Raw genomic sequence first — 57,671 nt, forward strand, 5'->3', positions numbered from 1 at the left:
TTGTTGCGAATAATGGTTTAAGTAGTCCTTCAACGCTTAGTTGCACCGTATCCGTTAGGATGGATGGATAGCAGCCGAGCAGCAGGATGAACGCAAGCAGCACGATCATCGGCACCGCTTCGACGAGCCTCGCATCCCTTAGCGCGCCGAAACGCTCCGGCAACGGACCATAGGTGATTTTCAGCACCGCACGAAGCACGTAGACCGCAGTTAATACAATGCCAAGCGCCGCTGCCGCTACCAGCCAACGCATCGATTCGAACAAGCCAAGAAGCGAAAGAAATTCGCCTACAAAGCCGGATAATCCCGGCAGACCAAGCGATGCGAGCCCTGCGGCCAGCAGAACGCCGCTTAGAAATGGCATGGACCTTGCCAAGCCGCCAAGCTCGTTCAGCTCGGTTGTTCCTGTTCTCTCGTAGATGCTGCCAACAATTAAAAAGAGCAGCGCGGATATCAGCCCATGTGACACGAGCTGAAATACAGCCCCCTGCATTCCAATCTCGTTAAATGCAGCAAAACCCAGCAAAACGATGCCCATATGGCTGATCGAAGAATAGGCTAGCACAAGCTTGAACTCCCGTTGCCTGAAGGCAAGAATGGCCCCATACAGCAGGTTGATAAGACCTAACACCGCCAGTAGGCTTGCAAAGCTGCGGGCTTGCCCCGGAAACAGCAGGAAACCGAAGCGCAGCAGGCCGTACGCACCCATTTTCAGCAATATGCCGGAATGAATCATGACGATAGACGGCGTCGCCTCTGTATGCACCTTCAGCATCCAGGTATGGAATGGAAAAATCGGAAGCTTAATGCCAAAGGCAACTAGCAGCATAATAAACAGCACTTGCTGCATGGTATCTGTCATCAGAAACGGATTAATGGAACCAAGCTGCTCTGGAGACATGTTGACCCAAGCTGTGGGGTCAGCCATGTTCCGGAAAATATCGGTATAGCTCCCGCTATAAATAAAACTTACTTGCTCACCGACTTGGTCGATGCGAAAGCCCGCCGTATTTACAAGAATGACGAAAGCAACAAGCATGATTGCTGAGCCGATGCCGTTATAAATGATAAATTGGTTGGCGGCCCGCTCCCGTTTGAAATAGCCCCATATCCCGATCAAGAAATACATAGCGATCAGCGTAATCTCAAAGAAAACAAAAAACAAAAACAGATCACGAGCGAGAAATACGCCCAGCATGCCCGTCTCCAGCAGCAGAAACCAACTAAAGAAAGCTTTCCACCTTTTTTTCACATGAACGGCTGCAAGCGCGGCCATCGCACTCACCAGCGCAGTCAACAGCAATAGAGGAAGCGACAGCCCGTCAACGCCAAGCTCATATTGAAAATGAAACAAAAATTCCGATACTCCGTTTTGCGATTCCTTGTTGAGCGGTACCTCCACCCAGGTATGCTGTTCCTCAAATGACACTCCGCCCTGCTGTTTGTCAAAATCCGTGTATAGCCACAACGATAAAATAAGCGGAACCAGGGTCGTTATGACGGCGGCCGTCTTCATCCAGCCGCTCCGCTGCTTTGGCAGCAGCAAAATAACGAGCAGTCCCAGCAGTGGCGAAAGTAAAATAAACGATAATATCGGAATATCGCTCAGGATGCTCATGGCAGGAACCTCCTTCCAACGATGGCAACCACGAGAATAACAAAGCCGATGACAGCTGCTAGGCCATAGGTTTGAACTTGGCCATTCTGCAGCCTTGCCGCCGTTTTACCAGCTGTACTCACCGCGGCTCCTGTCAGGCGCACGATCCCGCCAATGACATAAATATCAAAAGCTGTTAACGCTGAACCGATTAGCTTCAGTGGCTTCACAATGACAGCAGCATAAAATTCATCCATATAATAACTGCGTTCCAGTACCCTTACCAGCCACGGCGTATTCTCACGCAGCGCAGAGCTGCTAACGCTTCTTTTTCCATAAACAAGCCAACCAATATAAATGCCCAGCAGCCCTACGGCAATGGACGCTACAATAGCTACAGCGCTATCATGCGCTTCTTCAGCCCCATCGTTAAGCCAGCCGCCAAACCATCCGTTCCACGGCGTTTCTATAAATCCGGCTGCAAGCGCAAGCGCCGCCAACACGACAAGCGGTACGGTCATAAGAGCCGACGATTCCTTGGCGCCAGAAGTTGCTGCGCTCGGCTTGCCTGTGAATACAAGGAAGAACAGCCGTGACATATAAAGCGCCGTGCAGAAAGCCGTAGCCAGCCCCACCACGAATAACAAGGGATTCGTCTCCCAAGCTATCGACAGAATCAGATCCTTAGACCAAAATCCCGATAACGGCGGAATACCGGCAAGCGCTAAGGCGCCGATGGCAAAGGTCCATGCCGTCACCTTCATTTTTGAGCCTAATCCGCCCATTTCGTTTATGTTTTGCGTATGTACTGCATGAATGATGCTTCCGGCTCCTAGAAACAGCAGTGCTTTAAAGAAAGCGTGCGTAAACAAATGAAAGATCCCGCCGGTTAACGACCCCAACCCCAGCGCCATCATCATATACCCCAGTTGGCTGACCGTTGAATAGGCCAAAATCCTTTTGATATCGTTTTGCGCCAGTGCTATCGTCGCTGCAAATATAGCCGTAAAGCCTCCGATATAGGCGATTGTTTCCATAGCCGCCGCAGAATCTTGGAAAATATCATATGTCCTCGCAACGAGGAATACACCCGCCGCTACCATGGTCGCCGCATGAATGAGCGCGCTGATTGGGGTTGGTCCCTCCATCGCGTCCGGCAACCACACATGAAGCGGAAATTGCCCTGATTTCCCCATTGCGCCAAGGAATATGAGCAAAGCGATCAGCGTCGTAATCCCATTTGTAATCGCGCCTGACTGCCCGTCAAACACGCTTTGAATCGTAGTGAAATCCAGAGCGTGATCCGGCATATACCAGAACAGCAGAAGGATGGCCAGCAGCAAGCCCGCGTCACCGATCCGTGTGACAATAAACGCTTTTTTGGCAGCAGCACGCGCCTTCGGCAGCGTGAACCAAAAACCGATCAGCAGGAAGGAGCATACGCCAACCAGCTCCCAAAAAATATAAAACGATAATAAATTATCGGACAAAACAAGTCCAAGCATGGAAAACGTGAATAAAGCAACGTAACCGTAGAACACGGTTATCCGTTCATCATCCTTCATATAACCTGCCGAGTACACATTCACTATAAAGCTGACCAGCGTAACCACAACCAGCATCAACGCTGTCAGATTGGTGACCTCAAACCCGATTCGAAGCGTATAATCACCAATAGCTATCCAGTCAAAGGAATGATTATAGTCTACTTCGCTGCCGCTTAGCCGGTCCGTCAGAATGAGCAGGGACATTGCAAATGCCGCTAAGGAACCTAGTGACCCAATGAATACGCCTGCTCGCCGATAGCTGCGGCCCAGCGCCGTCAAAACAAGGAAGGCGACCAGCGGAAACAGCGGAATAATCCAAGCCGCTTGTGTGTATTTATCCATTCGCTGCGCTACCTCCTCATTTTGTTAAACTCATCGACATTAACCGTTCCGCGCAATCGGAACAAGGCAATCAAGATGGCTACCCCAATCGCCGCTTCAGCTGCTGCGACTGTGATGGTGAATAAAGAAAATATTTGTCCCGTCAGCGACGGTGCGACGCCATATTTCGAGAAAGCAATTAAATTCAGATTGACCGCATTCAGCATCAGCTCAAGCGACAGCAGCACAACGACAGCATTTCGTTTCACCAGCGCGCCATAAAGTCCGATACAGAACAAGATGGCCGCCATCGTTAAATAGGACGGGAGCATGTCATTCATCCGCCTCCTTTTTGGCAAGCACGATCGCTCCGATAAAAGCCACCGTCAGCAAGACGGAAAGCAGCTCAAACGGAATGACATAACCCGTATATAAGAGCTCTCCTATTGCCATCGTATTGTCTTCTCCCGGATTAAAGTTTCCCGCTTCCGGGAATGTCGTGATACGAATAGCATAAAACAATACGCCGAACAAGCTGAGCGCTCCTACCGCTGCCAGCGTCTCATGCAGCGGCTTCGCAGGCTCGCGCTCCGCGGCCTGATGCTTCGTCATCATAATGCCGAAAATCATCAGAATCGACACCGCGCCTGCATATATAAGCACCTGAACAAAAGCAACGAACTCCGCCTCCAGCAGCACGAACATGCCTGCTAGACCCAGAAATACAGCCGCCATGGAAATGACCATATGTACGACCTTTTCCAGGCTAATCATGAGGACAGCACCGCAGATCATGATCGCCGAAAATACAAAAAATGCGGCAAACTCGCCGGTGAAATCAATATTGAACAACTATTTGCCGCCTCCTTTGGCTGGCGCTCCGATATTGTTATTATCCTGCCGGGTTAGCGTGTTATTGTCCGTCAGCCACTGTGCATCCTTGAACAAGTCATCGCGGCTAAAAGTCGCAAGCTCGAAGTGGTTAGACATGACGATCGCTTCGGTAGGACATACCTCGGTGCATAGATCACATAAAATGCAAATTTCAAAATTAATATCAAACGTGTCGATGACCTTCCCTTTTTTCTCGGGATCGGGATTCGGCTTGCCGGTCAGCGTGATGCAATCTGTCGGACATATACGTGCGCATTGATTGCAAACGATACATAAATCTGGAATAAAATGCTGAATACCACGAAAACGATCCGGCATAACAAAGGGCACATCGGGATAAGAGGTCGTCACTTTGGGAGCCGTCATTGCTTTTAGCGTAACGCCAAGTCCTTGCAGGATGCCTTTCATTTCCTTCTCCCCTTTGCTAGTTCTTAATAAACAGCTCCAAGTACAAAGCCGTCAGAAAAACGTTGAGCAGTGAAATAGGCAAAAGCACCTTCCAGCCAAGTCCCATCAGCTGGTCTACTCGTATCCGAGGCATCGTTGCTCGAATCCAAAACAGGAAGAACACGATGAAGGCAAATTTGAGCAAAAACCATACAATGCCTGGAACAAAATCTAGAAATGGCGCCGGGGCGTGCCAGCCACCAAGAAACAGTACCGTAGTCAGCGCGGCAATCGCATAAACGTAAACATATTCCGAGAGCATAAAAAAGGCAAAGCGGAAACCGCTGTATTCCACGTGATAACCCGCAACAAGCTCCGATTCTGCTTCCGGCAAATCGAAGGGCGTCCGGTTAAGCTCCGAAATGGCAGCGATAATAAAGATTACAAATCCAATGATTTGGGGGAGAAAGTTCCAGTCCCAAAACCACCCACCATCCTGTGCCGCTACAATGTCCCTCAAGTTCAAGCTTCCGCTGAGCAAAATAACGCCTACGACCGAAATCACAAGCGGTACTTCATAGCTTATCATTTGCGCCGCCGAGCGCATACCCCCAAGCAGGGCATACTTGTTATTAGAAGCCCATCCGCCAAGCACGATCGCCAGCGTAGATATGCCGGATAATGCCACATAATAAAGCAATCCTACATTGAGATCGGCAAAATAAAGCTTTTGCGTATAGGGGATTACAGCCAGCACGGAGAAAGCAGGGATGTACGCCAGCGCCGGCGCAATAATGAATAGTACCCGGTCAGCCTTGCGCGGAATCGTATCTTCCTTAATCAGCAATTTGAAGATATCCGCAACGGTCTGCAGCAGGCCCAGCGGGCCTACACGATTGGGGCCGATGCGCAGCTGCATCCAGCCAATGACCTTACGCTCGAAATAAATGGCATACGTCACGAAACCCAGCACAATAAACAGGAATACAACCACCCAAAGGAACAGCACAAGCGCATTGCTCCATGTGAGAGCCTGGTTAAGCCAAGGCTGCATCAGCAGTCCACCTCCCCAACAACAATATCGATGCCGCCTAATATCGTGATGAGGTTCGTCATGGTTTCTCCAACAAGCAGCTTGGGCAAAATTTGCAAATTAACGAAAGAGGGGCGCCGGAACTTGAGGCGGTAAGGCTCGGCTTTGCCTTTGGAAACAATATGGCAGCCAATTTCGCCGCGCGGCGATTCAATGCGCACATAAACTTCTCCAGCAGGAGGACGAATCACGCGCGGAACCTTTCCCATCGTATCGCCGCCAGACGGAAATTGCGCCAGCGCTTGCTTCAAAATACGCAGGCTCTGGCGAATTTCCTCCAGCCTAATTCGGTAGCGATCATAGCAATCGCCGATTTGTCCGAGTGGCACATCGAATTCAAACAGTTGATACAGGCTGTACGGCTCAGCTTTGCGAATATCAAAATCCACACCGGTGCAGCGCAGGTTGGCCCCTGATAAGCCATAGTCAATGGCTGTGGCCGCATCATATCGGCCTACACCCTTAATGCGGGCAAGAAATATTTCATTGCCGCTGACGAGCTTATCGTACTCTACAAGCTTATTCTCCATGTAAGGGATAAAGTCGCGCACCTTATCCAGCCAGCCTGGAGGCGCATCCCACTTCACACCGCCTACCCTCATGTAGTTATAGGTCAACCTAGCACCACAGAGCTCATTGAACAAATCAATAATTATCTCCCTGTCACGGAAAGCATACAGGAACGGGCTCATAGCCCCGATATCCAGCAAATAAGTTCCCCACCAAACCAGATGGCTGGCTACCCGCTGAAGCTCCATCACCACCAAGCGGAGATACTCCGCCCGTTCTGGAATTTCGAGCCCCATCATCGTCTCAACCGCGTGTACCAGGACGTAGTTATTCGTCATTGCAGAAACGTAATCCATACGGTCGGTATAAGGAATAATCTGCGTAAAATTTAAGTTCTCAGCAATCTTCTCGGTACCTCGATGCAAGTAGCCCATGACAGGTGTCGCCTCGGTAATGACTTCTCCGTCAAGCTTGACGATAATGCGAAATACGCCATGTGTGCTTGGATGTTGGGGACCAACATTCAACAGCAGTTCTTCTGTACGGATCAAGGGAAGCCTACACCTCCGAGTCTAACGATTCATAATCCTTGCGCAGTGGATGGCCCACCCAGTCGTCAGGCATCATTATTCTTCGCAAATCGGGGTGTCCGGGAAAATCAACGCCGAGCAGGTCAAAGATCTCGCGCTCGTTCCAGTTCGCCGTTGCCCAGACAGGAGCCGCTGAATAGACGGCCGCCGCTTCGCGGTCTGTTTTAATTTTGATTGCGACCTCGCGCTTGCTGCCAAGCGAAATCATATGATAGACAACTTCCATATGCGTCTCATAATCAACGCCTGAAACATTTCTTAAATAATTGAATTGCAGCTGCTCATGGCCCTTAAGAAGCTTAGCCACTTCGCGCCAATAGTGATTGCTAATGATAATCACGGGCATATCGGCATTCAACTCATTCAGGTATGCAGCCTCAACGGCACCATCGGCAACCTCTTGCCTCAGAAGCTCCGTTAGGCGATCCAGTTCCTTCTGCCTCGGAGACGGAGGCTTCGGCGCTTCTGGAGGGGCTTCAACTGCCTCCGCCTCTGCCGCTTTAGCTGCTGCTCTAGCAGCCCTAGCCTCAGCTGCTGCCTTCAGTTTCGCTTCTTTTGCAGCATCCACTGCAGGCGAATCTGTTCCCTCGGCAGAAGATAGCTTCGGTGCTTGGCTTTTTCCAGCGTCTTTCACTTGTCCCTCCAGATGATCCACACCGTCCATCGAAGGTTTCCCACTCTGGTCTTGTTCCTCGCTCACCGGCCTGTCACCCGCTTCCCGGTCTTGGCCTCGTAGCGAATTTTCTCCTGCAGCTTATTTATTCCATAGATCAGAGCCGCAGGGTTAGGCGGACAGCCCGGAATATACACGTCTACGGGTACGATCTGATCGACACCCTTGATCACGGAGTAAGATTTAATATAGGGTCCGCCCGCCGTTGCGCAAGAACCCATCGCAATGACCCATTTAGGCTCCGGCATTTGATCGTATAACCTTTTTAGAAGCGGTCCCATTTTCTTGGTCACCGTTCCCGCAACAATCATCACATCCGACTGCCGTGGCGAAGTGCGGAACATCACCCCAAAGCGGTCCAAATCATAATGCGAGGCACCCGTCCCCATCATTTCAATGGCACAGCATGCCAATCCGAAAGTCAGCGGCCATAAGGAGTTGCTCCTTGCCCATGCCTTTAATTGCTCCAAGGTGCCCATAAATACGTTGCGCTCCAGCTCTTTGCGTTCCTCTAGCGAAATTGACTCTAAACTGAATTCCATTTCAGCACCTTCTTCTTCCAGGCATATAGAAGACCGATAAGCAGCATTCCCGCAAAAATGAACATTTCGACTAGCACAAATAAGCCGAGCTTGTTATACGCAACGGCCCACGGATATAAGAAAACGGTTTCCACATCAAAAATGACAAACATAAGCGCAAATAGGTAATAGCGAATGTTAAATCGAACCTGTCCCTCACCTACTGGCTCATTGCCACTTTCATAGGTGGTTTGCTTCAGCTCCGTTGGTTTACTCGGCCTAAGCAGTCTGCCAACCGTTAATGCAATAACTGGAAGCAAGATGCCAAGTACGATAAAAATAGCCACGACGACATAGTTGTTGGCGTAGTTTTCCACACGATCGCCTCCGTCAATTCAATAGGTACGGACCGTTGCCGCTTGGTCAATTTTCCTCACAATTATAACAAATGCTGCCACACACGTCTATGACGGAGTTACGCCGGAGCAGGCTCCTTGTCCGCTTGTTTGTCCGCTTGATCACTCCCGTTTTTTGCCAAATTTTGTTCCTTTTTGTCTGCATCTTCATTCTCCCTCACAGGAGGAAAGCTTCCATCGCTCGTATCTTTTTTCCCACGTATCACTGCAATGACCAGAACCACTAACGGCAGAAAAAATCCATGAAACAAACTATAAATCGTCCAAACCCCCATGGCAAATACCTGAGTATGGGCAGCATTCCGATAGACCATTAAAGCAAGAGGCACGATAATGAACGAATAAGGAACTACTAGCGGCCGGTAGGTAGTCAGCTTAAGCATCTGCGCAGTCAATACGGCCAATACATACACGCAAAGCACAAGCTTCATAAAGACGGTACCGATCCATACCATCGCCACTAAAATTTCAACCCGTACCAATACTTCCTCGATATTAATATTTTTGGCCATATCATACACCGCAAAAGGGCTTCTGCTTGCCTCTGAAACGCCCATTACACCGACCAAAAATACCGTAATAAGCGTGCTGACGAAAGTAATTGCACCAGCAGAGAGTTTCAGCGACCTTCTCAGCTTCTTGCGATCCTGCTTCTTTACAAGCGGAAAGATTGCCGTAATAAACACAAATTCTGCAATAGGAAAGCCCAATATAGGATACATGCCTTTAATCGGCTGCTGCCAGCCGTTAAACAGAAACGGCTCGAAATTATGAAGATCAAATTGATTGAACAGGGAGAATAGCACGATTACAATGACGAACATTCCCCAGCCAAACAGAATCTCGCCTGTTCTGGCAATCGTCTCGATCCCGAGTAAAACTCCATAAATGATGACGATCATAAATGTCACGTCTATAAACCATTCGGGCGTAAGCGGCAATACGGAGAGATTCAAGAAGTCGGAGATGTTGCGCAGAACTAGCGCGCTAAGCAGAAGAAAAAAGAAGATGTACAATAAGGTCAGCAGCTTCCCTCCCCACACCCCCAGCACCTTCTCCGCATATTGCGCCAAAGACAGGTTGGGAAAGCGTTCTACAAGAGCCAAATAAATAATTAGAATAAAGTAATTAAACGGTCCAGCAAGCAGCATGGAAATCCATCCGTCCTGCCTTGCAATCGACGTCACGGCCGTTGGGAGGATAAGCGCCGCGCTGCCCAGCGCGAACAAAAATAAAAGCTTTGCGGCTTGTCCTGAAGTGATTTCCGCATTATTTATTCCTGCGTATTTGCTCATTTCTGCTACACCTCCTTCTCAATCCATTTGATTATCGGCCTATACACTGGCGAGAAAATGGCCGCAATCCAATCTGCCGGATTGGAAACGGGTATGCGGAGAATCTGAGCCATAATGAACACCGTACCGATAATGAGGATGAACAACGCCCACCCCCGCTCGCGGAAGCGAAGCCGATTGCTGTTGCGGACCCATATCCCCGTACCTACTGCGGCGGAAAGTAAAAAGACAACGATGCAAGCCAGCATACTGTTCACTCATTTCATAATAGATTCGCCACGTATACCGGAGCCCATGATTATCGTCTTGCAGGTGACTTGGCTTTTCACTTTAGGAAATACTGTCTCCCAATCTCCTTCGATTCGCCGCCAAATCTCGGGCTGATGCAAATAGACTTCTTTCCCCCAACCAGCGGCATCCGAGCGCATTTTGGTTTGCAGCCTTTTAATGGTGCTCTCTACCTCGCTCTTAACCGCCTGGCTTGTCAGCTCTCCGATCTCCAACAATACTTCCTCTTTAGATACTTCCACGCCAGGACACATAATTTCTTGTATGCCTCCGGTCAGCCTCAAATGCAGCTCAATGACTGGCATACCATCCTTGCCTTTCTTTACCTTTATGTCGGTTGCCGATTCCTGTATCTCTACGACGAGCTCTCCCTCCGATTTCGGACAGGCTAGCTTGACAACCGTACTTTTCACTTTGTCATGAATCCAGGACAGACCTCTGGATTCCTTAGGATTCAAATAGTCGATTAGCTTTCCATCCCGAAATATCGCCATGGTCGATAACACCGGAATGGCATTCGCAGGTATGCTATTCACGTTTTCATTCGAATGGCCCAAAAGCTTATCACCGCTAATTCGCATGGACGGGAGTGCGATTTGCTGTTTTCCCTCTCCAGTCATTCTTGTAATATCTTTGACCAGCATCACATAATTCATCGCATACGCCGCTTGACTCACTTCAATCATTTCGTGCAGCTGATTTACGGGTATCGATTCCATTTGGGTAGTTAGCTGCAGCAAATCCGCTGCCCTCACGCCTCTTGTAACAACGACTGAAATATCGGTCCGTATATCCGGGTTCCGCTCGATGAGATCGACCAATGGGTAAATCCCCTTCTTTGCCATCTGTTCGCTAATGATCAACATTTGTGTGTGCGAAAAAAACAATCGCCTGGACGTTTTTGTCGTCATTTTCCGAATGGCTTCGAATAGGGTATCTCCACTCTCTGTAAAAGTGGTCACCGCCGTCCCGCCAATTCCGCCCTTGCTTTCGGCTGCAACATTTTGCGGCAACACGACCTGAACGGTTAACTGTAGTTTCTGATTGCCTGTCGGGTCCTCATCAACACCTAGAGCAAGCACCACGCCAAGCTTGTCCAAATAACGTAAATCCCAGCAGCCGCTCAATAGGATGAGCATGCAGATCACCCATAGGTATAACAGTTTCCTGCCTATAAGCTTTACAGCGGATAGTCCCTTATTCGCAGGCTTGCTTCCATCGCTCATTGCTCCGGCTCCTTCCTAGGCTCCGTTTCGATACTTTGCCTGATTCTATTGCCAGAAGCCAGCTTCTGTGGGCGCTCACGCATAAGCCAAAGCGGTGCCCTTACAAGCGTGTCCTTCATATCCTTAAGAAACATAGGAGCAAACGGTTTAATGTAAGGCATGCCAAAGGACCTTAAGTTGCTTAAATGCAGCAGCAACATCAATACCACCACGCCAATTCCATAAAATCCGAGAGTAGATGCTGCTAATAGCAGGAAGAACCGAAGCAGCCTCGCTGCAATGCCTAAACTGTAGTTTGGTGAGACAAAGCTTGCAATCGCTGTAAAAGAAACGACAATAACAACGGCGGGGGACACAATCCCCGCCTCTACGACCGATTGCCCGATGACTAGACCGCCAACAATCGATATCGTATTCCCAGCGGCGCTAGGCATTCGAACGACGGCTTCCCGCAAAATTTCAAATACAAGCTCCATGATGAAAGCTTCTAAATAAGCAGGGAAAGGCACCCCTTCCCGCTGCGCGGCCAGCTTCAAGAGCAGCTGCGTTGGAATCATTTCTTGATGATAGCCTACAATGGCGACATAGACAGACGGCATAAGCAGCGCAATCATGAAGGACACAAAACGAAGCATCCGCAGGAAGGTTGCAATATCAAACCGCTGGTAATAATCTTCCGATGCTTGAAAAAACATATTTAAAATGGATGGTACAATGAGTACAAAGGGGGTACCATCCACTAGTATAGCTATTCGTCCTTCTAATAAGTTACCAGCCACCGCATCTGGCCTCTCGATGCTCATAATCGTAGGAAAAGGTGACCACACCTGGTCCGTAATGAGTTCCTCGATATAGCCAGATTCCAGTATGCCGTCTATATTAATCCCTTCCAGACGTTCTCTTAGATCTTTGAGCACATTTTCGTCCGCCAAGCCTTTGACATACATAATGCTTACCGGCGTTTGCGAAATCTCTCCAATCGTCCATTGTTCCATCCAGAGCTTCGGACTGCGAATTTTTCTGCGCAGCAAAGAAGTATTGGTGCGTATAGACTCCGTAAAGCCTTCTCTTGGCCCGCGGATAGCCATCTCCGTTTTGGGCTCTTCTACCCCACGTCTTGCTCCGCCGATCACATTCGCGCCTACCGCATGATCAGCTCCTTCAACAAAAATAATGCAATATCCCATAAACAGCTTCTGGAAAAGCAGCTTCCAGTCGCTAATATCAGTTACGATGCCTGTGGAGAGCTGGCTGCTCTTCATGAGTTCAAGCATTTCTTGAGGTTCTATGCTCCCATCCTGCGGGAAGAGATCTCGGTGCAGCGGTTGTATAATAAACTCATTCATACGTTCATCATCAATCATGCCCTGCACATATACGATAAGCGCCTTCGTGCGTCTAATGTCGGTTAAGAGAAGCTCACGGAAGATGATGTCCTGACTCTCTCCTAGCTCACTCTTAATGGATTCTAAGTTTTGAGTCAGAGACTTGAAAAGGGGCTTATCCGCAAATGGATCAAGCTGCTCCTGCTCATGGCGCTCCGCTTTCGTAGGTCGCTTTCCGGCCTTCTTGTCAGCCTTGGTCTTGCCCTGTCCAGTTGGTCTTAACATATGCCCCTCTCCTTCCTTCTGACTATTGGCAGTCCACCATAGGATAACTATTCCATGGCAGAAATATGTACACCATCGCAAACAGTTAGGATTAGCAGCGAAAGATAGAACATATTAGCAGCTCGATATTTCAAAAAAAAGAGCCGCAGAACCGTATTCATACGGTTTCTGCGGCTCTTTCCTCTGCTTAGCCTTATATTTATCTAATTCTCGAGTCTGTAAGCTTAAACTGCCCAACCAACTGCTGCAAGAGCGTCGTAATGGACTCCACGCTTTGCGAGGTTTGTCGGACGTTGGTCATTTCGCATATCAATTCCTGAACTTTGCCTTCCACATCAGAGGAAACCTTGCGATTTTCTCTGCTTACGAGAGCAATTTTCTCCATTAGCTGTACGACCTCATCCACCACCTGCGTCTTCCGAAGATCCTCCGCATGTGCAGATGCAAGCGTATTGGCCGCCGCTGCTACAAGCTGATTTCCTTCCTCAACTACGCGAGTTCCTTCGTCCATAGACGCGTAGGCTTGCTTGGCTTCATCGTAAATATGACGAGTGATCTCGTGGACCTCTTCGGTAGACTTTTTCGTCATATCGGCGAGCTTGCGGATTTCAGAGGCGACGACAGCAAATCCTCTACCTTGTTCACCTACTCTGGCTGCCTCAATGGAAGCATTAAGTGCCAGTAAATTTGTTTGTGATGATATTTGCTCAATAACAGATAGGACTCCTTGTATTTCCTGAACGGTGTCCATAAATTTATGGATGCTATCGTTGGTTTGTCCGACTTTTGCAGAAATATGCTGCATCTTGTCACCGATACGGTCAACCTCCGTTTTGGCAACGGCGATTTGCTCAGCCGCTTGCTCTTCTAGCTCTCGCAGCGTCGTCCGCATATCGCCTGCCGCATCCTTCGCCATGTCGATGTCCTTCAACTGCAACCTAATGCTGCCGATCATATCGGTTACCTTGCCGCTCACGCGCTCTGTAGAGGCCGAGGTGACCGCTGCAGACTCATTAAGCACCACTTGGCTGGATAACACATCGGCTGAAGCAAGCTTGACCTGAAGCATTATACCTTCTAGTGAGTCAATCATATTATTGATCCATTTCGCTAGTTCTTTTGATTCATCATTATCAAATTCTTGAAGCGGAAGCCGCTGGGTCAAATCTCCCTTGCCTTCTGCATTTATCCGAATGAAACTATTGATTTTGCGCAAGTGCGATACCACTCGCGTGGACTCTTTCTTCTGAAATGCTCCGCTATAGATAAGTCCAAACAATAGATTAAAAGCCCCGGCAGTCACAGCCGTTACCCATATCGGCGCATTACCGGCAATAAATACAATCAACAAAGCAGTTAAAATACTTAAGCTGATGATTGAGATTAACTGCAGCTTACGCTGTCTCCATCCGATACTGCGTATCCGGTATACCTCTTCCAAGTCGCCCTCACACATCATTCCCCATTTGTCTGGACAATGCGGAAGCTGAAAGGTAACGCCTTTGCCGATTACGGAAATATGCCGATAGTCGGAGTATCCTGGGAATTCTACAAACAAGTTGCTTCCGTTTCGAATCGTATTGGCTACACCGGGATGCAGCTCTCCAGTTGCTGGGTCCGTAAACATAATCTCAAGCTCTGTGTGCTCCTTTATGGATACAATTCCCCACTCGGTTTTCACGCCATCCTTTAAATTTTCACCGTGCGTGAACGTTCTGTCTTCAAAGCGGCTGCGTGATAGTGCCATCCCTGGAGCTATTTGCGTATTTAGATTAGCCTTAGCCATAAACAAATAATTGTCGCCAGAATCCGGATAGACATGACCTGATTCACGCTGAATGAGATCACCTAATACATCATTGGGCACTCTTCCACATAGCGTTCCCGCAAAACTGCCGTTGATAGTGAGGGGCAGCATAAACATTAAAGTCATTTGATCATGAAAGGAAGATGAGCGTGCCCCAAGCTTTAGCGTGATGGGATCGCTGAAAGGACCGAGTAAACATTTTTGTACGCTGCTCGTATGTGTCATGTAGGCTAGCCCAGTATGCAGGCAGCTGTCAGCTCCATATGCAATACCGATATGCCCTTGATAAGTAGAGCTATGTACCGTTTGTGTCGCATCCAGATAAAATAGCTCTGTAAAGTCAATGGCGCGTGCGTATGTTCTTTCAAATAAACGTTCTATTTGTGACTGTACTGTGGAAGTAGAAGAATTCTCGCTTTGGTTGAGTATCACTGACATTTGCTCACTCAGTCGATCTAAATGATTCCAATAATCCGTTGCCCATGAGGTCAGCAGCTCCTTACGTGTCTCGGCAATTCCTTCAAAGCTGTGCTCGACATCTGCTTTCAGCTCTTTATTCAAATGCCACGAAACCCAGAGCGGAAATCCCACCTTCGCACCTAACCAGTCAAACATACGACTCTCCCCCTGCTTGCTCTATCGTTTATAATGTTAACTATATTAACATATAATACAGGGAAATTCATACATAATATTAGAGTTTTTGTCGAAAAAACGTATTTTCGAGTAAACATATCATCATTTAGTCAGTAAAACACGAATATTAGAAGATATCTAACATGGATTATCTTGTATTTTGAATACAATATTCAAATGTTTGGGAAGTGCCATTGAAATTGGTTGTCGTCATTCATAAATGATAGGTAAAAACCTCAATGAGCTGGAAATCGGATAAGTTCACATACATTAAAAAAGCACCGCCAACGCTGTTATCAGCGCAAACGGTGCTTAAAGGTCTTACCTATTTTTGTTTAACATGCAGACGATTCATCGCACGCTGCAAAGCAAGCTCTGCACGGCGGAAATCGATTTGATCCTGCTTAGCAGCTAGCCGCTGCTGAGCACGCTGCTTAGCAGCCTCGGCACGTTCGATGTTAATGTCAGTGGAAAGCTCAGCGCTCTCCGCAAGAATAACGATTTTATCTCTGCGAACTTCGATAAAACCGCCATTAACTGCAATAACATCTACTTTATTGCCGCGTTTGATGACAACAGGAGCAATACGAAGCGGCGTTACGAGCGGAATGTGGTTTGGCAATATGCCAAGTTCACCTTCAACGCCTGATACACTAACCATATTCGCAGTCTCTGCGTACACCTTGCGCTCAGGTGTTACGATTTCTACCAAAAAAGAACTCATGTGGATTCCTCCCGCCCTTCGCTATTACAGCGTTTTGGCTTTCTCCACGGCTTCTTCAATCACACCAACATATCGGAAAGCTTCTTCCGGAAGGTCGTCATGTTTGCCCTCGAGAATTTCTTTAAAGCTGCGAACGGATTCTTTAACAGGTACGTATTTACCTTTGATACCTGTGAACGGCTCAGCAACGTGGAATGGTTGAGATAGGAAAAGTTGAATTTTACGTGCGCGAGACACGGTCAATTTATCTTCTTCACTAAGCTCATCCATACCTAGGATTGCGATAATATCTTGAAGCTCTTTGTAGCGTTGAAGAATTTTCTTAACGCCTTGAGCTACGTTGTAGTGCTCTTCGCCAAGTACAGCCGGGCTAAGGATACGGGAAGACGATGCGAGTGGATCTACCGCTGGGAAGATACCCATCTCGGAGATTTTACGCTCCAAGTTCGTTGTCGCATCCAAGTGGGCAAATGTCGTTGCAGGAGCTGGATCCGTATAGTCATCGGCAGGTACGTAGATCGCTTGGATCGATGTAACCGAACCTTTTTTCGTAGACGTGATACGCTCTTGCAGCTGACCCATTTCAGTTGCCAGCGTTGGCTGGTAACCTACCGCGGAAGGCATACGGCCTAGAAGAGCCGAAACCTCGGAGCCTGCTTGCGTGAAACGGAAGATGTTATCGACGAACAATAGTACGTCTTTGCCTTCTTCGTCACGGAAATATTCAGCCATAGTCAAACCAGTCAAAGCAACACGTTGACGTGCGCCTGGTGGCTCGTTCATTTGTCCGAATACCATCGCTGTTTTGCTTAGTACGCCAGAATCTTTCATCTCGTGGTAAAGGTCATTACCTTCACGAGTACGCTCACCTACACCTGCGAATACGGAAATACCGCCGTGCTCTTGCGCGATGTTGTTGATAAGCTCCTGGATCGTAACCGTTTTACCTACGCCCGCGCCGCCGAAGAGGCCGATTTTACCGCCTTTTGCGTATGGTGCGAGAAGGTCGATTACTTTAATGCCTGTTTCAAGAATTTCCGCTTGTGTCGACAATTGGTCGAAAGCTGGAGCTTCACGGTGAATCGGAAGATTAATCTTCGAAGTCACATCGCCTGCTTCATCAATCGGTTGGCCTAGTACGTTAAATACACGACCGAGTGTTGGCGCACCAACAGGAATCGTAATAGCTGCGCCAGTATCTACAGCGATCATACCGCGTACAAGACCGTCTGTCGTACTCATAGCTACGGCACGTACCTTATTGTCACCGAGGTGAACGGCTACTTCAAGCGTCAGGTTAATGTCAATGCCACCTGCTTCGCCCTTTTGCTCGATTTTGACAGCGTTCAAAATTTCCGGCAAATTGCCGCGTTCGAACTCTAAGTCTACGACCGGACCCATGACGGATACAACATGTCCTTTTTTCATGGTTTTCCCTCCTGGTTCCTTCTTGTTACTGCACGCCGGTCAGCTTATCGCAAGCGCCTGGCCTATGCAGTGCATATATTAAGATTGAGCATTTGCCCCTGCAACGATCTCGGAAATTTCCTGTGTAATCGCCGCTTGACGCGCTCTGTTGTAAGTGAGCGTCAATTGGTTGATAATCTTCGTTGCATTTTTCGTTGCGCTTCCCATGGCAGTCATACGTGCGCCGAACTCACTCGCTTTGCCGTCGAGAACCGCGCTGTAAATAAGCGTTTCCGCATACTTAGGCAGCAGCACTTCAAGTACGCCTTCCGGTGATGGCTCGTATTCATACGATGTTACAGCCGTGTTTCCGCCTACTTCTTCAAGTGGCAGCAAACGAACAGCTGTCGGAATTTGAGTAATCGCATTTACGAATTCGTTATAGTAAATATAAAGCTCATCATACGCGCCTTCGGAGAAGTTCTTGACCGCTGCATTTGCGACCGCTTTAATGTCAGCGAATGAAGGAGCGTCCGGCAAGCCGGTAACTTCCTCAACGATTGGCATATTGCGGCGGCGGAAATAATCGCGACCCTTCCGTCCAATCACGAAAAGTACGTACTCATCGCTTGATTTATGCTTTTCACGAATCGTTAGCGTTACTTTACGAAGAATATTCGCATTGTAGCCGCCTGCAAGACCACGATCGGATGTAATCACGAGATAACCCGTTTTCTTCACCGGACGCGTCTCCAGCATAGGATGCTTCACATCCCTAGTGCCGGCTGCGATGCTTGCAACAACTTCCTTCAGCTTCTCAGCATACGGACGCGATGCTTGCGCAGCTTCCTGAGCTTTTCTCAGACGGGAAGCGGCAACCATCTCCATTGCTTTCGTGATCTGCTTCGTATTTTGTTTACTCTTGATTTCGCGTTTAATATCGCGCATACCTTTTGCCATTTGGTTTCACCCGCCTTTGTTGCTTTGGACCTGCTCCAAAGCCTGGTGTTGGTGGAGTAGGCAGCCGAAGCCCGGACTTCATAAACGGGCTTAGACCTCTATTTCACGACGAAACAACAGCCTCGCTGCCAGAGCAGCAACGCTGCTATTCGTGCTTGATTATGCCGTTACAGCAAAGCTCTTTTTGAATTTATTAATGGCATCCACGAGAGCTTTCTCGTTATCGGAAGTGATGTCCTTCGTATCACGGATCGATTGGCCAATTTCAGGGCTGTTCGAATCGAGGTACGCGTGGAACTCTTTCTCAAAACGAAGGATATCGCCAACAGGAACTTCATCCAGATGGCCTTTAACCGCAGAATAGATTGAAATAACTTGCTTCTCAACCGGCATTGGCTGGTTAACATCCTGCTTCAGGATTTCCATCGTGCGAGCACCGCGGTTAAGGCGGGCAAGCGTCGATTTATCAAGATCAGATCCGAATTGCGAGAACGCTTGAAGCTCACGGTAAGCCGCAAGATCCAGACGGAGCGTACCTGCTACTTTTTTCATCGCTTTAATTTGAGCAGAACCACCTACACGGGATACGGAAATACCAACGTTAACCGCTGGACGTTGACCCGAGTAGAATAGATCGGCCTCAAGGAAGATTTGACCATCCGTAATCGAGATAACATTCGTAGGAATGTAGGCCGATACGTCGGATGCTTGCGTCTCAATAAATGGCAATGCCGTCATTGAGCCGCCGCCACGAGCATCGCTAAGCTTAGCTGCACGCTCAAGCAAACGGGAGTGAAGATAGAATACGTCACCTGGGTATGCTTCACGACCCGGTGGACGACGAAGCAAGAGTGAAAGCTCACGATAAGCAGCTGCTTGCTTCGACAAGTCATCATAGATAACGAGCACGTGCTCGCCTTTATACATAAAGTACTCGCCCATTGTGCAGCCCGCGTAAGGAGCAAGGAACAGCAATGGTGCCGGCTCAGATGCGCCAGCGGTTACTACGATTGTGTAATCAAGGGCACCGTGACGACGAAGTGTTTCTACAACGTTCGCAACAGTTGATTGTTTTTGGCCAACGGCAACGTAAATACATTTAACGCCATTGCCTTTTTGGTTGATGATCGCATCGATTGCAATTGCGGTTTTACCCGTTTGACGGTCACCAATGATAAGCTCACGTTGTCCGCGACCTACGGGTACCATCGCATCGATTGCTTTAATTCCAGTTTGCATAGGCTCATGAACCGATTTACGGTCGATAACGCCTGGTGCTTGGGATTCAATCGCGCGGAATTGAGTGGTGTTGATTGGTCCTTTGCCGTCAAGCGGCTGACCAAGTGGATTTACTACGCGGCCAAGAAGCTCTTCGCCTACAGGGACTTCCATGATACGGCCTGTACGTTTTACTTGATCGCCTTCACGGATATCCGTGTATGGTCCAAGGATAACGACACCAACGTTGCTTTCTTCTAGGTTCAAAGCCATACCGACAACACCGTTGGAGAATTCGAGCAATTCGCCCTGCATCGCATTTTCCAAACCGTGTACGCGGGCGATACCGTCACCGACATTGATTACGGTGCCGACGTCTACGACTTGAATTTCGGATTTATATTGTTCGATCTGTTGTTTAATCAGCGTGCTGATTTCATCAGGTCTGATACTCAATTCGTTCACCCCTATCTACAGTGCATTAGATTTTAAACGATTTTTGTAAACGTTCCAGCTTGCCGGACAAGCTACCGTCATAAAGGCGGTCGCCGATGCGTACTTGTACGCCTCCGAGCAGGCTTGGCTCAACGACTTGCTGTGCAATGATTGTTTTGCCGGTCAATTGTCCGAACTGCGCCGCTACCCCAGCAAGCTCGTCATCAGACAAAGCTTTGGCGGCATAAACCGTCGCATGCGCTTGACCAAGCGCATCTCCCGCTACCTTCGTGTAAGCTGCGTATACTTCAGCAATTGCACCTTGGCGTCTGCGAGTGATCAGAATTTGAATCGTATTAAGCACAAGCGCAGATACGCGATCACCGAATGCCGCTTTTAACACAGCAACCTTGCGTTCCGGATCAATGCTTGGCAGTGATAGAAACTTTTGAATGTCAGCGTTCTGCTCAAGAGCTTGCACGATCAGCTTAAGCTGCTCCTCTACCTCTGAAACAACCTGCTGCTTCTCAGCAATTTCGAACAGTGCTTTAGCGTAGCGCTTCGCTACGACTGCATCGCGGCTCATTTATTTCCAACTTCTTTCAAATATTGACCAACCAATTGCTCTTGCGATTTCTCATCCACTTGCTTCTCAATAATTTTCGACGCGATTTTCACGGAAATGCCGCCAACTTCTGTACGAAGAGCTGCAATTGCTTTGTTTTTCTCGCTTTCGATATCTTTGAGAGCATCGTCTTTCAGACGGGATGCTTCCGATTTCGCCGTTTGAACGATCTCTTCCGCTTGCTTCGAGCTTGTCGTTCTCGATTGCTCAATAATCTCATATGCTTCCTTGCGAGCTTGTTGGAGTGCCAACTTCTGCTCTTCCATTTGCTGATCGGCTGCTTTGCGGCTGTTTTCAGCTGTATTCATTTGCTCTAAAACAAGCTGCCTGCGCTTCTCCATTACATCGAATAACGGACCGAATGCATACTTATTAAGTAACCAGTACAATACGCCAAAGGCGACCATTGCGATTACTGTCGATTCCCAAATCCATGCCATTGATGCCACTCCTTTCTCACCACAATATTATCTCAATCATAACGAAGGCGAAGAGGGCTAAGGCCTTCCCCGCCAATTTCAGTTATTAGGCTTGGAAGAAAGCCAAGAAACCGATAACTACGCCGATGATAGGCACAACTTCAACGATACCTACACCGATAAACATTGTTGTTTGCAATTTACCTTGAAGTTCAGGCTGACGAGCGATACCTTCTACTGTTTTACTAACGATCATACCATTACCTACGCCCGCGCCAATCGCACCCAAACCTACTGCCAAAGCTGCTGCTAATAATTCCATTTTAAAAATCCTCCTCGAATATTGTTGTTTTTTGTTTGTATATCCAATCTCAGTATTCCTGTTTCAGAACCCGAGACTCAAAGCGATAATTAATGTTCTTCTTCGTGGATGGCAGCTTGTGAAATATAAACCATCGTAAGAATCGTGAACAAGAAAGCTTGGATACCTCCGACAAAGAGACTGAAGCCCTGCCATGCAACTAGGAACGGAGTACCGTACCAGCCCATCATCAGGATGGTTGCAATTAGCACTTCACCTGCGAAGATGTTAGCGAACAACCGAAGCGCAAGAGTAACTGGCTTAGCGATTGTTTCAAGCAAGTTAACTGGAAAGAAAATCGGAAACGGATGGAAGTAATGCTTCACGTAGTGCTTTCTATTCTGTTTCAAACCAAGGAAATGGATGATCACGAATACGATAAGCGCAAGCCCCGCAGTTACTGAAATGTCAGCCGTTGGTGATTTCCACCAAGCTAATTCCTTATGCTCTGCTATCATCTCTTCGGTAACTCCTAGTGAAGGAATCGCATGATGTGGTTCAGTCACGATACCGAATGGCAAGCCTAGCAAGTTGGAGACAAAGATGAACATAATAAGCGTCAGACCTAAAGACAAGAAAGGCTTAACACGGTTGAGCGGCATTGTACTTGCAATAAAGCTGTGTACAAATTCCACTACCCACTCCATGAAGTTCTGCATCTTCGAAGGGTTGTCCACCGAAAGGTTGCGAACAGCCAGCTTCGCGATCAAGAACGTCACAATGACTGATACCACAATTGCTATCAAGGTCGAAAGATCAATATTAAACGGCCCGAGTGGCATCACCGGAAATTCATGCATCTAAAATTTTCACCCCTTTCCGCTAAGATTGTCGTTTATTGTGGATATAAGCAGATACCAATAATACAAACGGCATGACCATACAGCCAGCTAAAGCAGCCGGCATGCTGAGATCCTCCGGAAAACGATAGGCGATCATGGCAACCAGCAGCACTGTCGCGATGCGGTTTCCTAGACCAAGACCTCTCTTGCGCGGTCCAATCCCTGCTGCTCCTAGGGTGACCATTTCTACTCTGCGCCTCAGTAAAAACGCATTCATGGAACTTGCTGCCAAGCCCACAAGAAGACCGAGTGACACCGTACGCCATTCCGGAAGGAAAGCCCATACAATAAGGCATACCACCATTGCATAAACAAGCGTACGTAACGCTGTCTTCATTATTTTATCCATCGGCTTCCTCCATAACCTTCTTAACAAGCAGAATGGCTGAGAGTAGTCCGACAGCCAGACCGACCAGTATGCCACCGAGCGACCATCCCTTTGCATCGCCGAAGCGGTTGCCGAGAGAAGAGCCGATCCAATAGCCTAAAAAGATACATACAGCGACTTGCACTCCGAGTGCGCCTACTAGTCCGGCCGCAAACAGCGGATTGTCCCTTCTGTCCTTTTTATTCATGGTTCATACCCCTGTCAATCCTCATTTATTTTATCCAAGCGGCAACACGTTTGTCAATTGAATTAAGTGCAAACTTTTGATGAAAAGATTACCCAAAACCCTTGATACATAAGGTGTTGCGACTTCCAAAAACCGTACAGTACTACTGTATGCTGTACATTCGCCTATCAAGCTATCGCTTCAGGTCAATCTATGAACGTTGTGTGAACGAATCCGGACGCTGCTTCAGCCTGCCAAAATGATGCAAAATTGCATCTACAATCCGTTCCGATGCATTGCCATCACCGTACGGATTAGCCGCTTGGCTCATCCGGCTGTACAACTGTGAATCCGTCAAAAGTGCGCGCGCACGACTGTACACAAGCTCCTCATCTGTACCTACCAGCTCAAGCGTTCCCGCTTCAATTCCCTCTGGGCGCTCTGTCGTATCACGCAGCACCAATGTCGGCACGCCGAAAGAAGGCGCTTCCTCCTGCAAGCCGCCGGAGTCCGTCATAATCATGTAAGCGTGTGGATAAAAGTTGTGGAATTCAAATACATCGAGCGGATCAATCAAGCGAATACGCGGATGATCGCCCAGTATTTCATTCGCAGGCTCACGAACGGCTGGATTAGGATGCACGGCATAAACGATAACAACATCTTCATGCTCATCCGCGATACGCTTAACAGCCCGGAAGATGTTGCGATGCGGCTCACCGAGCGCTTCCCTGCGATGTGCCGTCATTAGAATCATCCGTTTTCCCTTTGCCCAGTCGATCACCGGGTGCGAGAACGACTCATCTACCGTGTACTGAAATACGTCAGTAGCGGTGTTGCCAGTCACATAAATGGCAGCATCCGACTTGTTCTCTTTGCGCAAATTATTAGCCGACCATTCCGTCGGTGCAAAGTGCACATCAGATAGCACGCCGGCAAGCTGCCGATTCATTTCCTCCGGATAAGGAGAAAGCTTGTTCCATGTACGAAGTCCAGCTTCTACGTGACCTACCTGAATTTGCTTCAGAAACGCAGCGTAGCTTGCCAGGAACGTCGTCTGCGTATCGCCATGTACAAGCACAATATCAGGTTTGGCTTGCGCCAGCACGGGATCAAGGCCTTCCAGTACGCGTACGGTCGTTTCAGTAAGGGTCTGACGGTCCTTCATGACATTCAAATCGTAGTTCGGATGAATTTCGAAAAAATCGAGAACCTGGTCGAGCATCTGGCGATGCTGCGCGGTTACGCACACGATTGATTCAATCTCGTCCTCGCGCTTTTGCAGTTCGAGCACAAGCGGTGCCATCTTGACTGCCTCCGGACGCGTGCCGAATATAGTCATTACCTTCAGTTTAGACAAAAGCTACCACTCCTAATATAATATCATGGGCTTAGCGTTAATTTGTTCCGAACATACGGTCTCCGGCATCGCCCAGACCTGGCACAATGTAGCCCTTCTCGTTCAGACGCTCATCCAGAGCCGCAATATAAATATCAACATCAGGATGCGCTTCCTGTACCGCCTTCACGCCTTCTGGAGCAGCAATCAGACACATTAACTTAATTTGATCGCAATGATGGTTCTTCAAAGAGTTAATTGCTGCTATTGCGGAACCGCCAGTAGCGAGCATAGGATCAATAACAATGAGAAGACGGTTTGGAGCATCCGTCGGCAGATTGATATAATACTCCTTTGGTTGAAGCGTTTCATGATCGCGGGCCAAGCCGATATGACCGACCTTTGCCGATGGGATCAGCTTCAAAATGCCGTCAACCATGCCTAGACCGGCACGCAAAATAGGCACAAGCCCAAGCATTCTTCCGGAGACGATTTTCGCATCCGTCTCAGCGACAGGCGTTTGCACCTTGATCGTATCAAGCGGTATTTCTCTCGTTAGTTCGTAAGACATTAAAGTAGCGACTTCATCAACCAATTCCCGAAAATCTTTTGTATTCGTTTCTTTATTCCGAATAAAAGTCAGCTTATGCTGAATTAACGGATGGTCGCAAATGATTAGTTTGCTCATGGAGCGGTATTCCTCCCGTTTGTTGTTGTAGGCTTTGACACAATCCCGTATATTATAGCATTGTAAACTAGCCGTTGCATCTTGAGTTTTGCAAACTGCTCCAAATAAAAACAGCTGTCACCTACATTTTGCGAAAAAAGCTCTTATTCCAATAAATTTATTGATAATAACTATGAAAAAAACAATCCCCTCCTATATGCAAAAATAGGCTAATGCTCCTCTTTAAGGAAAACATCAGCCTCTTTAAAATGAAATTCCCGATTAACTGCTGCAGCCGCCTCCGCAGGAAGAGCCGCAGGATGAACCTCCGCTATCACCGCCTCCGCTGCCACAGGAGGAGTCGCCACCCCCACCACCATGTCCACCATCATTGTCTCTGCCGTCGTCAGACGAGCCACTGCAAGCATAGGTTGAATCACCGCTGCCATTGGCTTTGCGCTGCTCCTCGTTTTGCGCTTGGTCCATCTGCTGGGCAAAATCGTTTGGACTGGACACGGAATGAAAAATAAGCATTCCAGACAATAAGCCCACCGCACCCAAAGCAGGATCATAGCCGTTCCTTCGCTGACCGTAGCCCTCTTGATCTCTGCCTTTAGCCTCATCGAGCTGAGACTTTAAGCGATAAATCAAATGGTCAACCGTAGCGCTCAAATCTGCGTAACGAGTGAGAGCCTTACTGTTAAACCATTGAATTCGCAATGTATCGTCACTGAATTCCGCCAGCTCGAAGAGCTTTTGCGGAGACATGCTTGTACGGTAGAAAGCTCCCCAAATTCGGCCGCTTACTGGAACTTGCTGGAACAGCTCACCATACAGCCAGTCAAATAAAGCCCGCTCGCCCTCTGCAGGCTGTGCGTCTGGCGCATGAGGCGCGTGGTGGATCATTTCGCCACAAAAAGCTATGCAAAATTGTTCATATTCCCTTGTAAACATAAGCATTTCATGCCATACGGCATCCACCTGCCTGCTGTACATCGGTACGCTTCGCATGAGACTACACATCAGAAAATACCGCTTCAACTCAAACCATGTCCAGTTCCACTCTTTATCTGACATTCGAGGAGATTCCTTCAGTACCCGGTCCTTGACACGGCTCTCAAAGGCCAAGCTAAGCGACGCTTCCAGGCGCTCTGCCGCCGTTCTCGCAGGATGGCCATAAGGTATGCCAAGCGCAGATGGCAGCTCAGAATCCGGCCAAGGCGCAAACCTGTTCGTCCGGCCGTAGGAGCCCCTGCCCCTCCCGCCTGAATACCGATTCCCGCCAACTTCTCTCGATCTTATGAGCGAAATCACGATAACAAAAATTATGATTAAAACAAATACAACTATTGCAAATTGAGTCATCATGCCCTCCTATGCGTTTTCGTCTTACCCATATTTTAGCACAGCTTCTTTGATTAGGTTCAGGGTTCGAATAAAAGTTGGCTCTAAACGAATGTGATTTTTTCGTTACCCACATTTACGACTCAATTTATCCACATTTCCCCACAATATATCAACAGACTTATCCACAATTCATAAATTGTTAATATAAATTCTAATTTAAAAGGGCATGAAACAGCATTCACTATTATTTTGAGGATGAATTGTTGATAACCTTTTACTTTAATCTGATTCCCACTGCTCCTCCACATTCGTATTTCAACTGATTAAAATCACTTTAGATAAAGATAAGATTCAAGTGAACAACATGAAACTGAGAGGTCATTCTGTCCCTTGAGACTTTACTGTTACCTGCATCACTTTTCCATTTCCACTAACTTTTCTATTTATGTAATAACCTAAATTCACTTACCGAAACCACTGGATTAGTCTATTGAAGAAAAAAACACGGGGTAGTGGAGCCATGCTGAACTGACGGCTGTAAACACGCATGTGCTTTTACAGAGACTAACTAACTCGGATTTGTGCGCTGCAAGCACCTATATGTGCTTAACCCGCCACCAAAGCCTCCAACGGAAGCTGCCTGCGCAGCAGCAACAACAGCACTCACACAAAAAATCAGCAAAAAAGCAGAGCGAGGATGAGTCCTGCTGCTCCACCATTTTGCTGATTATTAACGATTATAACCACTCTAATAACATGCGCTGCTTATACAGATGCATAGTGACAAGCGGCGAAATGCCCTTTTCTTACTTCAAGCAGAGCCGGCTCGTCGACCTTGCACTTATTAGTCGCAATCGGACAACGCGTGTGGAACTGGCAGCCGCTCGGCGGATGGATTGGACTCGGCAGATCGCCAGTCAATACGATGCGCTCACGGTTAGCCTCTACCTCAGGATCAGGGATCGGAATAGCCGACAGCAGCGCTCTCGTGTAAGGATGAGCCGGCTTGTCGTAAAGCTCGCTGCTTTCGGCAAGCTCTACGATTTTGCCAAGATACATAACCGCCACGCGATCACTGATGTGCTTAACCATGGAAAGGTCATGCGCGATGAACAAGTAAGTCAGTCCAAGCTTACGCTGCAAGTCCTGCATCAAGTTCACAACTTGAGCTTGAATGGACACATCGAGTGCCGAGATCGGCTCATCTGCGATGATAAAGCGCGGGTCTACCGCCAGCGCGCGCGCGATCCCAATACGTTGACGCTGCCCGCCAGAGAACTCATGCGGATAACGTGTGGCATGATCCGGATTAAGGCCTACCACATCCAGCAATCCTTCCACCCGGTGCTTCCGCTCTTTCTTGCTCGCAACGAGCTTGTGGATATCAAGCGCCTCGCCGATGATGTCCATAACTGTCATACGCGGATTCAATGACGCGTACGGGTCCTGAAAAATCATTTGCATGTCTCGGCGCATAGCCTTGAGCTTGGAGCCCTCAAGCTTATAAATATCCTGCCCATCGAAGGTGACACCGCCACCGGTCGGCTCATACAGACGCATAATGGTGCGTCCAGCCGTCGATTTACCGCAGCCGGATTCACCAACAACACCGACCGTTTCCCCTTTTTGTATGGAGAAGGTAATGTCATTGACAGCCCGGAGAGTTTGTCCGCCTCCCAAGTTAAAAAACTTGCGCAGGTTGTTAATTTCTATTAACGGCGCACTCATACCGACACCTCCCGATTTGCATAAGGATGTGCGAGCCAGCATGCCGAGGCATGCGATTCATTGCCGTCTACGGGGAGAAGCTCAGGATCATTATCCACACAAACCCTCATCGCATCATCACAACGGGCACAGAAGCTGCAGCCTGCTGGAGGCTTAATCAAATCCGGCGGCATGCCATAGATCGGCACAAGCGGCTCGTCTTTTCTCTGATCTAGACGAGGAAGCGAGCGCAGCAGCCCTCTCGTATAAGGATGCTTCGGATTTTTGAAAATTTCCCACTTGGTTCCTGTCTCCACGACTTTACCTGCATACATGACAATGACACGGTCACACATATCCGCTACAACGCCTAAATCATGAGTAATAAGAATGATAGAAGTGCCAAGCTTTTGCTGCAAATCCTTCATGACCCGCATAATTTGCGCTTGAATCGTAACATCGAGCGCAGTCGTCGGCTCATCCGCGATGAGCAAAGACGGATTGCAGGCAAGCGCAATTGCGATCATCGCCCGTTGACGCATCCCTCCAGAGAACTGATGAGGATATTGGTTCACCCTCGAAGAGGCATTAGGAATACCAACCAGATTAAGCATCTCAATGGCACGCTCTGTCGCTTTGGCTCCATTAATTCCTTGGTGTTTGATTAAACCCTCCGTAATTTGCCGTCCAATGGTCAGGGTAGGATTAAGTGAGGTCATTGGATCTTGGAAGATCATGCCCATCTCTTTGCCGCGGATGTCCTCCATCTGTTTACCGGACAGCTTTAAAATTTCTTTGTCCTTGAACATAATCGATCCGCTGGTTTCTGCTGGAGGAGATGGAATCAAGCGCATAAGCGACTGGGCCGTTACGCTCTTGCCGCAGCCCGATTCCCCTACAATAGCGACTGCCTCCCCTTTATTAACGTGAAAATTTACGCCGCGAACCGCTTTAACCACGCCGCCGCGAACTTTAAAATTAACACGAAGGTCCTTTACTTCAAGTAACTTTTCCATCATGAACCACCTCCTACTTTTTCATTTTCGGATCTAGCGCATCCCTTAGACCATCGCCAAAAATATTAAAGCAAAGCATCGTAATGCTGATCACTGCTGCTGGGAAAATCATTCTCCATGGATAAAGCGTCCATGCCTTGATCGCGTCATTAATCATCGTACCTAGCGACGCAGCCGGCGATTGTACGCCCAAGCCGAGGAAGCTCAGAAACGCTTCAGCGAAAATGGCACTTGGCACCGTAAGCGTTAGCGTTACGATAATCGGCCCCATGGCATTAGGAATAAGATGCCGGAACAAAATCCGTGCAGTGCTGGCACCTAGCGCCTGTGCAGCCATGACATATTCCTGATTTTTGAGCTGCATGATCTGTCCTCGGACGATCCAGGCCATGCTGATCCAACCGGTTATACTTAGGGCAAGCACGATGGTAAACATACTTGGCTCCATAATAACGATCAATAAAATGATGATGAGCATGCTTGGAATCGAGTACAAAATTTCGCAAAAGCGGTTCAATATTTCATCGACACGCCCTCCGAAATAACCCATAATTCCGCCGATAATGACACCTAGCACCAAATCGGCAAGCGCCGCATATAAACCAACCTGCAGGGATATGCCTGCCCCCATCCAAGTTCTCGTAAACAAATCACGCCCAAGGTCATCCGTACCGAACCAATACGTTGCATTCGGCCCTAAATTTTTCTCTTTCAAGTGATTCGTTTGATAATCTTGCTCCGATATCATCGGTCCAAAAGCCGCAGCCAAGGATACGATGATTAGAATAATCAAGCTAAGCATCGCGATTTTATTGGAACTCAAGCGCAGCCAAGCATCTTTCCAAGCTGAAATACTTTCGCGGACAACGACTTCCGTATGTTTCTCGTCCTTGTTCAGCTTGTCAAACTGATCAGGCGTAAAGGTTTGCTCCTTCATCCTTTTCCGCCCCCTCTTGTCATCTTGATGCGCGGGTCTACGAAGCCGTAGGCAACGTCAGTCACGAAGCGCGCAGCCATCAGTATAATTCCATAAAATAAAGTAAGCCCCATGATGAGCGTATAGTCGCGGTTAGTTATGCTTTGTACGAAGTATTTGCCGATTCCGCCAATGCCGAAGATTTGTTCAACCACAACGGAACCCGTAATAATATTCGCGGTCATCGGGCCGATGTAGGTAACTACCGGCAATATCGCGTTGCGAAGCGCATGGCGAACGAGAATGATTCGTCCGCTCAAGCCTTTGGAACGAGCAGTCTTGATATAGTCAGCTGACAGAACCTCCAGCATCGTTGAACGCGTCAAGCGCGCAATAAAGGCCGCCGGAAGAAAGGACAAAGCAAGCACAGGCAGTATAAAATCAGTAGGGTCATTAAGTCCAGAAACGCTAAGCCAGCGCAGCTTGCTGCCAAAGACATATTGCAAAATCGATGCTGCAAGGAAATTGGGGATGGATACCCCAAGCACGGCAATGATAATCGTTACGCTATCGAGCCATTTACGGTGGTTAAGGGCTGCAATTATGCCCAAAATCAGACCCGCCGCAAGCGATACAATAACAGCAAATAAACCAATTTGCGCAGAATAAATAAAGCTTTCCTTGATGATGCGAGTGACAGACATATATTGCTGCTTCATGGACATGCCAAGATCGCCATGCAGCAAATTGTTGAGGTACATCAGGTATTGCTTCCACATCGGTTGGTCAAGTCCGTACATGGCAAAGAGGTGTTCTCTGATTTTCTCTGGAATGGCTTTTTCCCTAATAAAGGGATCGCCCGGGATGATTTTCATAAGAAAAAAAGTAGCCGAAGCTAGGACAAACAGCGACACAAACATAGACAGAAACTTCTTGGATACGTATTTAATCAACGCAATGGACACCTCCTTACAGAATATAAACAAGAAGAAGCGAGAAGAAACCAATTAGCGGAATCAATCAACAAGAAAGGGATATATGCGCACATCCCGCATATATCCCTCCCTTCAGATGCTTGAAGGTTGACTAGTTCGCTTGGTAATAACCTCTTGTGTAGTCAATGTCCCCTTTGTAATCCAAGAAGATATTTTTGAATCCTGGTTTAAGCATGTACGTGTTGCTGTAGTAGTAAATCGGCATGATTGGCATGTAGTCCATCAGAATTTTTTCTGCTTCTGTCATAGCCGCAATGCGCTCTGCTTGGTCTCCGCTTGTGTTTGCTTTTTTGATCAAAGCGTCATATTCAGGAGAAGCAAAGCCAGTATTGTTTTGACCGCCGTTCGTTACGAACATATCCATGTAAGTCATTGGATCGTTATAGTCCGCTCCCCAACCTGCGCGTGAAATTTGGTAGTTCATGGCTGTACGATTTTTCAATAGTACTGCGAACTCTTGGTTCTCGATACCTACTTCGATACCAAGGTTTTGACGCCACATTTCAACGATGGCTTCGGCAATTTTCTTATGGCCGTCACTTGTATTGAACGTCAAAGTCACTTTAGGGAATTTCGACAGCTTAAGCTCAGCCAAGCCTTCAGCTAGCAATGTTTTCGCTTCATCAACGTTCTCTGTGAAGAAATCATCCTTCACTTCGTTACGGTAGTCCTCTTTCAAACCGATAATGCCCGGTGGTACAAAACCGAACGAAGGAACTTCTCCGGCCATCGTTACACTTTCAACGATTGCTTCACGGTCAATCGCCATTGCAAGTGCTTTACGAACTTTTACGTTGTTGAAAGGAACTTCTTCTGTATTGAACTGGTAGTAGTATGAGCTTGCGATACCTTTGGTAACGAACTCATCTTTTTTCGATTCTCTAAGAACCGGAATTTGCTCAGACGGAATTTCGCCTGTCGGTTTACCTGTGTAATCAAGCTTGTCTGTCTCATAGTTAGCAAGCTCAGTAGCTGAATCGCTGATCATTGTAAAATCAACGCCCGTGAATTTAACTTGATCTTTGTCATAATAGTTGTCGTTCTTAGCTAGCTTGATGGATGTATTGTGCTGCCATTCGCTCATTTTGAAAGGACCGTTACCAATGATTGAAGCCGCATCTGCCGCCCAAGCTTCATTGTCCTTCACGGAAGAATGAACAGGGTTGTACACATAAAAAGATGTCAGGCTCAAGAAATAAGGGGTAGGCGAGTTCAACTTCACTTCAAGCGTTTGAGCATCAAGTGCTTTGATGCCTACAGCGTCCGCATTTGTTGTTTTGCCTTCGTTATAATCTTGTGCTCCAACGATGTAATAGAATTGGTAAGCGTAAGTTGAACCTGTAGCTGGATCAAGCGCGCGTTTCCAAGAGAATTCAAAGTCATTTGCAGTAACGGGGTCACCGTTGCTCCATTTTGCATCCTTGCGGATGGTAAACGTATATGTCAAACCGTCGTCTGATTTCACCCATGATTCTGCAGTTGCTGGGATCGATTCACCGTTTTCGTTTTTACGAGTCAAACCTTCATAAATACCTGTAGCAAGCGTACCTGATACGTTGTCTTCCATAAGTGCGGGGTCAAGAGTCGAAGGCTCCGAATGGATGTTCATGCGGAAAACTTTCCCTGCTGTAGACTCACCTGATGTCTCGCCGTTTGTTGTGCCGTTGTTCGTAGAACCGCTGTTGCCTGATTCAGGCTTCGGCGTACAACCTACCGCGACCATAGCAAGAATGAGCAACGCAGCAACAAAGGATAATGCAGACTTTCTTGTTCTCATTATAATCCTCCCGTTTTTTCTCTCTAATCGGTTCAATATGGGTCGACCCGCTCGTTCGATCTATATGCAAACGCCTAAGCACTCTTCCCATTCAAACATAGAGATTGAATTTATTAATATTTTTTTACTATACATCCATGTTAATTATTTATCAACAATATGTAAGCTGTAAATTTATGTATTAAATGACTTTAATCATCTATACTTTAGTACATTGACGCGTTTATTCGGTTAATTAATTTGTTACTTTAACGCTTCAAAGCGTTTATTCAGGTGTTTATTTTATTACTTTAACGCTTTGAAGCGTTTATACTAAATAATTATATTATTTAGTATGAATTCGTAAAAATCATGACAAAATATAATATACCAATACATACCATATAAATATTCGTTTTATAATGATACTTATGTTATAAAGACTGTTAAACACTCATTATCATTGCGTTTATTCAGTTTTCACATAATTGTAAGATTATTATAACGAGTAAGTAAGAAAGCGATTATCAACACTTTTTTAGTAAAAAATATACTTTATTTTTATTCCACTCCCCTTTTTCGCATAATCTTTTAACCTATTATTTTATAACGCTAAATGTTTTATGCATGGATATGAAAACAAAAAAAACCCATTCGACCATAACTGGCCGAATGGGTTTCATATTCTTAGAGCTTAAAATGATTAGTAAGTCATACCTGGGTAAAGCGGGTATTGCGCAGTAAGATCTCTTACCATACCGCGAGCTTTATCCAAAACGGCTTGATCTTGCGGGCTGTTAAGGACCAAAGCGATTACTTCTGCGATGACTTTCATTGCTTTCTCATCCATGCCGCGAGCCGTAGCTGCCGGTGTACCGATCCGTATGCCAGACGTTACAAACGGGCTAGTCGGGTCAAATGGAATAGCATTTTTGTTAACCGTAATACCTACTTCGTCAAGAACATGCTCAGCCACTTTACCTGTAATGTTCAGGCTGCGTGTATCAAGCAGCATCAAATGGTTGTCAGTTCCGCCGGATACGATGTTGAAGCCTTTAGCAACCAGCTCTTCGGAGAGAACTTTAGCGTTTTTGACTACTTGAGTCGCATATTGCTTGAATTCTGGTTGAAGCGCTTCGCCAAAAGCAACTGCTTTTGCTGCAATAATATGCATCAACGGACCGCCTTGCGAACCAGGGAATACAGCTTTGTCGATCGCTGCAGCCCATGGCTTGCGGCAAAGGATCATACCGCCGCGAGGTCCGCGAAGCGTTTTGTGCGTCGTTGTCGTTACGAAGTGTGCATGCGGCACTGGGCTTGGGTGAAGACCTGCAGCTACCAGACCAGCGATATGAGCCATATCCACCATGAACAATGCGCCTACGTCATTCGCAATTTTGCCAAGCGTTTCGAAATCGATCGTGCGCGGGTATGCACTTGCACCAGCTACGATCAAACGAGGACGGTGTTTGAAAGCAAGCTTTCTAACTTCTTCATAATCAATTGTGAAGGAATCTTCTTGCACGCCGTAAGCAACGAAATTGTAAAGCAAGCCGGATGCGTTAACCGGGCTTCCGTGGGTCAAGTGACCGCCATGAGCCAGGTTCATACCAAGTACGGTATCGCCAGGCTGAAGCGCTGCAAGGTATACCGCCATATTGGCTTGAGCGCCTGAGTGAGGCTGAACGTTCGCGTGTTCTGCTCCGAAAAGCTCTTTCGCACGGTTACGAGCAATATCTTCCACGATATCTACATGCTCACAGCCACCGTAGAAACGCTTGCTTGGATAGCCTTCCGCATATTTGTTCGTAAGCACGCTACCCATTGCTTCCAATACAGCTTCGCTAACGATATTCTCAGATGCGATAAGCTCGATGTTGTCGCGTTGACGGCCAAGCTCAAGGCCCAGTGCCTTTAGTACTTCCGGGTCTTGTTTGCGTAAGTTTTCCATTTCAATAATCCTCCTCAAAGTTAGAAAGCTTTTATTTTAATAATAAAGTAAGAATCCATTCTTAAAGGGCAATCGATCACTCGCATAATCCGGCAGATTGCTCCGGGGAAACGTTCGTTTCCAGCTCGTAAACCGCTCGCGAACCGCCAATGAGCTTCGGCCGCGTGATCGCCATCGTCACATGAGCCATGCCGATCGTACGAATCGACGGGCGGACGGGAACCGCTACCCGCTTCAAATGCATGCCGATGAACGTATCGCCGATATCGATCCCAGCAAACGCTTGTACAGTCTCGACCAAGCACGGTGATTCCAACTGCCGGTAAGCATATGCCGCCATAGAACCGCCTGCCTTGGGAACCGGAATCGCTCCAACGATATCAAGCCCCAGTTGCTCTGCTGCCGAACGCTCGATGACAAGAGCTCGGTTCAAATGCTCGCAGCATTGGAAGACCGGAATAAAACCCGCTTCCCTTCGAACCGTATCAATACCCGCGTAAATCTGTGCTGCTGTGTCCGTAGTTCCGGCAGTTCCGATGTGATGCCCTAGCACCTCACTAGTACTTACACCTATGACAAGCAGCTGACTCACCGCAATTTTTCCCGCCGCTACAAGCTCTCGAACAATCGTTTCTACCTGCTCTGTAATGACTCCAAGCTCTGCATGGTCATTATTGCTCATTGCGACCGCCTCCTGCTTAGGATTGGCTGATATATTGCTCTTCAATTTGCTTTACTTTATTCACTCTGCCAACATGGCGCTCTCCATTGGAGAACGGCGTTTCCAGCCAAATGCGAATAATTTCCAAAGCGACGCCTGGTCCAATTACGCGTTCACCGAGAGCCAATACATTCGTATCGTTGTGCTCGCGAGTAGCCTTCGCAGAAAACATATCATTAACGAGTGCGCAGCGGATACCGCGAACTTTATTCGCAGCAATCGACATTCCTATACCTGTACCGCAAATCAGGATACCGCGCTCTGCTTTGCCGCTCGTAACAAGGTCGCATACGGGCAACGCATAATCAGGATAATCAACGGATTGATCACAGCTGCAGCCTACATCTTCCACCTCATGACCGAGCGACAGAAGAAAAGGCACAACCTCATCCTTCAGGCGGTAGCCTGCATGATCGGCACCAATAGCAATTTTCAACGTAAAAGACCTCCTTCGAAATGTAACATTACAGTGCTAGTATACCTATTTTTGCAGAAAAAGACGAAAAAAGAGCATGACATGCTTATTAGCATGCTGCTCTTTGCCCAGGCGACCGGCCGTATAATCCGATGCTCCACCGTGGTTAGCCCACTTCCGTCGCCAGTTACATCGGAAACCATATATTGTCCTTTTATAATAGCCGAAGCCGCTAGAAAAATCAATCTCTATTGCTGGAAACAGCAGCGGAGTTATCTTTTCGCCAGCTTGTCCAAAAGCTTCACCAGAGCATCTTCAATTTCATTGGCGCTGCTGTCGTAAATCGAAAGCGAGCCTCCGAAGGGATCAACGATGTCGAAGCTTGGTATACGACGCTCCAGCTCAAGCAGCCGACTGCGTTCTGCCGAAGTGAGCTGCTGCCCAAGTGCTTGCTTCATATGAAGCTCCGAATAGAGGCGCTCCAGCTCTTCAATGTCAGCAAGCACGGCTGCATCTTGGTTAGCGAATTCCTTTAATGTATACGTTTTATCAACGGCTTCCGGATGCCATTGCAGCAATCCCCGCTTATGGTTCGCCGTCATCGTCAAGATGAGATCAGCCCAGCCAACCGCTTCACTTGTTAAAGCCAGTGAGGTGCTTTTATGATCAATGTCCCGTTTTCTAAGCGTTTCTACTGCATGAGACGATACAGGCAAGCCATCAATCGTCGAAATGCCCGCCGAGCGAACAGCCACTGTCATGCCTCTCAGAGCAGCCATCCGGCGGAGCATAGCTTCCGCCATTGGCGAGCGGCATGTATTGCCGGTACAAACAAATAAAATACGCTTCAAACTGCCCACTCCTCTTCTACCCTAGTCAATGCTGCCTACTCATCAAAAAATAAACAAAATGCCAAACACGAACAAGATTCCTCCGCCTATGGCCTCGCCATATTCGCCGAGATTCCCGCTTACCTTGCGCCCCAGCAGCAAGCCGCTTACCGACATCAGTCCGCCTAAAATACCGAACAGCAAAATCGTCATCCATAAGTTGGCCGAAAACATGCCAAGCGTAATGCCAACTGAAAACGAGTCGATACTGACGCTCAGCGATAGGACAAGCAGGCCCCATAACGATTTATGGTCGAACGATTGGACAGCCTCGCCGCGCAGTGAGCTATAAATCATGTGGCCGCCGAGCAGCACCAGCAGAATCCCAGCCGCGGTCGTAGCTACGTCGCCAAGCAAGCCACCCACATACTGACCGGTATAGATGCCGACAAGTGGCATCAGCACATGAAACAACGCAATGACGATGCCCAGCTTTAAAATATCTCGCAGCCGTATGCCCTTCAGCCCAATGCCAAGCCCCAATGAAAAGGCATCAAGCCCAAGTGCCACTGCTATAATGAACAGCGTCAAAAATTGCCCGGCCTGCATATGTGCTTCTACCACAGTCGATCTCCCCCATGTCCGCGCATAGTCTATATCCAACATATGCGGGCATAAGGACAAACATACTACTGATGATACAAGCTATTTTGTTAACATAAACCCATTAGTTGCCCTTGGTACGTGGCTTTTCGCTACAATCGAATGATTCGGTTACCAGCCGCTTTGGCCAGCCTGTTCATTAAGGCTGCGCCTATGCCATGCTCCTGGCAGCCTTCCGCCCATATCCGCTGCGCTCCCGCTCCGTCAAAATCACGCAAAGCCGCGTATAATCGATGGGCCGCAGCCTCAAGCTCGTCCTCGCTTCCCAAAGACAAAACCGAATCGGCCTTATAGCGTTCCATGCGTTCTTCAAAAGCGAGCACGCCTGTCCGCTCGCCGCGCTGCCATGCAGCTGCGACTCCTTTTTGTATATACGCCGCTACTGCCTCGGGGTCGCCACATATAAGCTCCAGCTCGCCTTTTGGCGCGTAGTGGGTATATTTCATGCCTGGAGAACGCGGAGCAAGCTCAGGCTCGCCTAATCCCGCATTATCGATCTGCGCAGCAGGCACGGCCTGCTGCAGCGCTTCGAGCGTAATCCCACCAGGCCGCAAGATGCGAACCGTTTGATCATCAACAAGCTCAACGACCGTCGACTCCAAACCAACGCCGGTTGGGCCGTCATCCACCACGCCATCAATGAGCCCTTCCAAATCCTCCAGCACATGCTGTGCCAGCGTTGGGCTTGGCCTGCCCGAGCGGTTCGCGCTTGGCGCCGCAACTGGACATTCCGCTTGGGCCAGCAGCGCAAGCGCTGTGCGATGATCAGGCATCCTAATCCCAACGGTAGATAAGCCCGCGGTTACGAGCGGAGAGAGTGCCTCTGGGCGGACAGGCAGCACGATCGTCAGCGGCCCCGGCCAGAAGTGATCCATCAGTTCCTCCGCCAGCTTTGGATAAGGCCTAACTAGTTCATCCAGCTGCCTCCTGCTCGCTATGTGTACGATGAGCGGATTATCTGACGGACGTCCCTTTGCCGTAAAGATCCGCTCGACAGCTGCCGTACTTCGTGCATCCGCGCCTAGGCCGTATACGGTCTCCGTAGGAAAAGCGATCAAGCCGCCTTCCCTAAGCGCAAGGGCAGCCTCGGAAAGCTCCATTCGAAGCTGCTTTTCTCCAGCCTGCTTTACTTCCCATATTTTTGTTATTGTCATCTATGCTTCAATCCTTGCTTGTATATGAAATCGTCCATTCATCCGCTATTATAGCACAAGCATCCGAAAACGAGCAGAAACGGCGGCCAACTCTTCATAAAATGAAGCCGGAGCCGCCGTTTCTTATGAAAATAATGATTTAATCCAAGATATAAATGATTTGATCATTTCCCAGAGGAAAAACTTCGCTTCCGGCGCTTCGCCATCCTGAGCTGCAGCTGCAGGCTCTGCTTGCTGCGGCGACGCTTTCTCCACTTCCGGTTCAGCTTTCACTGCTGCTGCCGTTTGTACCGAACCGTCCGATGCGGCTGCCGATGCCTCGCCGCTGCCGGCGTCAATGAAGCAAAGCGGCGGGAACAGCACGCACCACCAATTTTGACCGCCGCCCTCGCCAAGCGTAATCAGAAGCGCTTCATAATCGCCAGCTGGGTATACCTGGTCGCCATACATTTTCGTCGGGAAGGGTACCATGCCAAGCTCTGCTTTAGAGCCGTAGGCAAAACCGCGGCTCTCCAGCACCCTAGCTGTAATGCGTTCAATCTCCGGCATATTCGCAAGTATAGTCTGACGGGCTTCCTCAATCGTCTGAGGGCTGGTCACCCAGCTATCCATCGCTTTGACGATCTCATCGCGAACCAGGCGCTTAACCACCTGATCAACGGGATTGTCGGAATTGGCTAAAATACGAAGACGGATCGCTTCGGTAGGAATCTGGCCGCCAGCCACCGCCGCGTCCATTTGCTGGGCTTCCCAGCTCATAATCAACAAAATAAGGGCAAAAACAATAAAACCATATGATTTACGGTATACAAACCGATTTGTACGAACGGAATGGGAAGAAGGCGTTTTTGAAAGATTAGAATAGGAATGAAATGAATGATTGCTGGACATACACACAAGCCCCTCTCGTCGCACCCGTCAGTGCGTCTGCTTGCGTTCCGGAACGTATCTATCCGTCATTATGTCCAGCATCCCGATTATATAAACCTAGCAATCTACCTTTTTTCTAAACGAGACTGATGTATAATAGCTGCAATCTATTCCATTTTCAATTTGCCTATGAAGGACGGATGATGCCCAATGCGTTTTGAACAAACCTATACCACCTACAGGCCACTGCTCCACTCAATCGCTTATCGCATGCTCGGCTCGTTAAGCGAGGCCGAAGATCTCGTTCAGGATGTATTTGCCGACTATAGCCTTCTGGAAACGGGTATCATTCATAATGAAAAAGCCTATCTGGTTCGAATGGTGACCAACCGTTCCCTTAATGTCAGCCAATCCGCGCGCAAACGAAAAGAAGTGTATGTCGGAGAATGGCTGCCCGAGCCTGCCATGGGTTCTGCCGAGCTGGATCCCGCCGAGCTCTATGTCGAGCATGAATCGGTTTCATATGCGCTGCTTGTCATGCTGGAGAAGCTTTCCGCCATCGAGAGGGCCGTGTTCATACTCAGGGAGTCCCTACAGTATGACTACGCCGAAATTGCAGCTTGCCTGCAGTTAAAAGAACCGAATTGCCGGAAAATTTTTAGCAGGGCTAAGGATAAGCTGCATAAGGAGCGGAACAGGCTGCCTATTAACACGACAAAAGCTGAGCCGCTTGTCACGGCTTTCATCAATGCCACGGCATCAGGTAATTTCGATCGATTAGTTACCCTACTGACAGAAGAAGCGATTCTCGTCTCTGATGGCGGAGGCAAAGTGCGTGCTGCAATCTTTGCAATTATTAGTAAAGCACGCGTGCTGGCTTTCTTGGAGGGCGTTACAAAACGCAACTTTTTGGGCGATGGCCACCAATTCGCGGACATCAATGGACAAGCCGGCATTATCATCCGTCAGGACGGAAAAATCCAAAGCGTACTCAGCTTCCAGCTGGACGAATCGGAACAAAAAATTGAGCGAATTTTCGTCGTATTAAACCCGGATAAGCTGACCCACGTTAAGCTCGATTAAACAAGCGCGAACTTTTTTTGAAAAATTTTAAATTCTGCGTCACAACAGTTGGCCCTACTTTGTCTTAGCTATTGAAGGCAGGCAAGAAACCTGCAGAGCTATACAAATCGAATCATTGAGGAGAATGCAGAACATGACTACAAGAACGGTAATTGCCAAAGAGTTGCCTGCAGCATACCAAGCCATGATGGGATTGGAAAAATATTTGGGTACAACCAGCCTCGATAAATCACTGAAGGAGCTCATCAAAATTCGGGCTTCCCAAATCAATGGCTGTGCCTTCTGCATCAATATGCATGCCAAGGATGCACGGGCACTCGGTGAAACTGAGCAGCGGATTTACGCTTTGAGTGCATGGCGCGATACGAATTTCTTCACGCCGGCAGAGCGCGCGGCCCTCGCCTTGACGGAATCGATGACGCTCATCACCAAGGAGCATGTGCCCGATGCGATATATGATGAGGCTGCGCGCCATTTCGACAGCAAGCAGGTTGGTGAAATCATCATGGCCATCGTTACCATCAATGCTTGGAACCGCATTGCGATCAGCACGAACATGATGCCGGAGTAATTTCAGCCACTCACCTTGCAGCCCGTGACGGAGTAATGCTATTTGATTGCGGCAGGATTAAGGGAGTGCAATGAAAGCCATGAGATTTTTTGCACAAGAGTTGATGCTCGTTTGAAAATAGAGTGGTTTTGCATTAACCAAAGTTTAGCGGCAAAACGACCAAAAGATGCCCCCGGATATGAATTGAACTTAAGCCGACAAGAAGGACACTTTGATGAAAAGTGTACCTCTTGCGGGTTGCAGTTCGAAATTCTGTCGGGGGCATCCTTTTTGGGATAGAAACACTTCCTCAATGCTGCTGTGACTGCACCGCAATCACATGCCGTTCAATGCCTGCGTAATCGCTTATGATACGAATCTCATCCCAGTGACCCATTTCGCGCAGCATGTCAGCTACGATCCGGGGCTGGTGGATGCCAAGCTCGAAAGCGACGATGCGCGGCATTTGCGCGAGAAGCGGAAGCTGCTCGAGCATGCGGCGGTACGGGACCAGCCCGTCCGCTCCGCCCTCCAGCGCGAGATGCGGCTCAAAGTCGCGGACTTCGCGCTGCAGCCCTTCCATATCCGCCGCCGGTATGTAAGGCGGATTGGATACAAGCACGTCGATGCGCAGCACGTCGTGCGGCAGTTTGCACTGCTCATGCCCAGGTATGAAGGGCATGAGCAGGTCGCCCTGCGCGAACGCGATCCGGTCCGCCGCTCCATGGCGGGCCGCGTTCGCGCGGGCGACTGCCAGCGCGTCCGGCGACAGGTCGGACGCGCTCACGCGCCACGCGGGACGCTGCGCAGCTAGCGTCACGGCGATGGCGCCGCTGCCTGTGCCGACGTCGACGACCGTCGGCGGCCCGCTCGCGCGCGCGTTCGCCTGCTCGCCAGCCGCGGACGGCCAGAGCAGATCCGCCGCATCAAGCACGGCCTCCACAAGCAGCTCCGTCTCGGGACGCGGAATCAGCACCGCTGGCGATACCGCAAAGGGACGGCTGTAGAACCATTGCTCGCCGATCATGTATTGCACCGGCTCCCCCATCGCCTTCCTGCGCACAAGCTCCTCCCACTCGGATAGCTTATCCGAGGGAAATGGATCTTCTCCATCGCGCAGCAGCGCAGCCCGGTCGATATCGAGCAAATGCATAAGCATCAGCTCGGCATTGTTGCGCGGCTCTTGGACCGCTTGCTCCTTCAATAGCGACACAGCCCGCATACTGGCTTCACGAATGGTTAACGGCAGCGTAAACCAGGAACCGCCCTTCTTTTGATTCATTGCGCAACCTCCTCTTTCCCTATCGTCTATCTTAGCGCTATGCAAATGGAATTTACCCTTTTAATATCGTAGTAGCTGTATTTGTTACTATTGCATCCCTAGTCAAAATAAAACGCCGGACCGCTGTTTGCTTGTCGTAAGCATCCAGCGATCCAGCGCCATAATGTTAAGCCATTTCACGTTCCATTAGATCTGCTTGCTCTGCAATCGTCAGAGACGAAATAACCTCTGCCAGATCTCCGTTCATGACCGAATCCAGCTTATGCAGCGTGAGTCCGATTCGGTGATCCGTAACACGGCTTTGCGGGAAGTTGTACGTACGAATTCGTTCGCTGCGATCTCCCGTTCCGACCTTGCTCTTGCGTTCGCCAGCATATTTCGCTTCTTCTTCTTGACGGCGAACATCGGAAATACGTGCACGAAGCACGGCAAGCGCCTTCGCCTTATTTTCATTTTGAGATTTGCCATCCTGACAAGTCGCCATAATGCCTGTAGGAACATGCAGTACGCGCACAGCGGATTTTGTCGTATTAACGGATTGGCCGCCTGCTCCGCTAGAGCAGAAAGTATCCACACGAATATCCTTGTCAAAAATTTCAATCTCTACATCTTCAACCTCCGGCATAACCGCTACCGTCGACGTCGATGTATGAATACGGCCGCCTGATTCCGTTACTGGAATACGCTGCACGCGGTGAGCGCCGCTCTCGAACTTCATTTTGCTGTACGCGCCTTTGCCAGTAATCATGAAGATTACCTCTTTAAAGCCCCCAACGTCATTTTCGCTAAAATCCATCAGCTCTACGCGCCAGCCCTGTGCATCTGCAAACTTCGTATACATGCGGTACAGCTCATAAGCAAACAATGCTGCTTCGTCGCCACCGGCCGCGCCGCGAATTTCGACGATAACGTTCTTGTCGTCATTCGGGTCCTTCGGCAGCAAGACGATCCGGATCTTCTCATCAAGCTCAGCTTGGCGCTTGCTTAATTCGTCAATCTCCATCTTCACCATTTCACGCATTTCGTCATCGAGCTTCTCTGCCTGCATCAGCTTGGCATCATTGAGCTGCTCGGTCACTTGTTTATATTCCGTAAAGGCATCATACGCCTCTTGTAAATCTGACTGCTCCTTGGAAAGCTCTCTAAGCCGCTTGGGATCACTGGATATATCCGGATCACACAATAGCTCACTCAGCTTCTCATACCGGTCTGCGAGTGCTTGTAAACGGTCAAACACGATCATTCACCTCTGTTTATTCCATTAGGATAATGTTCATTATACCATATCAGCGAAGGAGTATCGACTGCTGGTTTCGATTTACAGCCAGTCATTGTGCCCAAATTTGCAATAAAGCCCCGCAAGCGCATATTTGCACTTACAGGGCCATATTATTCCCATTTTTCCTATACGTTAAAACGGAAGTGGATAACGTCGCCGTCGCGCACGACATATTCCTTGCCTTCGAGGCGAACTTGCCCCTTCTCGCGCGCAGCTACCATGGTGCCAGCTGCAGCAAGATCTGTAAAAGATACCACTTCGGCGCGTATAAAGCCGCGTTCGAAATCGGTATGGATAACGCCTGCCGCTTGCGGCGCTTTCGTTCCGCTGCGAATCGTCCATGCACGAACCTCTTGCACGCCTGCTGTAAAGTACGTGTACAGGCCAAGCAGCTTGTAAGCCGAGCTGATCAGGCGGTTAAGGCCTGACTCGGTCATGCCAAGCTCCTCAAGGAACATGTCTTTATCCTCGCCCTCAAGCTCCGCGATTTCCGCTTCTACCTTCGCGCTGATCGGTACAACGTCTGCGCCTTCGGCTGCCGCGAACTCGCGTACCTTTTGAACATATTCGTTGCCGTCCGAATTAGAAACCTCTTCCTCACTTACGTTTGCGGCATACAATACCGTCTTCATCGTCAGCAAGTGCAAATCGCGGATAAGCAGCTTCTCGTCGTCGCTAAGCTCAACGCTGCGCGCCGGCATATCGTTATACAACGCTTCTTTGACGCGCTCAAGCACTTCAATCTCTTGGGCAACCTTTTTGTCGCCGCCTTTAAGGTTTTTGCGTGAACGATCGATTTTTTTGTCAACCGAATCAATATCCGCCAGAATAAGCTCCAAATTGATCGTTTGGATATCGCTGATTGGATCTACTTTTCCGGATACATGCGTAATATTCTCATCTTGGAAGCAGCGAACCACGTGAACGATCGCATCTACCTCACGAATATGCGCCAAAAACTTGTTGCCTAGTCCCTCGCCCTTGCTCGCGCCTGCGACCAAGCCGGCAATATCAACGAATTCAAACGCTGTTGGCACGATGCTTTTAGGAACAACCAGCTCAACCAGCTTATCGAGACGCTCGTCCGGTACTTCAACAACGCCAACGTTAGGGTCTATGGTACAAAAAGGATAGTTGGCAGATTCTGCCCCTGCTTGTGTAATTGCGTTAAATAATGTCGATTTCCCGACATTTGGAAGACCTACGATTCCAGCTTTCAATGCCATGCGATAAGACACCCCTATTTTCCCGAAAGTAAACAACTCCAGCTATTATACCCCAGCGGCACCTACATTGAAAGTACTAACGGTTCACGAAGCCTGCGAATGATAACGGCAGACACGGAAATACTAAGGATGCGAAGGCTTACCGGATTATGTCCGGAAGCAAGCTTTTTCTGCATACGCATAATACGAATGGGAGGCAATCGCATGGAAAACCAAACGCACAAAGGTAATTACAAAGGAACCACGAGCATGAAAGCAAAAAATCAGGACATGGCGTTCGTCAATGATACCGTAGAAGATGCCAAATCCGTAACGAACTTCTCGTCCGAAAAGAAAAAAACAGACTAGCTATCGTCCATTATCCGAACGGAAGAAAGGCGTGAATACGACCGGCATAAGACCGACTGTACCCACGCCTTTTCTATATGTTCTGCGAAGAGAAGCTACATGCGAAGCGGTGCCTCCTGCAGCTCAGCGCGTGCTTGTAAATAACGGAAGAACGCAACGGAAGCCTCGCCTCGTGTCACTTGCTTTTTCGGCAAAAATTTGCCGTCCGATAAACTCATGATTTTCAAGCCTACCACGATTGCAGCCTGCCCCTTGTGTTCAATCTGGACGGAATCCTTGTAGGTCGTCTTAAAGATATGATCATAATTCGCAAGGGCATTATAGCCCAGCGCCCTTACGATAAGCTCGGCCATTTCATCGCGAGACACGTTTCCGCTTGGATTAAACGAGCCATCGCCAACATCAATTAAATTTTGCTGCAGTGCGCTTTCTATATAGACGAAATATCTCGAATCCGTCGCTACGTCGTTAAAGGAAGCTTTTGCAGCGCTTTCTGCTGTGCCGTATACGCCCGGATTACGTCCGCTGCTCCTTGCCAGCACCAACATTTTAATTAGTTCGCCACGGGTAACCAGCTCATTTGGCCTTACTTTTCCATCAATAACATCGAGCGCTTTGTATGCGACCATCAGCTCCAGCTGGCGCTGAGCCCAATGTCCCTCGATATCGTTCGCCTTCGGCTTCTCAAGCTGCGTAGCTTCGCCCGTTTCCCGGTTGCGCCAGCCGCCCGTCTCTGCATCAAGAAATACAGATTCATCCATTAATTTCGGTACCAGACGATAGACGAGCTCCGCGTCCGTCGTCGTTACCACATCATCGCCTTTAAGCTCTCCAGCTGCAAGCAGCGTCTTGTATTTTTCAATCGGAATCGGCTGCCCGTTCCATACGAATTGCTGTACCAGGCGATAGGTCAGCTGCGTACGGTAGAAAGCAAGCCAATTCTCCACGGCCTGCTCCTTTTTAATCAGTACAGGAGCTTTTGCCGGATAAGTAAAGTTTGAAAGGTATGCGTCATAATTGACGATGTCACCTGTGCGAGCATGGACACCCACATTAATATTGTCATACTCCACAGCAGCTCCGTGAACTTTGTGCACAAAGCTGAAGTAGTACTGGCGATTGCCGCTCATGTCTTCGTACTGCTTAGGGTCCGGCTTCACCAAATAAAGCTCATGCGTCAGCCATGGCAAATGCTTCTTTACGGCAGCAGTCGCTGCAGCCGTAGCCTGCTCCAACGTCAGTGCCGTGCTTCCAGGCTGCGCCTGTTCATTATACGTATACACATAAAAATTGCGAACTGCGCCCGTTCTGCCATCAACAGATGCCGACGCGGAGCCAATCTCCTTGCCTTCCTTCTTTACTGTCCAATTCAACGACCAATACGTATCAGTTGTCCCCGTATTATCATTATAGCTTTCACTGTAGTTTGAACCGCTCAGCACTGCATCCGCTGGCAGCTTGAAGGCTGCCTTTACTGCGCTCTCTGCCTGCTGCTCCGTTACAGTACTTTCCTTAGGTTTTTCCCCCAAAGGCTTCTCCGACAACGGCTCATCAGAAACCTTGCCTGCTCTATAATCGATACCGTCCGATTGCTCCTTAATCTTACCCGTAACGGCATCAATAGATATAGGCTGAAGCATGTAGCTAAGCACCGGTTTCTTGACTCCCTGCATACTATAAGGAACTGTGTAAGTAAGATCTGGAGATGCCGCCGCACGAAGCTTTACGTTAGCTTCTTCCGTCGTCAGTACAGCATCCACTTTCGGAAAAGTGATGGTATCGTCCCACTGCATGGAATATCTCCTAATATGACCCTCACTGTCGACTTCAAGCTCAATGTAGTTGTCTACATAGGGGATGTTGTGAACTAAACGGTCATAACGGAGCGAATGGACAACCTCGCCCGACAATGGCGGCTGCAACTGCACCCCATAGTCTGGATTATATTGAATTTGCTCTTTATAATCGGCTGCAATGGTTTGAATGAACTGAAGAGCAATTTGCTGAGCAGCTTCACGCTCCACCTTTAACGGATAGGTAGGCTTCGCCGAGGGGTTATCGGTGTACGAGCTAAATTCAAGCAATTGCCCGCTGTCTGCATGAATACGCACATAGATACTGCCCAAATGCTTGCCATTCACCTTCTTAACAAAGTCGAGCCCCCACGCATTACGTTTGCCGCTTGCCAGCAATTCCATGGACAAGTTGGCGCCTTGCAGAATGTATTCCTTCGGAATAACCACGTATTTCCTTGCCATTGCCTCTGCCTTTTCCTTATTAATCGCTACGTTTGCCGGAGTATCAAATGCCTCTTCCATTTTTCCTCCTTCTGCAGCAGTTCCTGCTGCTCTTGCTGCATCCGCGGCTGCCGGCTTATTAACGCTTTCGGCAAATGCCGAAGCCGGCAACACGCTCATCAGCATCACCGTTGATAATATGACTGCAAGCTTTTGTCGGTTGTTCTTTCTCACAATAACCCCTCCAATGCTTTTCCATATAATTCATAAATTAGACGGAGCATACAGGTAAAATGTTGCAAAACAAGGTGAAACGGCTTTCGCCGTGCTATGCAAGAGAATGGTGTCCGTTTCTCGTGGATAACGAAGACGGGCTTTAACGTGTAAACCATAATAAGCCTTGTATAAACAAAAAGACTGACTCCTACCATGCAGGAAATCAGTCTTTTATTCATTAGTAGGACTAGCGCGCAGTTTTCCTTTGTGCGATAAAGGTCCCAATTTTTTGTAAAATATAAATGCCAAGCCAAGAAGACAAAATAATGAACAATGGCATAACCGTGAAGTTATATCGATATTCCGGTACGAAGACGAGTCGGATCATCGTCATAATAATAATAACTACGGCCAACATCGCTGCCGGATGTCGCCATCTCCACACAAGCGCAAGAAGCGGAATAATCGTGCTGTATATAATGAATACATGCAGGGAAGCCACTTTCGGATACGCATGATAAAGCGGTGAATGCCCAGAACCAAAGAACATATGGGTATATGTATATTTAAGCTTTCCTACCGTATACCACTTCACATATTTCCAAGTCTGCTGCGTAAAGCCAGCTTTTATGCGCGCCCAAGCATATTCATCCTGCGTCATTCCATTTTGCTCTACGATTTTATCCGTGTAATCCTTATCCGGGTATGTACCTGCTTTGAATGGATTGGACTGAGATGCTGTCACAACAAATTCATTCAGCGATACGACATTCCGTATCCACCATGGAAGCATCGTAGCCGACAAACATAGGCCAGTAATGATGCCAAGAAGAGCTACTTTTTTGAAAATAGCCCATTTGGACGGACGAGACACCATTAAATCTGTTTTCGACCTATACCACTGTTGAAGTAAGAACACACCATAAAGCGGTACGAACAACGGTAAAAATTCAGCTCTGACCAAAACCGTAATGCCAAGCAATAATCCTGCGAGAGCAGCGTCACGCTTGCGCTGTGTCCGAAAAGCATAGAGCTGCATTGATAAGTAGCCCATTAGGAAAAATAAAGCCAACGTTTCGGTAAGAACTGCACCGTTCGCCCAAATAAATGGATGATAAATCGCTGATACAAACAGCGCCATGATGGCAACCCACTTGTTTCTTGTTGCTTGCAACGCAATCATGTAAATCAGCACTAATGTGGCCAAGCTGACGAGAACCTGTACCCAGCGAATAAGCGGGAAAGGCTCTACGTTGATCTGATCAGCAACCACATACATCGCTGTCATAAATAAGGGATAACCAGGCGTCACTCTAGCGTTAGAAACCTCTTCCTTATATGCGTAGATCCCTTTATCAAGCAATCGGTGTACCATTTCATCGTAATAGACCGTATCGTGTGACACCTTATGTGTAACTGAAGTCAGAAAGTCAGCTCTCAGCCAACCGGCAAGCAGAAAAATAAGGACGATCGCTATCGTCCAGGCTTTGTTTTTTCTAAGCCAATCCATCACTTTTGATAATCCCCCTCGTTCCTAGCCTCCGCTTATTTCCATGCCAATACGATAACGCCAACTAAAATGATGGCAACCCCAACCCACCGTTGAAACGGAACCGATTCATGGAAAATAAATACGGCTGCTACCAAAGCAATTACATAAGCGAGGCTTTGCAGCGGATACGCTAGGCTTAGCGGCAGCTTCTTAAGCACATACAGCCACAATACCGTTGCAATACCGTACAGTACAAGGCCAGACCAGATATGCGGTGACCATAGCAATGTCATCCAAGAATCGCCTTTGGATGTATCAAGCTTGTTCATTCCTGTTTTCCAGAGCAGTTGTCCCGATACAAGCAGCAGAATATTAAAGAATAATACAATATACGCCATTAGGAATCCGACCTTTTACGTTCATGTAATTCGTGATGCAAAATGCCCAGCTCCTGAGTAAGACGAATGACCTTCTCCGACAGCTTGGAGACGATGACCGTAAGGTGCAAGATCAGCGCAATACAAAATAAAATACCGACTAAAAATAATAATGCCGGCGCATAATTGATTCCAATCGCATGAGCAAGCAAATCAATGATTTGAACGCGTACGGATAAAATCAACATAACAACACCAAATAACAGCCACAGCATCGAATACTGCTCTCGCAGCAATCTGCGGTTAATTAACATAATCAGCACAAACAAAAAACCTATACTTGTGATAATCCACAAGGCTTGCATGGTGTATCCTCCTTGTAGCTTTGCTATTCTATTCTAAAGCAAAACCCTCTTCGTAAGCATCGATAACGGTTATGACTGAATTTCAACAGGCTTCGTTGTCTTCATGCTGCGGATAAACAGCGCCAGCGTTACCTTAATCATGTAATACACCGATCGCATTGCATTTATTGACGATTTGCCGCCTGTACGAGCGTCCATAACGACAGCAACCTCGCTCGTGCGCAATCCGCTGCGATGGATAAGCACAATAGAATCCACTTCTGGATAGTCAGTGGCGTAGTCGCTTTGGAATACGGCAATCGCACGCTTGTTGGCCGCACGGAAGCCCGATGTTACATCCAGAACACGTTTGCGCGTCATTGCACTGACGATAGTGGACAAAATTTTAATTCCTGCTCTACGGGAGGCAGAAGAAAGAAACCCCGTTTGCTCAATAAAGCGTGAACCAATCGCCAAATCAGCTTGGCCGCTAAGAACAGGATCAAGAATAAGATGAAGCTGCTCCGCTTTATGCTGTCCGTCACCGTCCACCTGAACAGCAACATCATAGCCATAGCGATAAGCATAGCGATATCCGGTCTGCATAGCGCCTCCAATACCCAAATTAGTTGGAAGTGTAACAACAGCAGCACCATTCGCTTCAGCCACTTCTCGGGTACGGTCCTTCGAGCCGTCATTAATGACCAAGATGTGAGCGGACGGGCAGTGCGTCTTCACATCATTGATCACATGGCTTATGCTGTGCTCTTCGTTATAAGCCGGGATAATAATCAATATTTTGGAAGACGTCAAACCTTGTCGCAGAGACTCTCCGGTTATCTTGCTGTCCTTTTTCGTCATGACTGCGTTCACTCCACCATCACTCCATAAATCATAGTTTAGGCACGCCGATGCGCACAATTATATCAATTCTACTAGATAACTCTATTAGAAAGCAACAGAAACGATTGTGAATTTGTGTAAAAACTGTAGAAAAATCGCGGTCGACATAACCATATGTTACCTAATATAGCAAAAAAATTATAGAATATGAGAGGATAACATGAAAAAAAATACCGCCTGGTGATCAGATCAAACTGATACCAGACGATATTTAGACGAAGGCTCGCTTCGAAAAGTTGCTTACATTTGACCGGAGATTTTTGCTTTCAATGCGTCTTTGCTTTGTACGCCAACCATTTTGTCAACGGGTTGACCGTCTTTGAACAAAATAAGCGTTGGGATACTCATTACGCCGAATTGGGAAGCAAGCTCAGGCTGCTCATCCACGTTGATTTTTGCAATTACAGCTTGGCCTTCCAATTCTGTGGAAAGCTCCTCAACGATCGGAAGCTGCATTTTGCAAGGTCCGCACCATGGTGCCCAGAAATCTACAAGTGAAACGCCGCTTTGAATGCTCTCGGTAAAGTTCTCTTTTGTCAATGCTACTGCCATGTCAATCATCCTCTCCAAACAATGTGTGTATGATTAAGGGAATACCCGTCTCACCGTTTATTGAAACATCATCTGCTAACCACAGGCATGAATCTTCTTTAGCACATCCTGAATCGTTATCGCGCTAAAATGGCTTTCCAGCTGCTTCTCCGCCGTGCAAAAAATACCGAACATCACTTCGTTCATATTCGATCCAACGACACAATCCATCTCTGGATTGCCTGAGCACCAGCTCGGAATGAGCGATCCTTGTGCCATGACGCGATAAATATCCGCTAAAGTAACGACGCTTGGATCAATCGTCAGCCTGTAGCCACCGCCTGAGCCTTCGCGTGTATCCACATAGCCATTGCGGCGCAAACCACTCATCACCTTCCGAACGCGTGCAGAGTGTGTGCCCACATTCTCGGCAATCATATCGCTGCTCGCCATTCTCTCCGGCAAATAAGCCAAGTAAACGAGACTGTGTACGGCAATCGTAAATTCGCTGTTCACTGTTACGGGCCTCCCTGCTTTGTACTGTAATTTTATCAGTTACAGTTACATTTGTCAATAGTCAGGACGCCTGTTTCCTTCATTAGCATACGACAGTGTATATTGAGATATTCTCTATCAGATTTTGGATGCTGCTCGTAAAGTTTTTTTTCACGGGTTGGCATGATTGGTTGCTTTGCCTGAATAAATATGAATTGTGCTTCTTCATTCGGTTTTTCATCCCTAACCGTGAAGCACATGCTTCCTAAACTAGTTTTACTTTGTAAAACTTTAAGGAGGTGACGCATAATGGCATTATTTTGGAGTCGTTGGATACCCGTTCGTACGGAGGGGGGATCAAGATCGGAGTTGATTGACCGATTGCAGGCCCACTTCAAAGCAAATGGCTTGAAATCCAAAATTACCATTGAAGGCAATTCCTTGAGACGGATTCATGTGCTTAAAAAGGACGCCGACCTTGCCAAGGGGCTGCTTGAAGCCTTTGACGAGGAGCATTAAACGGATGGCGGTACAGCTTGCTGCGAAGCTATGTTGTGCCAGGCAGCGGCTGCCCTCAGGGCAGCCGCTGCAAAGCTTTATGATTTAGGACGAGCGTCCTGTTACCGAAGAGCTTCTCATCCAGCGATAACCCTTGCGGACACCATTCAGTACCCATTCGGGAACCGGTTTTGGTCTTTTGGACAAAAACGGCATATATATGCGGTTGTATGCCTTTTTCAAGTCATCCCACATTTGGCAGGGCTCTTCCTTTAGAAAGTCAGAGATATCGAGCACGATACCGCGCCCGTCCTTTACCATCACATTTTTCCCGTGTACATCATGGGGATGCAGCCCTCTTGCGCGAGCATAGTCCAGTGCCTGATCAATATCCTCAATCGCTTTTTTCGGGATGGCGACGCCATCAATAATGCATTGATACAGCGTCTTGCCTTGCAATCTTTTTAAGATTAAATAATAATGCCCTTTATACTCTCCTGCATGGTAACACCTGGAGTATGCCGGATGATCACCAATTCGCTGGTAAACTTCGCATTCACTCTCCCAGCCTTCCCGGCCAGGCGCATATACTTTCACGGCAATCTCGGGATATTCGCCATGCATAAATACTCCCGCATAATTGCCAGCTCCGAGCAGTTTCCAGCCTCTCGGCACCACATCCACGCGAATGGGATTTGTGGGGTCCACGCTGTTAAGTTCAAGATCTGAGAGCAGCGTCTGTTCCATCAGCGCTTTATACGTCTCCAGCTGTTTATCTTCCATCCTGTACAGCTCCTCTTCCTTGCCTATCCTATACCCATAATCTCCTCCATTGTAAGACCATAAGCCATAAAAATAAAGACCATGATCAAAAGCAATTACAGCTCTTAATCATAGTCTATATGATTCGTAACGTTAGTGGCCTCCGCTTACGACCTTCAGTCCAATAACTCCGGCAATAATCATAGACAAGAACAACATTTTGCGCCAATCCCTGGATTCTCCGAAAATGAACATTCCGAGGACTACGCTGCCAATCGAGCCTATGCCCGTCCAAATGCCGTAAGCCGTGCTGATCGGTATGGTCTGAAGTGCTTTAGATAAGAAGAAGAAGCTTACAAAACCTGCTGCAATAGCGCCAACCGTTCCCTTCCAGCGCTTAAAACCGTCGGAGAGCTTCATGAACGTAACTCCACCGACCTCGCCCAAGCCGGAAATAATTAAAAACACCCAAGCCATATCAAGTACCTACCTTTTCACGTTCTTTGTTGTCAGTGCTTATCGTATTCTTGAAGGACGGCTCCTGATCCAGAGCCGCCTCTGCTGCTGGGTTGCCTTTCTCCGGTAAAGGCTTCTCCTTGGAAACGAGCTTCAGCCCAACTATACCGCCAACCAGCAGCGCGATAAAAAACAAGCGCCAGAAATCCGCAGGCTCATTCAGCACCAGAATGCCAGCGATGACAGTCCCTACTGTACCGATCCCCGTAAACATGGCATACGCAACGCCAATTTCAATCGTACGCATCGCACGAGCAAACAACGTAAAACTTGCAGCCAACAGAACAACGGTAATAATACTCGGAACAAGCTGCGTAAACCCTTCCGAGTATTTCAGTCCAAATGTCCAGCCTACCTCCAAAAAACCTGCCAATAACAAAAACACCCACTGCATATTCGTTCAATCCTCTCTCGCTGTCATCGTCCATAGCTGCCATAATGATTCCCACACCATTTGCTTCCTTTTGTCAAACAGCTTTTCTTCATACAACTGGTTTTCTACGAGCATGCCGTCTACACATACATAAAAGGCAGCAATCAGCCGTTCTTCGTCCAAGGCATTGAACAATCCGGCCGAGGCCCCTTTGCGCAGCACAGCAGCAATGCCCTCCGTCAACTCATTTTCGTACCGCAGAAAATCCTGTCTCAGTTGATCACGCAGATGCCTCGGAGGAACAAGAATGGTCCGCTTCAGAAAAGCCTGACCGGTAGTCATATGGCCTAAGTCAGTAAAAAAACCGAACAACAAGCGCACCTGCTGCTTAATCGATTCCCGCTCCATGCTTTGAAGCAGTTCCATGAATTGCTTCCGTTCCTCCGCAATCACTTGATAGATGAGCTGAAGGAACAGCTGCTCCTTGGATTTATAATGCGCATATATGGAAGGCGTCTTGATACCGACCGCTTTAGCAATTTCTGACAAGGAAGCTCCTTCGTATCCCGACTCTGTGAACATCATTAGCGCTGCCAGTTTAATTTTCTCTGATGTCGAAGGTTCCGTCCCCATCCCTGATCGCTCCTGCCATGTCGCCCGTTCCCTTGCCTAACGAACGTTAGTTTCATCAAATTGTAAGACGAAAGCAGTAAAAAGTCAAGATGCCTTACACAAATGATTTTCGACGTTCTTAGGCCGTTTATTGAACAAAAAAAGCCATGCATGTCCCTTTTTTCTAGCAAAGGAGTACATGAATGGCTATAGCTTATCGCTTTTAATTTCGCTTGTATTTGTCCCACAACATCCAGCAAGCATTCACAATCATGCCCAGACCAAGGCCAAGGACCATAACGAGAACATTTAAGATCAGAAAATAGACGAGCAGCAGCCCAAAATCCGTTTGGTTATCCGATAGTGGCAGCACTTGGCTGAGCACAAAAGCAAAAATAACGCTAAACGGAATCCAGAACAAGAAAACAAAAGCCGGGAAGTACCAATGGCGATTTCTGAAAAGCTTCACAATCGGCGCAGCGAAAGCAAGGATCATGATGATGCAGATCAGATAGCTTTGCTTAATGATGCCACTGTTAAAGTAAGCAGCATACAAAAACACGTTGCATGCCACCGCATAAATGATGCTCAATACCAGCACAGAGCGCATCGACCGCTTGAAAAGCACCTGTTCCTTTGGGATCTCTTCCATTTTAGGAGCCTATAATTTCTTGAAGCGCTGCTACAAAAGCGTCCATCTCTTCATCGGTGCCAATGCTTACGCGCAAATATTGGTCGATTCGGGCCTGATCAAAGTAACGAACAAGCACACCCTTGTCACGCAGCTGCTGGAAAAGCACCTTAGCCGCTATTTCTTTATGCGAGATGAAGACGAAATTCGCTTTGGAATCAGTCACTTTGAAGCCCAGTTCAAGCAATTGCTTCGTTACGCGCTCGCGCGTCGCGATAACCCTCGCTGTCGTGTTACGGAAATAAGCGTCGTCCTCAAGCGCTGCGACGGCACCAGCCAAAGCAAGCCGGTCAATCGTATAAGAGTTGAACGAGTTTTTGATCCGATTCAGTCCCTCGATCAGCTCTTCACTGCCAAAAGCAAACCCTACGCGGAGGCCCGCCAAGGAACGGGATTTGGAAAGCGTCTGAACAACCAGCAAATTCGGGAAGTCCTGAATCAATGCGATTGCCGATTGGCCGCCAAAATCGATATACGCTTCATCGATAATGACCACTTGGTTCGGCTGCCCTGCAAGCAGTGTACGGATGTCATCAAGTGCAAGAAGTTGCGCCGTTGGTGCATTGGGATTCGGGATGACCACTCCCCCGTTATCCGGATGAAAAGCATGGACAGGCACGTTAAACTGCTCATCAAGCGGAATCAGATCAGCGTTTAGGCCGTAAAGCTTCGCATACACCTTATAGAAGCTGTATGTGATGTCGGGAAACAGGATTTTTTTGGCAGGATCAAAAAATGCCGCAAATGCAAAAGCCAATATTTCATCCGACCCGTTGCCAACGAATACCTCTCCCGTGGGCAAACCATAATATTTTGCAGCGGCTTGAACTAGGCTCTCACAGGTAGGATCGGGATAAAGGCGCAAATCCGCGTTGTTCGCCTCCGCAATCGCATCGATCACCTTTGGAGATGGCGGATAGGGATTTTCATTCGTATTCAATTTAATATAGGTTTTATCCTTGGGCTGTTCTCCCGGCACGTACGGAACTAACGATGCGGTCAGCGGACTCCAAAACTTACTCACGGGTTAATCTTCCTCTCCTCTGTTACATTTCAAATCGTGGTTTCATTTTAACATGAATGCCAGATCGGCCTTTATTTATATCGAATTAGAAACTTCATCATCAACAAGCCGATCCAAGCACCGAACGTATTTAGGATAATGTCGTCGACATCGAAACTCCCGAGCTTTGTTACCAGCTGAACCACCTCAACCACGGTAATGAGTGCGATGGAGGCGGCAATGAGCCTCCAATGGCTTAGGCGTTTCTTGTTCAGCAGAGGCAGGAAAAAACCAATCGGGACAAAAAGGACGATATTGCCGAATAAATTTTTGAACCAGATGTCAAAGTTGAAATGGTCATAGTGAATGATATATTTTTTTATCGTATATAAAGGAACCAAATTATAGCTATAACCTTCGCCAAAATAACGATTGCGGTAAAATAGCAGCCACCCCATAATAAGCGCATAACACAAGGCAAGCACGGTCAACAATAAATTCAAATACAAGCTTTTGAAATATGCATTCGGGTACAGACGCATCGCTTAAAGCCTCCAAGGAACGGAAAACACCTGAAACTCATCAGCTCCCGTAATCGCTAAACCATTAAGCTGATGGCCCGTTGCACAGCCGCCGTCCACGCCAATCTTCCCGGGTCCGAACCAGATGTCGGGCTTGCCATGGATATCAATGGTTTTGGTATGGCCAAATATAACCGTTTTGTCCACATTCGTAGGCCTACTGAGAAACGGCTCCTTGATATATAAAAAATCTCTGGCAGGTTGATCCTTCCAATTTAAGTAGTTGGGATTAAGACCTGCATGCACATATATAAAATGCTCGTCCTCGTGATAGTAGGGCAGTTGATCTAGAAATGTCATATGATGAGAATAATGCTCCTGCACAGCAAACTGGGCCTGTTCAATCACATACTCGATCGAGCCTTGCTTGATGCCAGAGTAGCTTTCGGCAGTCTGTCTGCCGCCATGTCCGGAAAACTTCAGCAGCGCCTGCTCGCTGCGCTCCAGCATCACATCGACCAGGCGTTCATCATGATTGCCTTGAATGGCGATGGCGCCATCCTTTTGAACCAAACCATAAACCTGCTCTACCACTTCACGGCTGTGAGGCCCCCGATCCACAAAATCACCCAGCAGCATTAACTGATCCTCGCCTGGGCAATAATTCATCAGGGCCAGGAGATCATTAAACGGCGTGTAGCAGCCATGAATATCGCTAATCACAAGTGTCCTCTTCATACGCGTCTCCCCGAGATCACTAGATCTCTCTCTACGCCATCAAGTACGGCCACTTTGGGCAAATGCCCCCATGGCTCGAATTCAAACTTGCGGAGCAGCGCCAGACTAGGCTCGTTATGCCCGAATACGAAGCCAAGCAAGGTGGTAAGCCCTAACCGTGGGCTTTCCTCCAGTGCTCGTCGCATAAGAACGGAACCAAGACCTAGATTGCGATATTGCTCTGCTATATAAATACTGATTTCAGCTGTCGCTTGGTAGGCTGGTCGGCCATAAAACGATTGAAAGCTAAAC

General features: G+C 48.1%; 63 protein-coding genes and 1 riboswitch (2 of these 64 only partly in view). Of the genes, 4 read left to right on the plus strand and 59 right to left on the minus strand.

The genetic code is table 11. The features are described 5' to 3' along the window. The 40 genes from E0496_RS35060 to spoIIR form a co-directional block, all read right to left on the minus strand. Positions 1-1,618, minus strand: partial view of a complex I subunit 4 family protein gene (locus E0496_RS35060; RefSeq protein WP_241675101.1) — the 5' portion only. Its footprint begins 14 nt before the window's first position; the window shows 1,618 of its 1,632 coding nt (coding positions 1-1,618); the start codon lies at positions 1,616-1,618; the stop codon falls past the left edge of the window. Continuing rightward, complete coding sequence (nuoL, locus tag E0496_RS35065) at positions 1,615-3,486, minus strand: NADH-quinone oxidoreductase subunit L (protein ID WP_141506515.1); 1,872 nt, start codon at positions 3,484-3,486, stop codon at positions 1,615-1,617. The genes E0496_RS35060 and nuoL overlap by 4 nt, the downstream gene beginning before the upstream one ends. Before the next feature lie 8 nt (positions 3,487-3,494). Beyond that, the gene (gene nuoK, locus E0496_RS35070; RefSeq protein WP_141506516.1) at positions 3,495-3,806 is read right to left on the minus strand and encodes an NADH-quinone oxidoreductase subunit NuoK; all 312 of its coding nucleotides are present in this window, start codon (positions 3,804-3,806) and stop codon (positions 3,495-3,497) included. Continuing rightward, a complete protein-coding gene (locus E0496_RS35075) occupies positions 3,799-4,317 on the minus strand; it encodes an NADH-quinone oxidoreductase subunit J (RefSeq protein WP_141506517.1) in 519 nt (172 codons plus the stop codon). The genes nuoK and E0496_RS35075 overlap by 8 nt, the downstream gene beginning before the upstream one ends. Beyond that, positions 4,318-4,767, minus strand: coding sequence for an NADH-quinone oxidoreductase subunit NuoI (gene nuoI / locus E0496_RS35080; protein ID WP_141506518.1), 450 nt, complete (start codon positions 4,765-4,767; stop codon positions 4,318-4,320). It abuts the gene before it with no gap. A gap of 16 nt (positions 4,768-4,783) precedes the next feature. Further along, positions 4,784-5,800, minus strand: coding sequence for an NADH-quinone oxidoreductase subunit NuoH (gene nuoH / locus E0496_RS35085; protein WP_141506519.1), 1,017 nt, complete (start codon positions 5,798-5,800; stop codon positions 4,784-4,786). Further along, the gene (locus E0496_RS35090) at positions 5,800-6,900 is read right to left on the minus strand and encodes an NADH-quinone oxidoreductase subunit D (protein ID WP_141506520.1); all 1,101 of its coding nucleotides are present in this window, start codon (positions 6,898-6,900) and stop codon (positions 5,800-5,802) included. Before E0496_RS35090 ends, nuoH begins: the two co-directional genes overlap by 1 nt. Positions 6,901-6,907: 7 nt before the next feature. Next, on the minus strand, positions 6,908-7,639 hold the full coding sequence (locus E0496_RS35095) for an NADH-quinone oxidoreductase subunit C (protein ID WP_241675102.1): 732 nt from the start codon (positions 7,637-7,639) through the stop codon (positions 6,908-6,910). Continuing rightward, a complete protein-coding gene (locus E0496_RS35100; RefSeq protein WP_139996915.1) occupies positions 7,636-8,154 on the minus strand; it encodes a NuoB/complex I 20 kDa subunit family protein in 519 nt (172 codons plus the stop codon). Before E0496_RS35100 ends, E0496_RS35095 begins: the two co-directional genes overlap by 4 nt. Next, complete coding sequence (locus tag E0496_RS35105; RefSeq protein ID WP_141506521.1) at positions 8,139-8,510, minus strand: NADH-quinone oxidoreductase subunit A; 372 nt, start codon at positions 8,508-8,510, stop codon at positions 8,139-8,141. Before E0496_RS35105 ends, E0496_RS35100 begins: the two co-directional genes overlap by 16 nt. 98 nt (positions 8,511-8,608) lie before the next feature. Next, on the minus strand, positions 8,609-9,844 hold the full coding sequence (locus E0496_RS35110) for a GerAB/ArcD/ProY family transporter (protein WP_141506522.1): 1,236 nt from the start codon (positions 9,842-9,844) through the stop codon (positions 8,609-8,611). A gap of 5 nt (positions 9,845-9,849) precedes the next feature. Then, positions 9,850-10,101 (minus strand): hypothetical protein, encoded by a 252-nt coding sequence (locus tag E0496_RS35815; RefSeq protein WP_206669945.1) that lies wholly within the window; start codon positions 10,099-10,101, stop codon positions 9,850-9,852. Then, positions 10,102-11,358, minus strand: a complete 1,257-nt coding sequence (locus E0496_RS35120; protein WP_141506523.1) for a Ger(x)C family spore germination protein — start codon at positions 11,356-11,358, stop codon at positions 10,102-10,104. Beyond that, positions 11,355-12,968: a spore germination protein gene (locus E0496_RS35125; RefSeq protein ID WP_141506524.1), complete on the minus strand. Its 1,614-nt coding sequence runs from the start codon at positions 12,966-12,968 to the stop codon at positions 11,355-11,357. The genes E0496_RS35120 and E0496_RS35125 overlap by 4 nt, the downstream gene beginning before the upstream one ends. A 199-nt stretch (positions 12,969-13,167) precedes the next feature. Continuing rightward, a complete protein-coding gene (locus E0496_RS35130) occupies positions 13,168-15,390 on the minus strand; it encodes a methyl-accepting chemotaxis protein (protein WP_141506525.1) in 2,223 nt (740 codons plus the stop codon). A gap of 346 nt (positions 15,391-15,736) precedes the next feature. Continuing rightward, positions 15,737-16,135 carry a F0F1 ATP synthase subunit epsilon gene (locus tag E0496_RS35135; protein ID WP_141506526.1) on the minus strand — a complete coding sequence of 133 codons (399 nt, stop codon included), beginning with the start codon at positions 16,133-16,135 and terminating at the stop codon, positions 15,737-15,739. Between the two features lie 24 nt (positions 16,136-16,159). Beyond that, a complete protein-coding gene (gene atpD, locus E0496_RS35140; RefSeq protein WP_139996907.1) occupies positions 16,160-17,563 on the minus strand; it encodes a F0F1 ATP synthase subunit beta in 1,404 nt (467 codons plus the stop codon). A gap of 78 nt (positions 17,564-17,641) precedes the next feature. After that, positions 17,642-18,502, minus strand: coding sequence for an ATP synthase F1 subunit gamma (gene atpG, locus E0496_RS35145; RefSeq protein WP_141506527.1), 861 nt, complete (start codon positions 18,500-18,502; stop codon positions 17,642-17,644). A 159-nt stretch (positions 18,503-18,661) separates the two neighbouring features. After that, positions 18,662-20,176, minus strand: coding sequence for a F0F1 ATP synthase subunit alpha (atpA, locus tag E0496_RS35150; protein WP_141506528.1), 1,515 nt, complete (start codon positions 20,174-20,176; stop codon positions 18,662-18,664). Between the two features lie 25 nt (positions 20,177-20,201). Continuing rightward, a complete protein-coding gene (locus tag E0496_RS35155) occupies positions 20,202-20,741 on the minus strand; it encodes a F0F1 ATP synthase subunit delta (protein ID WP_141506529.1) in 540 nt (179 codons plus the stop codon). Beyond that, a complete protein-coding gene (atpF, locus tag E0496_RS35160; RefSeq protein ID WP_141506530.1) occupies positions 20,738-21,220 on the minus strand; it encodes a F0F1 ATP synthase subunit B in 483 nt (160 codons plus the stop codon). Before atpF ends, E0496_RS35155 begins: the two co-directional genes overlap by 4 nt. Positions 21,221-21,305: 85 nt before the next feature. Further along, entirely contained in the window at positions 21,306-21,521 is a 216-nt protein-coding gene (gene atpE / locus E0496_RS35165; protein ID WP_054025462.1) for a F0F1 ATP synthase subunit C, read from the minus strand. Positions 21,522-21,610: 89 nt separating this feature from the next. Next, the gene (gene atpB / locus E0496_RS35170; RefSeq protein ID WP_141506531.1) at positions 21,611-22,360 is read right to left on the minus strand and encodes a F0F1 ATP synthase subunit A; all 750 of its coding nucleotides are present in this window, start codon (positions 22,358-22,360) and stop codon (positions 21,611-21,613) included. Positions 22,361-22,382: 22 nt separating this feature from the next. Then, a complete protein-coding gene (locus tag E0496_RS35175; protein WP_206669946.1) occupies positions 22,383-22,739 on the minus strand; it encodes an ATP synthase subunit I in 357 nt (118 codons plus the stop codon). Between the two features lie 4 nt (positions 22,740-22,743). Then, positions 22,744-22,977: an AtpZ/AtpI family protein gene (locus tag E0496_RS35180; RefSeq protein ID WP_141506533.1), complete on the minus strand. Its 234-nt coding sequence runs from the start codon at positions 22,975-22,977 to the stop codon at positions 22,744-22,746. Between the two features lie 190 nt (positions 22,978-23,167). Beyond that, entirely contained in the window at positions 23,168-24,316 is a 1,149-nt protein-coding gene (gene wecB / locus E0496_RS35185; protein WP_139996899.1) for a non-hydrolyzing UDP-N-acetylglucosamine 2-epimerase, read from the minus strand. A gap of 37 nt (positions 24,317-24,353) precedes the next feature. Beyond that, positions 24,354-24,983: a uracil phosphoribosyltransferase gene (gene upp / locus E0496_RS35190; RefSeq protein ID WP_141506534.1), complete on the minus strand. Its 630-nt coding sequence runs from the start codon at positions 24,981-24,983 to the stop codon at positions 24,354-24,356. 261 nt (positions 24,984-25,244) lie between these two features. Further along, the gene (locus tag E0496_RS35195; RefSeq protein ID WP_206669947.1) at positions 25,245-26,327 is read right to left on the minus strand and encodes a glycine-rich domain-containing protein; all 1,083 of its coding nucleotides are present in this window, start codon (positions 26,325-26,327) and stop codon (positions 25,245-25,247) included. 747 nt (positions 26,328-27,074) lie between these two features. After that, positions 27,075-28,037, minus strand: coding sequence for an ABC transporter ATP-binding protein (locus E0496_RS35200; RefSeq protein WP_141506536.1), 963 nt, complete (start codon positions 28,035-28,037; stop codon positions 27,075-27,077). Then, complete coding sequence (locus E0496_RS35205; RefSeq protein ID WP_139997020.1) at positions 28,034-29,032, minus strand: ABC transporter ATP-binding protein; 999 nt, start codon at positions 29,030-29,032, stop codon at positions 28,034-28,036. Before E0496_RS35205 ends, E0496_RS35200 begins: the two co-directional genes overlap by 4 nt. Positions 29,033-29,045: 13 nt before the next feature. Continuing rightward, positions 29,046-29,969 (minus strand): ABC transporter permease, encoded by a 924-nt coding sequence (locus E0496_RS35210; protein WP_141506537.1) that lies wholly within the window; start codon positions 29,967-29,969, stop codon positions 29,046-29,048. Further along, positions 29,966-30,901, minus strand: coding sequence for an ABC transporter permease (locus E0496_RS35215; RefSeq protein WP_139996894.1), 936 nt, complete (start codon positions 30,899-30,901; stop codon positions 29,966-29,968). The genes E0496_RS35210 and E0496_RS35215 overlap by 4 nt, the downstream gene beginning before the upstream one ends. Before the next feature lie 133 nt (positions 30,902-31,034). After that, positions 31,035-32,720 (minus strand): peptide ABC transporter substrate-binding protein, encoded by a 1,686-nt coding sequence (locus E0496_RS35220; RefSeq protein ID WP_141506538.1) that lies wholly within the window; start codon positions 32,718-32,720, stop codon positions 31,035-31,037. Between the two features lie 682 nt (positions 32,721-33,402). After that, positions 33,403-34,650, minus strand: coding sequence for a serine hydroxymethyltransferase (locus E0496_RS35225; protein WP_141506539.1), 1,248 nt, complete (start codon positions 34,648-34,650; stop codon positions 33,403-33,405). A gap of 76 nt (positions 34,651-34,726) precedes the next feature. Beyond that, positions 34,727-35,332 (minus strand): TIGR01440 family protein, encoded by a 606-nt coding sequence (locus E0496_RS35230; protein WP_141506540.1) that lies wholly within the window; start codon positions 35,330-35,332, stop codon positions 34,727-34,729. 16 nt (positions 35,333-35,348) lie between these two features. Beyond that, a complete protein-coding gene (rpiB, locus tag E0496_RS35235; protein WP_139996890.1) occupies positions 35,349-35,807 on the minus strand; it encodes a ribose 5-phosphate isomerase B in 459 nt (152 codons plus the stop codon). A gap of 98 nt (positions 35,808-35,905) precedes the next feature. Then, a riboswitch (ZMP/ZTP riboswitch) is annotated at positions 35,906-35,987 on the minus strand. A gap of 71 nt (positions 35,988-36,058) precedes the next feature. Beyond that, on the minus strand, positions 36,059-36,637 hold the full coding sequence (locus tag E0496_RS35240) for a low molecular weight protein arginine phosphatase (RefSeq protein WP_141506541.1): 579 nt from the start codon (positions 36,635-36,637) through the stop codon (positions 36,059-36,061). A 42-nt stretch (positions 36,638-36,679) separates the two neighbouring features. Further along, on the minus strand, positions 36,680-37,282 hold the full coding sequence (locus tag E0496_RS35245; protein WP_421924853.1) for a manganese efflux pump MntP: 603 nt from the start codon (positions 37,280-37,282) through the stop codon (positions 36,680-36,682). Positions 37,283-37,371: 89 nt separating this feature from the next. Beyond that, complete coding sequence (locus E0496_RS35250; RefSeq protein ID WP_141506542.1) at positions 37,372-38,433, minus strand: L-threonylcarbamoyladenylate synthase; 1,062 nt, start codon at positions 38,431-38,433, stop codon at positions 37,372-37,374. A gap of 123 nt (positions 38,434-38,556) precedes the next feature. Continuing rightward, positions 38,557-39,324 carry a stage II sporulation protein R gene (spoIIR, locus tag E0496_RS35255; protein ID WP_141506543.1) on the minus strand — a complete coding sequence of 256 codons (768 nt, stop codon included), beginning with the start codon at positions 39,322-39,324 and terminating at the stop codon, positions 38,557-38,559. Positions 39,325-39,513: 189 nt separating this feature from the next. On the opposite strand from spoIIR, the gene E0496_RS35260 reads away from it, so the two are divergent. Both E0496_RS35260 and E0496_RS35265 read left to right on the plus strand, forming a co-directional pair. Beyond that, positions 39,514-40,386 (plus strand): RNA polymerase sigma-70 factor, encoded by an 873-nt coding sequence (locus tag E0496_RS35260; RefSeq protein ID WP_141506544.1) that lies wholly within the window; start codon positions 39,514-39,516, stop codon positions 40,384-40,386. A 133-nt stretch (positions 40,387-40,519) separates the two neighbouring features. Then, a complete protein-coding gene (locus E0496_RS35265; protein WP_141506545.1) occupies positions 40,520-40,957 on the plus strand; it encodes a carboxymuconolactone decarboxylase family protein in 438 nt (145 codons plus the stop codon). Between the two features lie 289 nt (positions 40,958-41,246). Here E0496_RS35265 and prmC read toward each other — a convergent pair whose 3' ends face one another. From prmC to ychF, 3 genes are all read right to left on the minus strand, one after another. After that, complete coding sequence (prmC, locus tag E0496_RS35270) at positions 41,247-42,218, minus strand: peptide chain release factor N(5)-glutamine methyltransferase (RefSeq protein WP_141506546.1); 972 nt, start codon at positions 42,216-42,218, stop codon at positions 41,247-41,249. Positions 42,219-42,384: 166 nt separating this feature from the next. Further along, on the minus strand, positions 42,385-43,455 hold the full coding sequence (gene prfA / locus E0496_RS35275) for a peptide chain release factor 1 (protein ID WP_141506547.1): 1,071 nt from the start codon (positions 43,453-43,455) through the stop codon (positions 42,385-42,387). A gap of 167 nt (positions 43,456-43,622) precedes the next feature. Continuing rightward, positions 43,623-44,723, minus strand: a complete 1,101-nt coding sequence (gene ychF, locus E0496_RS35280; RefSeq protein WP_141506548.1) for a redox-regulated ATPase YchF — start codon at positions 44,721-44,723, stop codon at positions 43,623-43,625. 204 nt (positions 44,724-44,927) lie between these two features. Between ychF and E0496_RS36040 the strand changes: the two genes are divergently transcribed. Continuing rightward, positions 44,928-45,071 carry a hypothetical protein gene (locus E0496_RS36040; RefSeq protein WP_175598170.1) on the plus strand — a complete coding sequence of 48 codons (144 nt, stop codon included), beginning with the start codon at positions 44,928-44,930 and terminating at the stop codon, positions 45,069-45,071. A gap of 95 nt (positions 45,072-45,166) precedes the next feature. On the opposite strand, the gene E0496_RS35285 is transcribed toward E0496_RS36040, so the two are convergent. The 7 genes from E0496_RS35285 to E0496_RS35315 all read right to left on the minus strand — a co-directional run bounded on the left by E0496_RS35285 (position 45,167) and on the right by E0496_RS35315 (position 51,687). Next, positions 45,167-47,542, minus strand: a complete 2,376-nt coding sequence (locus E0496_RS35285; protein WP_141506549.1) for an S-layer homology domain-containing protein — start codon at positions 47,540-47,542, stop codon at positions 45,167-45,169. Positions 47,543-47,771: 229 nt separating this feature from the next. Then, complete coding sequence (locus E0496_RS35290; protein ID WP_241675106.1) at positions 47,772-49,034, minus strand: phospholipid carrier-dependent glycosyltransferase; 1,263 nt, start codon at positions 49,032-49,034, stop codon at positions 47,772-47,774. Positions 49,035-49,069: 35 nt separating this feature from the next. Beyond that, a complete protein-coding gene (locus tag E0496_RS35295; protein ID WP_139996879.1) occupies positions 49,070-49,414 on the minus strand; it encodes an EamA family transporter in 345 nt (114 codons plus the stop codon). Further along, entirely contained in the window at positions 49,414-49,758 is a 345-nt protein-coding gene (locus E0496_RS35300) for a DUF2304 domain-containing protein (RefSeq protein WP_141506551.1), read from the minus strand. The genes E0496_RS35295 and E0496_RS35300 overlap by 1 nt, the downstream gene beginning before the upstream one ends. 69 nt (positions 49,759-49,827) lie before the next feature. After that, the gene (locus E0496_RS35305; protein WP_141506552.1) at positions 49,828-50,598 is read right to left on the minus strand and encodes a glycosyltransferase family 2 protein; all 771 of its coding nucleotides are present in this window, start codon (positions 50,596-50,598) and stop codon (positions 49,828-49,830) included. A gap of 282 nt (positions 50,599-50,880) precedes the next feature. Continuing rightward, positions 50,881-51,192 (minus strand): thioredoxin, encoded by a 312-nt coding sequence (gene trxA, locus E0496_RS35310; RefSeq protein ID WP_139996876.1) that lies wholly within the window; start codon positions 51,190-51,192, stop codon positions 50,881-50,883. Between the two features lie 75 nt (positions 51,193-51,267). Continuing rightward, positions 51,268-51,687 carry an RrF2 family transcriptional regulator gene (locus E0496_RS35315; RefSeq protein WP_141506553.1) on the minus strand — a complete coding sequence of 140 codons (420 nt, stop codon included), beginning with the start codon at positions 51,685-51,687 and terminating at the stop codon, positions 51,268-51,270. 288 nt (positions 51,688-51,975) lie between these two features. Here E0496_RS35315 and E0496_RS35320 point away from each other — a divergent pair, with 288 nt between their 5' ends. Continuing rightward, entirely contained in the window at positions 51,976-52,185 is a 210-nt protein-coding gene (locus E0496_RS35320) for a hypothetical protein (protein WP_141506554.1), read from the plus strand. An 84-nt stretch (positions 52,186-52,269) separates the two neighbouring features. On the opposite strand, the gene E0496_RS35325 is transcribed toward E0496_RS35320, so the two are convergent. From E0496_RS35325 to E0496_RS35365, 9 genes are all read right to left on the minus strand, one after another. Next, the gene (locus E0496_RS35325; protein WP_175598171.1) at positions 52,270-52,947 is read right to left on the minus strand and encodes a serine/threonine-protein kinase; all 678 of its coding nucleotides are present in this window, start codon (positions 52,945-52,947) and stop codon (positions 52,270-52,272) included. A 132-nt stretch (positions 52,948-53,079) separates the two neighbouring features. After that, positions 53,080-53,403 (minus strand): DMT family transporter, encoded by a 324-nt coding sequence (locus E0496_RS35330; RefSeq protein ID WP_141506555.1) that lies wholly within the window; start codon positions 53,401-53,403, stop codon positions 53,080-53,082. Between the two features lies 1 nt (position 53,404). Then, a complete protein-coding gene (locus E0496_RS35335; protein ID WP_141506556.1) occupies positions 53,405-53,836 on the minus strand; it encodes a DMT family transporter in 432 nt (143 codons plus the stop codon). Positions 53,837-53,842: 6 nt separating this feature from the next. Further along, entirely contained in the window at positions 53,843-54,448 is a 606-nt protein-coding gene (locus E0496_RS35340) for a TetR/AcrR family transcriptional regulator (RefSeq protein WP_141506557.1), read from the minus strand. A 202-nt stretch (positions 54,449-54,650) separates the two neighbouring features. Then, the gene (locus E0496_RS35345; RefSeq protein WP_141506558.1) at positions 54,651-55,079 is read right to left on the minus strand and encodes a hypothetical protein; all 429 of its coding nucleotides are present in this window, start codon (positions 55,077-55,079) and stop codon (positions 54,651-54,653) included. Between the two features lies 1 nt (position 55,080). After that, entirely contained in the window at positions 55,081-56,142 is a 1,062-nt protein-coding gene (hisC, locus tag E0496_RS35350; RefSeq protein WP_141506559.1) for a histidinol-phosphate transaminase, read from the minus strand. A gap of 71 nt (positions 56,143-56,213) precedes the next feature. Continuing rightward, on the minus strand, positions 56,214-56,663 hold the full coding sequence (locus tag E0496_RS35355; protein WP_141506560.1) for a VanZ family protein: 450 nt from the start codon (positions 56,661-56,663) through the stop codon (positions 56,214-56,216). 3 nt (positions 56,664-56,666) lie between these two features. Beyond that, positions 56,667-57,380, minus strand: a complete 714-nt coding sequence (locus E0496_RS35360; protein ID WP_141506561.1) for a metallophosphoesterase family protein — start codon at positions 57,378-57,380, stop codon at positions 56,667-56,669. Beyond that, positions 57,377-57,671, minus strand: partial view of a GNAT family N-acetyltransferase gene (locus E0496_RS35365; RefSeq protein ID WP_141506562.1) — the 3' portion only. 212 nt of this gene lie beyond the right edge of the window; the window shows 295 of its 507 coding nt (coding positions 213-507); its start codon lies beyond the right edge, outside the window; the stop codon is at positions 57,377-57,379. Before E0496_RS35365 ends, E0496_RS35360 begins: the two co-directional genes overlap by 4 nt.

Origin of the sequence: Paenibacillus luteus (genome assembly GCF_006542765.1) — a bacterium.
In the GTDB taxonomy this organism is placed as follows: Bacteria; Bacillota; Bacilli; order Paenibacillales; family Paenibacillaceae; genus Pristimantibacillus; species Pristimantibacillus luteus.

What these genes read in the sequence shown, in the direction of transcription:
- E0496_RS35360 (WP_141506561.1), bottom strand. Translation starts at nt 57,380, where the DNA reads ATGAAGAGGACACTTGTGATTAGCGATATTCATGGCTGCTACACGCCG.
- E0496_RS35290 (WP_241675106.1), bottom strand. Translation starts at nt 49,034, where the DNA reads ATGGATTGGCTTAGAAAAAACAAAGCCTGGACGATAGCGATCGTCCTT.
- E0496_RS35130 (WP_141506525.1), bottom strand. Translation starts at nt 15,390, where the DNA reads ATGTTTGACTGGTTAGGTGCGAAGGTGGGATTTCCGCTCTGGGTTTCG.
- E0496_RS35175 (WP_206669946.1), bottom strand. Translation starts at nt 22,739, where the DNA reads ATGAAGACAGCGTTACGTACGCTTGTTTATGCAATGGTGGTATGCCTT.
- E0496_RS35210 (WP_141506537.1), bottom strand. Translation starts at nt 29,969, where the DNA reads ATGAAGGAGCAAACCTTTACGCCTGATCAGTTTGACAAGCTGAACAAG.
- E0496_RS35320 (WP_141506554.1), top strand. Translation starts at nt 51,976, where the DNA reads ATGGCATTATTTTGGAGTCGTTGGATACCCGTTCGTACGGAGGGGGGA.
- E0496_RS35330 (WP_141506555.1), bottom strand. Translation starts at nt 53,403, where the DNA reads ATGGCTTGGGTGTTTTTAATTATTTCCGGCTTGGGCGAGGTCGGTGGA.
- atpD (WP_139996907.1), bottom strand. Translation starts at nt 17,563, where the DNA reads ATGAAAAAAGGACATGTTGTATCCGTCATGGGTCCGGTCGTAGACTTA.
- E0496_RS35345 (WP_141506558.1), bottom strand. Translation starts at nt 55,079, where the DNA reads ATGGAAGAGATCCCAAAGGAACAGGTGCTTTTCAAGCGGTCGATGCGC.
- nuoI (WP_141506518.1), bottom strand. Translation starts at nt 4,767, where the DNA reads ATGAAAGGCATCCTGCAAGGACTTGGCGTTACGCTAAAAGCAATGACG.
- E0496_RS35250 (WP_141506542.1), bottom strand. Translation starts at nt 38,433, where the DNA reads ATGACAATAACAAAAATATGGGAAGTAAAGCAGGCTGGAGAAAAGCAG.
- E0496_RS35295 (WP_139996879.1), bottom strand. Translation starts at nt 49,414, where the DNA reads ATGGCGTATATTGTATTATTCTTTAATATTCTGCTGCTTGTATCGGGA.
- E0496_RS35135 (WP_141506526.1), bottom strand. Translation starts at nt 16,135, where the DNA reads ATGAGTTCTTTTTTGGTAGAAATCGTAACACCTGAGCGCAAGGTGTAC.
- nuoL (WP_141506515.1), bottom strand. Translation starts at nt 3,486, where the DNA reads ATGGATAAATACACACAAGCGGCTTGGATTATTCCGCTGTTTCCGCTG.
- E0496_RS35220 (WP_141506538.1), bottom strand. Translation starts at nt 32,720, where the DNA reads ATGAGAACAAGAAAGTCTGCATTATCCTTTGTTGCTGCGTTGCTCATT.
- trxA (WP_139996876.1), bottom strand. Translation starts at nt 51,192, where the DNA reads ATGGCAGTAGCATTGACAAAAGAGAACTTTACCGAGAGCATTCAAAGC.
- E0496_RS35110 (WP_141506522.1), bottom strand. Translation starts at nt 9,844, where the DNA reads ATGAGCAAATACGCAGGAATAAATAATGCGGAAATCACTTCAGGACAA.
- spoIIR (WP_141506543.1), bottom strand. Translation starts at nt 39,324, where the DNA reads ATGTCCAGCAATCATTCATTTCATTCCTATTCTAATCTTTCAAAAACG.
- nuoH (WP_141506519.1), bottom strand. Translation starts at nt 5,800, where the DNA reads ATGCAGCCTTGGCTTAACCAGGCTCTCACATGGAGCAATGCGCTTGTG.
- E0496_RS35340 (WP_141506557.1), bottom strand. Translation starts at nt 54,448, where the DNA reads ATGGGGACGGAACCTTCGACATCAGAGAAAATTAAACTGGCAGCGCTA.
- nuoK (WP_141506516.1), bottom strand. Translation starts at nt 3,806, where the DNA reads ATGAATGACATGCTCCCGTCCTATTTAACGATGGCGGCCATCTTGTTC.
- E0496_RS35230 (WP_141506540.1), bottom strand. Translation starts at nt 35,332, where the DNA reads ATGAGCAATAATGACCATGCAGAGCTTGGAGTCATTACAGAGCAGGTA.
- E0496_RS35260 (WP_141506544.1), top strand. Translation starts at nt 39,514, where the DNA reads ATGCGTTTTGAACAAACCTATACCACCTACAGGCCACTGCTCCACTCA.
- E0496_RS35225 (WP_141506539.1), bottom strand. Translation starts at nt 34,650, where the DNA reads ATGGAAAACTTACGCAAACAAGACCCGGAAGTACTAAAGGCACTGGGC.
- upp (WP_141506534.1), bottom strand. Translation starts at nt 24,983, where the DNA reads ATGAGCAAACTAATCATTTGCGACCATCCGTTAATTCAGCATAAGCTG.
- E0496_RS35305 (WP_141506552.1), bottom strand. Translation starts at nt 50,598, where the DNA reads ATGACGAAAAAGGACAGCAAGATAACCGGAGAGTCTCTGCGACAAGGT.
- E0496_RS35180 (WP_141506533.1), bottom strand. Translation starts at nt 22,977, where the DNA reads ATGAATAAAAAGGACAGAAGGGACAATCCGCTGTTTGCGGCCGGACTA.
- atpE (WP_054025462.1), bottom strand. Translation starts at nt 21,521, where the DNA reads ATGGAATTATTAGCAGCAGCTTTGGCAGTAGGTTTGGGTGCGATTGGC.
- E0496_RS35300 (WP_141506551.1), bottom strand. Translation starts at nt 49,758, where the DNA reads ATGCAAGCCTTGTGGATTATCACAAGTATAGGTTTTTTGTTTGTGCTG.
- E0496_RS35155 (WP_141506529.1), bottom strand. Translation starts at nt 20,741, where the DNA reads ATGAGCCGCGATGCAGTCGTAGCGAAGCGCTACGCTAAAGCACTGTTC.
- E0496_RS35335 (WP_141506556.1), bottom strand. Translation starts at nt 53,836, where the DNA reads ATGCAGTGGGTGTTTTTGTTATTGGCAGGTTTTTTGGAGGTAGGCTGG.
- E0496_RS35265 (WP_141506545.1), top strand. Translation starts at nt 40,520, where the DNA reads ATGACTACAAGAACGGTAATTGCCAAAGAGTTGCCTGCAGCATACCAA.
- atpF (WP_141506530.1), bottom strand. Translation starts at nt 21,220, where the DNA reads ATGGCATGGATTTGGGAATCGACAGTAATCGCAATGGTCGCCTTTGGC.
- E0496_RS35120 (WP_141506523.1), bottom strand. Translation starts at nt 11,358, where the DNA reads ATGAGCGATGGAAGCAAGCCTGCGAATAAGGGACTATCCGCTGTAAAG.
- E0496_RS35355 (WP_141506560.1), bottom strand. Translation starts at nt 56,663, where the DNA reads ATGCGTCTGTACCCGAATGCATATTTCAAAAGCTTGTATTTGAATTTA.
- E0496_RS35245 (WP_421924853.1), bottom strand. Translation starts at nt 37,282, where the DNA reads ATGTTGGATATAGACTATGCGCGGACATGGGGGAGATCGACTGTGGTA.
- E0496_RS35200 (WP_141506536.1), bottom strand. Translation starts at nt 28,037, where the DNA reads ATGAGTGCGCCGTTAATAGAAATTAACAACCTGCGCAAGTTTTTTAAC.
- E0496_RS35195 (WP_206669947.1), bottom strand. Translation starts at nt 26,327, where the DNA reads ATGACTCAATTTGCAATAGTTGTATTTGTTTTAATCATAATTTTTGTT.
- E0496_RS36040 (WP_175598170.1), top strand. Translation starts at nt 44,928, where the DNA reads ATGGAAAACCAAACGCACAAAGGTAATTACAAAGGAACCACGAGCATG.
- E0496_RS35325 (WP_175598171.1), bottom strand. Translation starts at nt 52,947, where the DNA reads ATGGAAGATAAACAGCTGGAGACGTATAAAGCGCTGATGGAACAGACG.
- E0496_RS35100 (WP_139996915.1), bottom strand. Translation starts at nt 8,154, where the DNA reads ATGGAATTCAGTTTAGAGTCAATTTCGCTAGAGGAACGCAAAGAGCTG.
- atpB (WP_141506531.1), bottom strand. Translation starts at nt 22,360, where the DNA reads ATGCATGAATTTCCGGTGATGCCACTCGGGCCGTTTAATATTGATCTT.
- ychF (WP_141506548.1), bottom strand. Translation starts at nt 44,723, where the DNA reads ATGGCATTGAAAGCTGGAATCGTAGGTCTTCCAAATGTCGGGAAATCG.
- E0496_RS35125 (WP_141506524.1), bottom strand. Translation starts at nt 12,968, where the DNA reads ATGTTAAGACCAACTGGACAGGGCAAGACCAAGGCTGACAAGAAGGCC.
- E0496_RS35205 (WP_139997020.1), bottom strand. Translation starts at nt 29,032, where the DNA reads ATGGAAAAGTTACTTGAAGTAAAGGACCTTCGTGTTAATTTTAAAGTT.
- prmC (WP_141506546.1), bottom strand. Translation starts at nt 42,218, where the DNA reads ATGAATCAAAAGAAGGGCGGTTCCTGGTTTACGCTGCCGTTAACCATT.
- atpG (WP_141506527.1), bottom strand. Translation starts at nt 18,502, where the DNA reads ATGGCAAAAGGTATGCGCGATATTAAACGCGAAATCAAGAGTAAACAA.